At 69.1% G+C, this 54,263-nt stretch carries 42 protein-coding genes and 7 pseudogenes; 22 read left to right on the forward strand and 27 right to left on the reverse strand.

Features of this window, described 5'->3' with window-relative positions; translation table 11 throughout:
- Positions 1 to 33: 33 nt before the first annotated feature.
- From C1J00_RS02675 to C1J00_RS02705, 7 genes and pseudogenes are all read right to left on the reverse strand, one after another.
- Complete coding sequence (locus tag C1J00_RS02675) at positions 34 to 1,206, reverse strand: 3-deoxy-7-phosphoheptulonate synthase (protein ID WP_102907415.1); 1,173 nt, start codon at positions 1,204 to 1,206, stop codon at positions 34 to 36.
- A 28-nt stretch (positions 1,207 to 1,234) separates the two neighbouring features.
- Complete coding sequence (locus C1J00_RS02680) at positions 1,235 to 1,723, reverse strand: PhzA/PhzB family protein (protein WP_102907416.1); 489 nt, start codon at positions 1,721 to 1,723, stop codon at positions 1,235 to 1,237.
- A 281-nt stretch (positions 1,724 to 2,004) separates the two neighbouring features.
- Positions 2,005 to 2,487: pseudogene (locus C1J00_RS02685) on the reverse strand (chorismate synthase); the annotation flags it as partial.
- Positions 2,484 to 3,473, reverse strand: coding sequence for a ParB/RepB/Spo0J family partition protein (locus C1J00_RS02690; RefSeq protein WP_219728309.1), 990 nt, complete (start codon positions 3,471 to 3,473; stop codon positions 2,484 to 2,486). The pseudogene C1J00_RS02685 and the gene C1J00_RS02690, both read right to left, overlap by 4 nt.
- Positions 3,474 to 3,619: 146 nt before the next feature.
- Positions 3,620 to 4,378: a hypothetical protein gene (locus tag C1J00_RS02695; protein ID WP_102907418.1), complete on the reverse strand. Its 759-nt coding sequence runs from the start codon at positions 4,376 to 4,378 to the stop codon at positions 3,620 to 3,622.
- A 461-nt stretch (positions 4,379 to 4,839) separates the two neighbouring features.
- A pseudogene (locus C1J00_RS48045) lies at positions 4,840 to 5,543 on the reverse strand (anthranilate synthase component I family protein).
- Positions 5,544 to 5,603: 60 nt separating this feature from the next.
- Positions 5,604 to 6,236, reverse strand: a complete 633-nt coding sequence (locus C1J00_RS02705) for a 50S ribosomal protein L11 methyltransferase (RefSeq protein ID WP_245936155.1) — start codon at positions 6,234 to 6,236, stop codon at positions 5,604 to 5,606.
- A 309-nt stretch (positions 6,237 to 6,545) separates the two neighbouring features.
- On the opposite strand from C1J00_RS02705, the gene C1J00_RS02710 reads away from it, so the two are divergent.
- Positions 6,546 to 8,540: a helix-turn-helix domain-containing protein gene (locus C1J00_RS02710; RefSeq protein ID WP_245936156.1), complete on the forward strand. Its 1,995-nt coding sequence runs from the start codon at positions 6,546 to 6,548 to the stop codon at positions 8,538 to 8,540.
- Positions 8,541 to 8,723: 183 nt separating this feature from the next.
- Here C1J00_RS02710 and C1J00_RS02715 read toward each other — a convergent pair whose 3' ends face one another.
- Both C1J00_RS02715 and C1J00_RS02725 read right to left on the reverse strand, forming a co-directional pair.
- A complete protein-coding gene (locus C1J00_RS02715; RefSeq protein ID WP_245936157.1) occupies positions 8,724 to 9,956 on the reverse strand; it encodes an IS701 family transposase in 1,233 nt (410 codons plus the stop codon).
- A 446-nt stretch (positions 9,957 to 10,402) separates the two neighbouring features.
- Positions 10,403 to 11,659: a lactonase family protein gene (locus C1J00_RS02725; RefSeq protein WP_102907420.1), complete on the reverse strand. Its 1,257-nt coding sequence runs from the start codon at positions 11,657 to 11,659 to the stop codon at positions 10,403 to 10,405.
- A gap of 449 nt (positions 11,660 to 12,108) precedes the next feature.
- Between C1J00_RS02725 and C1J00_RS02730 the strand changes: the two genes are divergently transcribed.
- The 3 genes from C1J00_RS02730 (at position 12,109) to C1J00_RS02740 (ending at position 13,602) form a co-directional block, all read left to right on the forward strand.
- Complete coding sequence (locus tag C1J00_RS02730) at positions 12,109 to 12,864, forward strand: metallophosphoesterase (RefSeq protein WP_102907421.1); 756 nt, start codon at positions 12,109 to 12,111, stop codon at positions 12,862 to 12,864.
- 103 nt (positions 12,865 to 12,967) lie between these two features.
- Positions 12,968 to 13,183, forward strand: coding sequence for a type II toxin-antitoxin system VapB family antitoxin (locus tag C1J00_RS02735; protein ID WP_102907422.1), 216 nt, complete (start codon positions 12,968 to 12,970; stop codon positions 13,181 to 13,183).
- On the forward strand, positions 13,180 to 13,602 hold the full coding sequence (locus C1J00_RS02740) for a PIN domain nuclease (protein ID WP_102907423.1): 423 nt from the start codon (positions 13,180 to 13,182) through the stop codon (positions 13,600 to 13,602). The genes C1J00_RS02735 and C1J00_RS02740 overlap by 4 nt, the downstream gene beginning before the upstream one ends.
- Positions 13,603 to 14,008: 406 nt before the next feature.
- Here C1J00_RS02740 and C1J00_RS02745 read toward each other — a convergent pair.
- Positions 14,009 to 15,421, reverse strand: a pseudogene (locus tag C1J00_RS02745) (NF041680 family putative transposase).
- A 288-nt stretch (positions 15,422 to 15,709) separates the two neighbouring features.
- On the reverse strand, positions 15,710 to 17,455 hold the full coding sequence (locus C1J00_RS02750) for a peroxidase family protein (RefSeq protein ID WP_102907424.1): 1,746 nt from the start codon (positions 17,453 to 17,455) through the stop codon (positions 15,710 to 15,712).
- Between the two features lie 458 nt (positions 17,456 to 17,913).
- Here C1J00_RS02750 and C1J00_RS02755 point away from each other — a divergent pair, with 458 nt between their 5' ends.
- Genes C1J00_RS02755 through C1J00_RS02770 form a run of 4 tightly spaced genes read left to right on the forward strand, consistent with a single transcriptional unit; the run spans position 17,914 to position 21,461 of the window.
- On the forward strand, positions 17,914 to 18,486 hold the full coding sequence (locus tag C1J00_RS02755; protein ID WP_102907425.1) for a hypothetical protein: 573 nt from the start codon (positions 17,914 to 17,916) through the stop codon (positions 18,484 to 18,486).
- Between the two features lie 11 nt (positions 18,487 to 18,497).
- Positions 18,498 to 19,358 carry an MNIO family bufferin maturase gene (bufB, locus tag C1J00_RS02760; RefSeq protein ID WP_102907446.1) on the forward strand — a complete coding sequence of 287 codons (861 nt, stop codon included), beginning with the start codon at positions 18,498 to 18,500 and terminating at the stop codon, positions 19,356 to 19,358.
- On the forward strand, positions 19,351 to 20,157 hold the full coding sequence (locus tag C1J00_RS02765; protein WP_180989374.1) for an HvfC/BufC N-terminal domain-containing protein: 807 nt from the start codon (positions 19,351 to 19,353) through the stop codon (positions 20,155 to 20,157). The genes bufB and C1J00_RS02765 overlap by 8 nt, the downstream gene beginning before the upstream one ends.
- The gene (locus C1J00_RS02770; protein ID WP_102907427.1) at positions 20,154 to 21,461 is read left to right on the forward strand and encodes a ferritin-like domain-containing protein; all 1,308 of its coding nucleotides are present in this window, start codon (positions 20,154 to 20,156) and stop codon (positions 21,459 to 21,461) included. Before C1J00_RS02765 ends, C1J00_RS02770 begins: the two co-directional genes overlap by 4 nt.
- 90 nt (positions 21,462 to 21,551) lie before the next feature.
- On the opposite strand, the gene C1J00_RS02775 is transcribed toward C1J00_RS02770, so the two are convergent.
- A complete protein-coding gene (locus C1J00_RS02775) occupies positions 21,552 to 21,794 on the reverse strand; it encodes a hypothetical protein (RefSeq protein ID WP_219728310.1) in 243 nt (80 codons plus the stop codon).
- On the opposite strand from C1J00_RS02775, the pseudogene C1J00_RS02780 reads away from it, so the two are divergent.
- A pseudogene (locus tag C1J00_RS02780) lies at positions 21,789 to 21,972 on the forward strand (IS982 family transposase); the annotation flags it as partial. The gene C1J00_RS02775 and the pseudogene C1J00_RS02780 sit on opposite strands and share 6 nt — an antisense overlap.
- A gap of 978 nt (positions 21,973 to 22,950) precedes the next feature.
- Here the strand turns inward: C1J00_RS02780 and C1J00_RS02785 are convergent.
- The 4 genes and pseudogenes from C1J00_RS02785 to C1J00_RS02800 form a co-directional block, all read right to left on the reverse strand.
- The gene (locus C1J00_RS02785) at positions 22,951 to 23,160 is read right to left on the reverse strand and encodes a hypothetical protein (protein ID WP_102907428.1); all 210 of its coding nucleotides are present in this window, start codon (positions 23,158 to 23,160) and stop codon (positions 22,951 to 22,953) included.
- Between the two features lie 629 nt (positions 23,161 to 23,789).
- Positions 23,790 to 24,350: pseudogene (locus tag C1J00_RS02790) on the reverse strand (BBE domain-containing protein); the annotation flags it as partial.
- Positions 24,351 to 24,434: 84 nt separating this feature from the next.
- Positions 24,435 to 24,977: pseudogene (locus C1J00_RS45845) on the reverse strand (MSMEG_6728 family protein).
- Positions 24,978 to 25,019: 42 nt separating this feature from the next.
- On the reverse strand, positions 25,020 to 25,469 hold the full coding sequence (locus C1J00_RS02800; protein WP_102907429.1) for a DUF4383 domain-containing protein: 450 nt from the start codon (positions 25,467 to 25,469) through the stop codon (positions 25,020 to 25,022).
- 457 nt (positions 25,470 to 25,926) lie between these two features.
- Here C1J00_RS02800 and C1J00_RS02805 point away from each other — a divergent pair, with 457 nt between their 5' ends.
- Both C1J00_RS02805 and C1J00_RS02810 read left to right on the forward strand, forming a co-directional pair.
- Positions 25,927 to 26,202 (forward strand): hypothetical protein, encoded by a 276-nt coding sequence (locus tag C1J00_RS02805; RefSeq protein WP_102907430.1) that lies wholly within the window; start codon positions 25,927 to 25,929, stop codon positions 26,200 to 26,202.
- Between the two features lie 131 nt (positions 26,203 to 26,333).
- Entirely contained in the window at positions 26,334 to 26,528 is a 195-nt protein-coding gene (locus tag C1J00_RS02810; RefSeq protein WP_146046121.1) for a hypothetical protein, read from the forward strand.
- A 147-nt stretch (positions 26,529 to 26,675) separates the two neighbouring features.
- Here the strand turns inward: C1J00_RS02810 and C1J00_RS02815 are convergent, their stop codons facing one another.
- Both C1J00_RS02815 and C1J00_RS44985 read right to left on the reverse strand, forming a co-directional pair.
- Entirely contained in the window at positions 26,676 to 26,915 is a 240-nt protein-coding gene (locus tag C1J00_RS02815) for a BBE domain-containing protein (protein WP_245936160.1), read from the reverse strand.
- The gene (locus C1J00_RS44985) at positions 26,905 to 27,054 is read right to left on the reverse strand and encodes a hypothetical protein (RefSeq protein WP_180989375.1); all 150 of its coding nucleotides are present in this window, start codon (positions 27,052 to 27,054) and stop codon (positions 26,905 to 26,907) included. The genes C1J00_RS02815 and C1J00_RS44985 overlap by 11 nt, the downstream gene beginning before the upstream one ends.
- 1,363 nt (positions 27,055 to 28,417) lie before the next feature.
- On the opposite strand from C1J00_RS44985, the gene C1J00_RS02825 reads away from it, so the two are divergent.
- The 6 genes from C1J00_RS02825 (at position 28,418) to istB (ending at position 34,743) form a co-directional block, all read left to right on the forward strand.
- Entirely contained in the window at positions 28,418 to 28,999 is a 582-nt protein-coding gene (locus C1J00_RS02825) for a carbonic anhydrase (RefSeq protein WP_102907433.1), read from the forward strand.
- Between the two features lie 17 nt (positions 29,000 to 29,016).
- Positions 29,017 to 30,495, forward strand: coding sequence for a SulP family inorganic anion transporter (locus C1J00_RS02830; protein WP_102907434.1), 1,479 nt, complete (start codon positions 29,017 to 29,019; stop codon positions 30,493 to 30,495).
- Between the two features lie 76 nt (positions 30,496 to 30,571).
- Entirely contained in the window at positions 30,572 to 31,087 is a 516-nt protein-coding gene (locus C1J00_RS48050) for a DUF6256 family protein (RefSeq protein ID WP_219728311.1), read from the forward strand.
- 182 nt (positions 31,088 to 31,269) lie between these two features.
- Entirely contained in the window at positions 31,270 to 31,407 is a 138-nt protein-coding gene (locus C1J00_RS44990; RefSeq protein ID WP_180989376.1) for a hypothetical protein, read from the forward strand.
- A gap of 1,307 nt (positions 31,408 to 32,714) precedes the next feature.
- On the forward strand, positions 32,715 to 33,950 hold the full coding sequence (istA, locus tag C1J00_RS02840; RefSeq protein WP_102907448.1) for an IS21 family transposase: 1,236 nt from the start codon (positions 32,715 to 32,717) through the stop codon (positions 33,948 to 33,950).
- A gap of 4 nt (positions 33,951 to 33,954) precedes the next feature.
- Positions 33,955 to 34,743, forward strand: a complete 789-nt coding sequence (gene istB / locus C1J00_RS02845; RefSeq protein ID WP_102907435.1) for an IS21-like element helper ATPase IstB — start codon at positions 33,955 to 33,957, stop codon at positions 34,741 to 34,743.
- 344 nt (positions 34,744 to 35,087) lie between these two features.
- Here the strand turns inward: istB and C1J00_RS02850 are convergent.
- The 3 genes and pseudogenes from C1J00_RS02850 to C1J00_RS02860 form a co-directional block, all read right to left on the reverse strand.
- Positions 35,088 to 35,963 (reverse strand): annotated as a pseudogene (locus C1J00_RS02850) (ThuA domain-containing protein); the annotation flags it as partial.
- A gap of 495 nt (positions 35,964 to 36,458) precedes the next feature.
- Positions 36,459 to 37,343, reverse strand: coding sequence for an SgcJ/EcaC family oxidoreductase (locus C1J00_RS02855; RefSeq protein WP_102907436.1), 885 nt, complete (start codon positions 37,341 to 37,343; stop codon positions 36,459 to 36,461).
- 5 nt (positions 37,344 to 37,348) lie between these two features.
- On the reverse strand, positions 37,349 to 37,939 hold the full coding sequence (locus C1J00_RS02860; protein ID WP_245936158.1) for a hypothetical protein: 591 nt from the start codon (positions 37,937 to 37,939) through the stop codon (positions 37,349 to 37,351).
- A gap of 812 nt (positions 37,940 to 38,751) precedes the next feature.
- Here C1J00_RS02860 and C1J00_RS02865 point away from each other — a divergent pair.
- Entirely contained in the window at positions 38,752 to 41,727 is a 2,976-nt protein-coding gene (locus C1J00_RS02865; protein WP_102907438.1) for a GH59 galactosidase, read from the forward strand.
- A gap of 233 nt (positions 41,728 to 41,960) precedes the next feature.
- A complete protein-coding gene (locus C1J00_RS02870; protein WP_245936159.1) occupies positions 41,961 to 43,460 on the forward strand; it encodes an alginate lyase family protein in 1,500 nt (499 codons plus the stop codon).
- A gap of 632 nt (positions 43,461 to 44,092) precedes the next feature.
- Here C1J00_RS02870 and C1J00_RS02875 read toward each other — a convergent pair.
- From C1J00_RS02875 to C1J00_RS02890, 3 genes are all read right to left on the reverse strand, one after another.
- Positions 44,093 to 45,784 carry an acyltransferase gene (locus C1J00_RS02875; RefSeq protein ID WP_102907439.1) on the reverse strand — a complete coding sequence of 564 codons (1,692 nt, stop codon included), beginning with the start codon at positions 45,782 to 45,784 and terminating at the stop codon, positions 44,093 to 44,095.
- A gap of 1,173 nt (positions 45,785 to 46,957) precedes the next feature.
- Positions 46,958 to 47,401, reverse strand: coding sequence for a PIN domain-containing protein (locus C1J00_RS02885; RefSeq protein ID WP_102907440.1), 444 nt, complete (start codon positions 47,399 to 47,401; stop codon positions 46,958 to 46,960).
- Entirely contained in the window at positions 47,398 to 47,664 is a 267-nt protein-coding gene (locus C1J00_RS02890) for a ribbon-helix-helix domain-containing protein (protein WP_102907450.1), read from the reverse strand. The genes C1J00_RS02885 and C1J00_RS02890 overlap by 4 nt, the downstream gene beginning before the upstream one ends.
- 91 nt (positions 47,665 to 47,755) lie before the next feature.
- Here C1J00_RS02890 and C1J00_RS02895 point away from each other — a divergent pair, with 91 nt between their 5' ends.
- Positions 47,756 to 48,145, forward strand: a complete 390-nt coding sequence (locus C1J00_RS02895) for a TauD/TfdA family dioxygenase (RefSeq protein WP_342751650.1) — start codon at positions 47,756 to 47,758, stop codon at positions 48,143 to 48,145.
- A gap of 64 nt (positions 48,146 to 48,209) precedes the next feature.
- Here the strand turns inward: C1J00_RS02895 and C1J00_RS02900 are convergent, their stop codons facing one another.
- Positions 48,210 to 48,842 carry a response regulator gene (locus tag C1J00_RS02900; RefSeq protein WP_439333376.1) on the reverse strand — a complete coding sequence of 211 codons (633 nt, stop codon included), beginning with the start codon at positions 48,840 to 48,842 and terminating at the stop codon, positions 48,210 to 48,212.
- Entirely contained in the window at positions 48,842 to 50,062 is a 1,221-nt protein-coding gene (locus C1J00_RS02905; protein ID WP_219728312.1) for a sensor histidine kinase, read from the reverse strand. Before C1J00_RS02905 ends, C1J00_RS02900 begins: the two co-directional genes overlap by 1 nt.
- Positions 50,063 to 50,207: 145 nt before the next feature.
- On the opposite strand from C1J00_RS02905, the gene C1J00_RS02910 reads away from it, so the two are divergent.
- Both C1J00_RS02910 and C1J00_RS02915 read left to right on the forward strand, forming a co-directional pair.
- On the forward strand, positions 50,208 to 50,975 hold the full coding sequence (locus tag C1J00_RS02910) for an ABC transporter ATP-binding protein (RefSeq protein ID WP_102907443.1): 768 nt from the start codon (positions 50,208 to 50,210) through the stop codon (positions 50,973 to 50,975).
- Positions 50,975 to 53,392, forward strand: a complete 2,418-nt coding sequence (locus C1J00_RS02915; protein ID WP_102907444.1) for an ABC transporter permease — start codon at positions 50,975 to 50,977, stop codon at positions 53,390 to 53,392. The genes C1J00_RS02910 and C1J00_RS02915 overlap by 1 nt, the downstream gene beginning before the upstream one ends.
- Before the next feature lie 249 nt (positions 53,393 to 53,641).
- Here C1J00_RS02915 and C1J00_RS02920 read toward each other — a convergent pair.
- Positions 53,642 to 54,263 (reverse strand): DUF2690 domain-containing protein (locus C1J00_RS02920; protein ID WP_102907451.1); only part of this gene is annotated, 622 nt, incomplete at its 5' end.

Consider the following 54,263-nt stretch of genomic DNA (forward strand, 5'->3'; position numbering starts at 1 on the left):
GGCTTTGGGGAGGGGGTGCGGGCGGCCGCGTGATCAGGCGGCCCAGGCGGAGACGACGTGCAGGGCCTGCCGTGGGTTCAGCCGCGGGTCGCACCGGCTGGTGTACTTGTCGTCCACGTGCAGCAGTCCCGCTTCGTCAGACGCGCACTCGGTGACGTCATCCGGTGTGGTCTCCAGGTGCACTCCCGCGGCCACCCCGCCTGCCGCGGCCACGGCCTGCTGGAAGTCGCGCACCTCGCGCACGACCGTGTCGACCATGCGGGTCTTGCTGCCGCCCGGGGCCTGGACCGTGTTGCCGTGCATCGGGTCGGTGAGCCAGCCCACCGGGTGGCCCGCGGCCCGGACGGCCTCGACGAGCGGCGGCAGCCGGTCGGCCACGGCGTCGGCACCCATCCGGGCGATGAGGGTGAGCCGTCCCGGTTGGCGGTCCGGGTCGAGCCGTTCGCACAGCGCGAGCACCTCGTCGGGGGTCGCACTGGGGCCGATCTTGCAGGCGACCGGGTTGAACACCTGGGTGAGCAGGGCGACATGGGCGCTCTCGGCCTGGCGGGTGCGCTCGCCGATCCACGGCAGATGGGTGGAACCGAGGAAGAGCCGGCCTGCCTCGTCGCGGCGCAGCATGGGCACCTCGTAGTCGAGAAGCAGCGCCTCGTGACTGGTCCAGACGGGGGCGTCCAGGCCGGTGCCGGCGGTGGGGCCCTTCCAGCCGAGGTGCTCCATCATGTCGTTCGCGGCCATGTACCCGACCAGGATCCGCAGCGGATCGGGCCGGCGGCTCTCCGGGTCGGGCTCCGGCCCGTTGACCATGTCCCCCCGGTACGAGGGCATCTCAACACCGCCGCACACCTCGGTGAGCCGGGAGCGCGGCTTGGCGAACTGCCCTGCGATGCGCCCGATCCGTACGACGGGCTTGTGGGTGGCCAGTCTCAGGGCTCCGGCCAGCAGGTCGAGGACCGCCATCTTGCGGGCCATGTTGCCGGCGGTGTTCTCGTTCACGTCCTCCGCGCAGTCCCCGGCCTGCACGACCAGGGCGTCACCGGCCGCGACGCGGGCGAGGAAGGAGCGCAGGGCGCGGATGTCCGCGGCCCGGACGAGCGGAGGGCGGGCCTCCAGGGTCTCGCGGACCCGCCGTACCTGCGACGCGTCGCCCCACTCGGGCTGCTGCCGGGCCTCGCGGGTTTCCATTCCGCGCAGGGCTTCCTCCATTACTGCTCTCCCCTCACGAGAAGCCTGGTCAAGTGGGTATTCCTTCGCGGCGGACAGTGGGCACTGGGATTCCGAGGGCACGCAGCTGCTCGTTCGGGTTCATGAACTCGCGCTGCCGCTTGATCTTTCCGTTCTCGAACTCGAACGAATGAATGAAGTGGTTGCTGTAGTAGCCCTCGGGGTAACCGGGGAACAGGATCTTCCCCTCACCGTCACATTCCACCCAGAAGAAGTTCGGGTCCTGGGTCTCGAAGACGCGGACGTTCTTCCACTCCCAGTCGGGGAAGCACTTCAGCGACCACACCGCGTGCTCGGCGAGCCGGTCCCGGCCGTGCGTCATGATCGGCTTCCCCGTGTCGTTGGTCCACAGACCGCCGCTGCCGTCCTCGACGAACAGCTGGTGACGGCGGAGCCGGTCCTCACCCCTGGTGTTCATGTACTGCTCGACGATCGCCCGGTTGCTACGGCGGAGCTCCTCCTCGTCGGCGAATTCCGGGGGCACTTCGAATTCGGGCATGACGGCGTTTCCCTTCGACATGGATGGCGAGCGGAATCCCGAGAAAACGGATCCAGGAAGTCTTCGACTCGGACTGCGTCGAGCCTAGCGATCCCGCTGCGGTCGAGGAAAGGAAACTCCTACGGGATTCAAAAAGCTGCTGCTTCCGCGCGCACGACGAAAAGCCCACCCACACAGTGGGTGAGCTTTTCACCGTCCATACGATTCCCTGGCGGGGCGGCGGCCTCGCAGAGAACGGCGCGGCAATCAGGCGGGGACGTTCTTCAGGGCCGTCGGTTCTCGGCCGTCTCCTTCAGGTACGAGCGGGCCACCGCGCCAAGCGCCACCCGCGCCGCCCTCTCCCGCGCCGACGCGCGCTCCAGGACCGGACGTGCCTCGTCGAAGCCGTACTTCTGCATGCCCGCCAGATCCGCGTGACCGGGCCGCGGCCGGGTCAGCGGCGTGTTACGGGCCAGGCCGGCGAAGACCTCGGGGTCCACCGGGTCGGCCGCCATGACCTGCTCCCACTTCGGCCACCCGGTGTTGCCCACCATGACCGCCACCGGGGAGCCGAGCGTCAGACCGTGCCGGACACCGCCGAGGAACGTCACCTCGTCCCGCTCGAACTTCATCCGGGCACCACGCCCGTGGCCGAGCCGGCGCCGGGCCAGGTGGTCCGCCACCATCTCCGTGGTGATCGGTACGCCGGCGGAAAGACCCTGCAGCGTCGCCACGAGTGCGGGACCGTGGAACTCCCCCGCGGTCAGCCAGCGCAACCTGCTCATGCCGCGCTCTGCGAGTGGCCGGCGAGCGCGTCGGCCAGGGCGTTCCACTCCGCGGCGCGGCGGGCCGCCAGGGCGCGCACGACTGGGGCCCAGTGCTCCGGGAGTGCCTCCACGATCCGCTGCCACTGTGCGGGCGTGAACTCCGTCGTGAACAGGGCCCGCAGCAGGAGACGGCCGGATTCCGAGGCCTTCAGGGCTGGGTCCCTGGCCAGGTTCCGCAGCGCCGGAGCCCCCGGTGCGCGCCGCGTATCGGGCTTCGACGGCCTTCTGGGGATCCGTGGGACGGCGGCTACGGGCAGGACGACCTCGCGCTGCCGCTTGGGCACGGGGTCCTGCCCGCGGTTCAGCCGCTCCCGCACGTCCCGGACCGTCGCCAGGGACAGCTCGGACCGGCGGGCCAGTTCCCGCAGGGACGTCCCGGGATCGGCGGCCAGCAGGGAGGCGACGAGGAGACGGCCCTCGGCGCTGCTGAGCGGCCGCACACTGCCGTCCCGGCCGACCCGGCGGTCCACGTGCGGAATTTCCGCACTCGAACACCGGCGCAGTCGGCCCACCGTTTTGTCGCTGAGCCCGGTACGCCCCGCGATGGCCCGGTCGGACCAGTGCGGGTGGGACGCGAGGATGCGGACCGCGGCGAGCCGACGCTCGGCGCGGGACAGCGGCAGTCCGTGACGGACGTTCAACTGCACGGACAGAACGTAGGCGTCGGCCTCACTGCCTTCGAAATAGCGGACCCTTATCTCCTGGCGGCCGCGCAGGAGGGCGGCCGCGAGCCGGTGCATACCGTCGATGACCCGCATCGTGGGCCGGTGCACCAGGATGGGATCGAAGTCGTTCGGGCACTCGGCGAGTTCGCGGACGTGACCGTCGTCGTGCCGCTGGGCGCGCGGCGAGTCGGCCGGCTTCAGCACCGCGATCGGAACCGTTTCGGGAGGTGTGACGACGACATCGGACATTCGCGTGGCCGGGCCGGTGGCAACGTTCACGAGCGCTTCCCCCTTGGCTGACGAATCTCGGCACCATGCGCAACCTGGCCGATCATGTGCTGTTCGCGGGGACAGCTCAAAGAGGAACGGGGTACTCCGTCAAGTGTGCCGGAGTACGTCAAGTGGAGTTCTGACCAGCGGTTTCATCAGGAAACCGCAGGGCCGGAACGGGGCCTGGCCAGGTCCTCACGCAGGGTCGGGAACAACTCGGCGAACGGAGCGGGCCCGTGCCGGAACGTGTGCCGCGCGCTGTCGTAGAGGCCGGCCTGACCGCCGGTGAAGAGCCAGTGGCGGCCGTCGGGCGTGTGGTGCGTCGTGTAGCCGGCGTCGATCCCGTTCGCGAAGACCGTCCCCGACAGCCCCGGCCAGTACGCGACGAGGGGCCGGACCGGCTCGGTGATGCGCCCCTCGCGCGTGTCGTACTGCAGCGCCCTGTCGCCCCGGAAGAACCAGAACAGGCCGTCCCGGGGTCCGGGCGGGCAGACCGCGTGCACGCCCCGGGCGAAGTCGGCCGCCTCGCCGGAGAACCGGAAGAGATCGCCCAGCGGGCACGGGCCCTGCAGGACGACCCCCTCGGCACTGTGGTACTGCAGGGCCTGCTCCCCGGCGAAGAACCAGTGGTAGCCGTGCTGCCTGTGGTACGTCGTGTAGCAGGCGTCGGTGCCCCGCGCGGCCTCCGTGCCCAGGAGGAGCGGCCAGTGCGAGGCGAGCGGCGCGGCCGGCTGTACGACCGTGTCGTCCGCCGCGTCGTACAGCAGGGCCGTGTCGCCCCCGTCGCCGCCGAAGAACCAGTACCGGCCCTCCTGTTCGGCGTGGCGGCACAGGCCGGTGATGTCGGCCCCGGGCGCGGGACCAGAGGATGCGTCCGCCAGGAGCCGGGGGATGAGGTCGCCGCTGTGGGTCATGGTCTCTCCTGTGTGGACGGGCAGTGGTCGCCCGCCGGGCGCTGTGCCCTGCCGGCCCAGGATCGCCGTCCGCCCTGCTTCGCCGCGTGGCAGCGGCCGATCTGTGTCAGGTCCGCCATCGACCTGACAGAGTGCGCGGGCCCGCGTTGCCGCGCGGGGGCCGCAGGGGCAGGGTCGGCCCTGTGAGCGGCGGCGTGCCGACTCCGGGCCGTACCGCGGGCGCTCACCCCCGTCGCCCGCGGTACGGCCGGGAGTCGGCACGCCCCGGGGCCGGCTGTCGGCGGCCGGTCCCGGGGTGCCGACACGGCGGACGCCCGGACGAGGGCGGACGCCGGGGCGCCGGATCACCGGCTGCGCGGCGAAGTCGCAACCTCACCGCGCAGCCGGCCCGGCCGCCCCGTGGCGGCGTGCCGGTCGCACGGCCAACCACTCCGGCCGGCGGCCCGGGAACGGGCAACCGGTCAGGGCCAGGAGGGGGCCGTCTTCACCGCGGTCTCCTCGTATCCGGCGGCCGGGCCCGACAGTGCGACGACGGCTCCGCCGACGCCGTGGCGGATCCGCCCCGGGGTGACCGGAGCGGTGCGGATCACCACGCTCAGACCGGCCGCCCCGGTCAGGGAGAAGTAGCCGACTGCGCCCGAGTAGGCACCGCGCGGGTCGGCCTCCAACTCGTCGATGAGGCGCATGGTGCGGATCTTCGGCGCGCCCGTCATGGAGCCCGGCGGGAACGCGGCCCGTACGCAGTCCACCGCCCCGGAACCGCGCGCAGCTTCGCCCGGACCGGACTCACCAACTGGTGCACGGTGGCGTACGTCTCGACCCGGAAGATGTCGCCGGCCTCGATCGAGCCGGTGACGGCGTGCCGTCCGAGGTCGCTGCGGACCAGGTCGACGATCATCAGGTTCTCGGCGCGGTCCTTCTCGTCCGAGCGCAGGTCCGCCACGAACGCGGCGTCGGCGGCGGGGGGCGTCCCACGCGGCCGGGTGCCCCTGATGGGGCGTGACCCGGCCATCCCGTCGTCGCCGATGCGCAGGAAGCGTTCGGGGGACGTACGGAGCAGGGACAGCCGGCCGAAGTCGAGCGGCGCGCCGTACGGTGCGGGGCTGTGGCGGCGCAGGAAGCGGTACGCCTCCCAGGGGTCCACGTCCCCGTGCGCCTCGGCCATGTACGGTTCGGACGGCTCCGCCGCGGACGGCCGGTCAACGGCCGTGGTCCGTGCAGCTGTTCAGGAAGCGGGCGTGATCTCGTAGAGGATGTGCTCGATCGTCTCCGGGCCCTCGGAGAAGGTGTGCCGGCACAGCACGTTCAGCTTCCGGTCGTGGGAGGCGGCCAGTTCGTGGAGGCGGCCGAGGTCGCCACGGTCGCTGAACTGCAGCAGTGCCCTGCCGCCCTCGGTCAGCCTGAGCGGCGCCTCGACCAGATAGCGCCCGTGCGCCTGGTATCCCGGATCGACGTACGCCGCTTCGTGTACCGACTGGTAGCGGTAACGGTCCGGCGCCAGCACGAAGTTCGAGTGCCAGTAGATGGTGTCGAAGCGCTCGTCGGGGTCCAGGGCGGAGAACAGGTCGCTGTGCAGGGCCCGTACGCGATCGGTGACCCGATGCCGTTCGGCGTTGATCCCGGTGTTCTGCACGGCGGCCACGCTGATGTCCGTGGCGACCACCCGCTCGCAGCCGGCCAGCGCCGCGGACACCGCTATGACACCGGTTCCGGACCCGACCTCGAGGAACGACCCATGACGTCGGTAGCGCGGCTCCCCGTCCCCGAGGAGTCCGAGGATCTCCATGGCCACGTGTGTGGTGGCTGAGAACGGCGGCGCGAACACGCCGTCCAGCAGATCCCACTCGCGGCTCGCCATCGCAAACGTCCTCGGCCGGTCCTCACGACTCAGCGCGCGTCGACTGCGCTCCAACGACCGCACATAACTCTTCAGTTCTGTCATCGTCACCCCTTGCGAAAAGCGGGGTGGCGTTCCCCTCACCCCCTGAGTCATCGTTTTCCACACAGCAGACCCGCAGGAAGGTGGTCCCAGAACACCGCAGAGGCCCCTCAGCGGTGGTCCCGCCACATCTGGAGCGACACAGGAGGCCGGATTCCGCTTGCCTGGCGCAAACGTATATACGTATCGTCTTCTGGTTTGGTCTCGTCTTCTGCGGGAGGGGCACTGGTGAATCCGGACTCTGCATCGGCGGATTCACCAGCACTCGGCGTACTGAAGCTCCTCGCCCAGGAGGCGCCCCCCGCCCGGCTTGTGGAGTTACTTCGGCTCGCCCGGCACCAGCGGATGCCGCGGGCACGTCTGGAGGAACTGAAGCAGGCGGTCAGTCTGGCGCTGGACGTCCACACGTCGGTGGAGCAGCGGCGCAGGCGCGAGGCGGGTCTCATGGCCCTGATCGACACCACTCAGCAGATGGCGTTCCGCGACGACCTCAACGACCTGCTGAACACCGCGACGAGCCAGGCCCGCCGGCTGCTCGACTTCGACATGGCGTGGATCAGTCTGAGCCTGCCGGACGGCGGCTCGTACGTTCACACCTCGAAGGGCGAGATCACCCCGAGCAGTGTGGGCCTGGAACTGGCGACCGGCTTCGGCCTGGGTGAACAGGTACTGCGGACGCAGGCGCCGTTATGGACCTCCGACTACCTCACCGACGACCGGTTCCACCACTCCCCGGCGATCGATGAAGTGGTCGACTCCGAAGGGCTGCACGCGGTCCTCGCCGTACCGCTGACGCACGACGGCACCTGCATCGGCGCGCTGTACGGGGCGTCACGAGGACGACGGCACTTCTCTCCCGACGAGGTCAGCCTCCTGCGTTCCCTCGCGGCCATGGCGGCGCCCGCCATCGAGGAGACCCGGCGGCTGGAGCGCATCCAGGCGGCGCTGGCGAAGGCGGAGAACGAGCGGTCCCACCTGGCCGCACGCCTGAACGGGCTGGAACGCCTGACCGGGATCCAGACCCGGTTGTCCGGGATGTTCCTGGCGGGCGGCACCCTGCACGACATCCTGGAGATGGCCGACGGGGAACTGCGGGGTGTGCTCGTGCTGCGGGACGCCGCCGGCCGGACCCTGGCCGGAACCGGTGACATCCCCTCGGCGGACCCGGAGCGGGTGGTCAGGGCGCTCGCGGAGTCGCACGCGATCGGGGCGCCCGTCGCCCTGACGGAGACCGTGTGGGCCATGCACGTCACCACGGGCGTCGAGGCCCCGGGTGTCCTGTTGTTCCAGCGCAGCACCCCGCTCACCGAGGAGGAACTCCGGCTGCTGCACGCCGTGGGCCAGACGACCGCACTGGTGCAGTTACTCGCGCACAGCGCCGGGGCGGCGGCCGGGCCGGCACGCGACGAGTGCCTGGACTCTCTCCTCGCGGCCAGAGCCCAGCCGCCGCGCCGCATGATCGAGCGGGTCCGGCGCCTCGGCTTGGACCCGGACCGTCCGCACGCCGTCCTCGTCGTCCGCCCCGAGGGCGCCCAACAGGGCGAGGCCGCCGTATGGGCTTCCTCGTACACGTACCGGCATCGCGGACTCAAGACCGCACGCGGCGAGTGCCTGGTCCTGCTGCTGCCGGCCGAGGACGCCTCGGACGCGGCGCGAGCGGCGGGCGGCGAGCTCTCCCGCGTCCTGGGCCATCCGGTCACGGTGGGGGCGGCGGGCGTGGCCACCGGTCTGGGCTCGCTCGCCAAGGCGCACCAGGAGGCGCGCCGCTGCCTGGACGCCCTGGTGTCGCTGGGCGCCACCGGTGGAGCGGCGTCCGCGCGGGACCTCGGGTTCCTCGGACTGCTGCTCTCCGACGAACACGATGCCGACACGTTCATCGACTCCGTCCTCGGGCGGATGCTCGAGTACGACAGCAGGCGCTCCACCGACCTCGTCCGGACCCTGGAGGCGTACTTCACCTCGGGCAGCAGTCCGACCCGCGCGGCGGTACACCTCCATGTACACGCCAACACGGTCGCACGCCGCCTGGAGCGGATCACCGAACTCCTGGGCCCGGACTGGCAGAAGCCGGCGAACGCGCTGGAGATCCAACTGGCCCTGCGTCTGCTGCGCACTCGGGACGCGGTCTACCCGGGCACCACCGAGCGCGACGGCAACCCGGTGGACCGGGCACGGGCCCGCTTCCCCGGAACGGAACGGGCCGAGGAGTCCCCCGGCCCGTAGGGGGCCTCTCACACCGAACGCAGCCGGCGCCTCTCAGCCGAACACATCGCTGTGGCCCCTGGACGGAACCGACACGGGACCCCTCGGACGGAACGCCGTGCGATGCCATCAGGCACAGTGCCTCGACGGCCGCAGACGGAACATCAGGCGGCGACCACCAACCGCATCACCACGCCAGAACCGTCAGGCAGATCGCCGCGTGTGCTCGGCCAGGTCGTCGGTCATGTCGCCCGTCAGCGCAACGACCGCGTGGGCCGCGGAAGCCAGCGTGACGTGGCGGTGCCACCCGCGGAACGACCGCCCCTCGAAGTCCTTGAGCCCGACGCGTTCCCCGACCTCGGCCAGGTCCCGCCGCGCTCGCGCGGCCAGCTTGGTCATCCGCAGCAGCGCGCTCGCCGGTACGGAGGCCATGTTCGTGACCCACATCGCCGAGGGGGCACGCCCGGCGGCCTCCCACTCGCCCAGCAGCACGAGCTCCCCGTTGCCGTGGCCGGTACGGCTCAGGCGTGCGGACGTGCTCACCGCGCCCACCCGCACCGTGACGGCCGCCGAGACACGGCGGGCGCGGAACGGCCCGGTCGGGTCGGTCCACTGCACCGGACGGCCCAGCCCCCTGACCGCCGCAAGGATCTGTTCGGCGCCGAGCGGCCCCGCACCATGGCCGGGCAGGGCGGGATCACGCACGGTGAGCCTGGTCGCCCCGCCGACCCGTACGATCACGGGCACGCCCGCGTCGGTGAACCTGCCGACGGTGGTGGCCACGCGCGTCACGTGGGCGTTGAGCACCACCGGCCGCAACGGCACCCGCCAGGACGTCATCGTCTCCAGGACGGCGGCGGACGCGCACTCCTCCTCCGTCTCCTCACCTACTCCTTCGGGGACCTCGGCCCGGCGGCGGCGGTTGTCGTCCTGCACCCAGGTCTGAGGAAGGTGCAGCCGCCAGTGGACGGGGGCGCTGAAGGTCTCGGACGCGTGCCAGACGCCGAAGGCGTGCTGGCCCCGGAAGGCCTGCCCCAGGCAGGGGTCGAACACCTCGTCGACCCCGACGGAGTGGTGGCCGGCCTTGAGGATGGGCATGGACCGCACCACCCACGCACGGGGGGCCACAACCTGCTCGAGGTGGGCGGCCAGTGCCTCCCGCACCGGCATCCAGTCCCAGGTGGAGCTGCTGATGAAATGGTGCAGGCTCTGCTCGGCAGCCGGACCGCCGACATGGGCGGCGATGTTGCGGATGGACTTGCGTCCGCTGGTTCTCAGCAGACCGCGCAGGTACTGCTCGCCCTTCTGTCTTTGATCGCGCCGGGCGAACGAGGTGAACAACACGTCGGACAGCTCCCGGGCCGGCCCCTCCCATGCGTCCCCGGAACCGCCCGAGGCGGCACCACCAGCGGCGAGCCGCAGGCGGGACCCCGACACGTCCCGCCCCAAACCGACGTCCCTGCGTGACCCGAACACGAGAACTCCCCCTTCGTCGCCGTGGCGGCGTCCGTCCAGGGAGACTCTGCCTTCCGCCGGGCCGCAGCACGAGGTGTCCGGACCCCCCACTGCACCCCTCCGCACGGTCGCCCGACCACCACCGCCACCCTGGCGGCTCGGCACGCCTCGGCTCGCACGTCACCAGCGGAAGCCGTCCGGGAGGCCGACGACCGCGCGGGCACGCCGCCACTTCCGGCCGAGGCGAGGTAGACCATGAGGTGCCATCGGACACCGATCACATCGGCAAGGGCGTCGACCTGGGCGACGGTGGCGCTCCGGCGCTCCGGCGCTCCACGGCGGACTCCTTGGCAACTGCCTGGCACTGATCGTGGTGTCCTGGAGGGCGGGGAGCTGGAGCGCTTCGACAAGATGTGTCAGCGTCCATGTCAGACCGCGGCGATGCCCTCCATGCCGGACTCGTCGAAGGCGGGCAGGCCCTCGGCTGTCGTCACCTTGGTGAGGGCGCCGTTGGCCTCGACGCGGAAGCCGTCGACAGTGCCGGAGACGGCGTTCTGAACGTAGACGAATTTCTCGTCCTCGGTGACGGCGAGGTCGATCACGCCCTGCGAGTTGGCCGAGGGCGGGGTGGCGATGCCCACCTCGTTGGTCAGGGAGAGCGTGCCGCGCTTGTCCATGCGGTAGCCGGTGACGGTGGAGTTGCCGGTGTTGCCGCCGTAGAAGTAGTTGCCCGCGCGCTCCAGCCAGCACAGGGTTTCCTGGCCATTGGCCAGGGGCTGCTGCAGGACCTTCAGCTTGCCGTCGCGCCTCACCTTGTACGTGGTGACCGTGGACTTCTCGGCCTCGGCGACCAGCATCCGCTTCCCGGTCCTGTCGAAGCTGATCGCGAACGGGACACCGCCCGCCGACTTGTTGACGACCGGTTCGGCGACGGCCGGGAGGCCGTTCCGTTTCATCGGGAAGACCTCGACGGTGTTGTTGCCCTTGGTGGTGACCACCAGGTTGCGGCCGTCCGGGGTGAACTCGACCTCACCGGGCGAGGTGTCGAAGCGCGGTATGTCCTCGTTGTTCAGGCCCAGGGAGCGGTGGGACCCGCGCAGCGGCTTGAGCCCCTTGCCGGTGATCTTGAAGCCCTGGACGCTGCCCTCTCCGCCCGCGTTCATGACGTACGCGATGCTGCCGTGCACCGCGATGCTTGCCGGGAACTCCCCACCGGAGTCCACAACGTGGCGGCCCTTCAGTGCCTGACCCTCGACACGGAACGAGGTCACCGTGCCGCTGCCCGCGTTGACCGCCAGCAGCATCCCCGAGGCGTCGTCGTAGACGAGTGAGCCCTGGGAGGCGAGTGAGTCGGTGGGGGCATCGACCTGGTCGCCACCCTTGCCGCCGGTCTCGAAGGTGCCCGCGGGTTCGAGCTTGCCGTCGTCGCCCCGCGCAAAAGCGTGGATGGTGTTGCCGTCCAGCTCGTTGCCCTGGACGAAGACGGCATGGTCGCCCCCGGCGGCGCTCCCGGAGTACTGACTGGCCGAGGCCAGGGACACAGCCACCGTGGCGGCCCCGGCGATGGCCAGCGCTCCACCGCCGATCACGATGCGGCGCGTCCTGGACTTCGCCCCGTGACCGCCGCGTGTGCCGACGGACTGGCTCGTGCGGCGGTGGCCCCTCTGGCTGCTGTGCATGCTCATGTCCCGTTCCTCTGTCTCTGTGCGGTGCCGTCCACGAGCTGTGGACGTCACCAGAGTGAACAGAGGGAGCGGTGTGCCGATGCGGAACGGTAGTCGCGTCAGACTCTCGTAAGACGGCAAGCCAGGCTTCGGCGTCCGAGAGGCCGGTACCGACGAAGACCCAGTGCGCGTCGTGGTTCACCATCGCCCTCCGCGGCGCTTCCGCCACGGCATCGACGTCTTGAGTCGCGGAGGGCATCGCGTGAAGTACGACGTTTTACAGATCCTCGGTGTGGCTCTCGTTGTCCTTGGGGGGCGGGGGGCAGGGAGCGATCCGTCAGCTCGTCGACCACAGCAACACAAACCTGCCCGTCCCTGGGGGAGGCATGACCGAGCAAACGATGGGCGGCCCAGGTTGTCCGAAGCAAGCGCATGGAAGTATCTGATCTCGACACTAAGGAGTCCCGACAGTGGTCGTAATCGCTCACCTCAGCGACATCCATATCGACGACGGGCAACGCAGCATCGACCGCACCCGAACCGTCATGGATTACCTCGACGACCTCCCCTACGACCTGGATGCCGTCCTGGTCACCGGTGACATCGCCGACCACGCCCTGCCCGCCGAGTACGAGCAGGCTCGCAAACTGCTGGTGTCCAGGCACCCGATGCTGGTCTGCCCCGGCAACCACGACGACCGTGCCGCGTTCCGTCAACACCTTCTGGGGCAACCGGGGACGGCGGCCCCGGTCAACCAGGTGCACCGCACTGCCGATGCCGTCATCGCGCTGTGCGACTCCTCGGTGCCGGGCAAGCACGAGGGCTACCTCGAGGACGAGACCCTCGCCTGGCTGGAGGACGTGCTGGCCCAAACTCCCGAAACGGTGCCCGTCCTGGTTGGCTTCCACCACCCACCGGTCCTGCTGCACGAGCCCTTCATCGACGGGATCCGCCAGTTCGGGGAGGAGCGGCTGGCCGCACTCGCCGACCGTCACCCCAACCTGGCGGCCTTCCTGTGCGGGCACGCCCACACCCCCGCGGTCACCACCTTCGCCGAGCGCCCGCTGCTGGTGGCCCCGGGAGTCGCCTCCACCCTCCGCCTCCCCTGGGAGCGCCGCGCCCACCCTCAGGATTACGTCGACCTGGATCACCCTCCCGCGTTCGCCTTCCACGTCCTGGACGATGAAGGACGGCTGACCACCCATTACCGATGCGTCACCAACTGATCACCCCGGCCTCGCGGAAGAGGCTCTCGGTACCGTCGCCCACCGACACACGCTGATACAGATATAATCGATGACACTATTGATATCCATGGAGGTGCCATCGATGACCCGAACCGTGATCGACCTCGACGATCAGCTGGTCGCCGACGTGGCCAAGGCCCTCGGCACCAGCACCAAGAAGGAGACGGTGAACACCGCCCTGCGGGAAGTGCTGGAGAACCGGCGGCGCGCCCTGGCGCTCACCCGACTGCGGGCGGCGGCCGAAGAGGGAGCCTTTGACCTGGACCTCTTCGAGGACAAGGGGAACTACCGCCGGTGAACGCCGCGCAATTCCTGATCGACACCAGCGCGCTCGCCCGTCTGCTGCGCGGCGACGCCGAGCAGTACGGATGGGACCAGGCAGCGGCAGCCGGGCTCATCGCCACCTGCCCCATCACCGAGCTGGAGTTGTTCTGCAGCGCACGCTCCGCCGCCGACCGCACCCAGGGCATCGAGGATCTGCGCCTGCTCTTCGGCCGGGTGCCCATCGACGACCGTGCCTACGACCGCGCCTGGCAGGTCCAGGAACTCCTCACGAAGCGCGGACAGCATCGCAGCGCCGGGCCGGTCGACCTCGTGGTGGCCGCCACGGCCGAGTTGCAGGGGCTGACTCTCCTGCACCGCGACCGGGACTTCGAGTGCATCGCCGCCGTCACCGGACAGGCACTCCAGTGGTACGGCCCAGAAGTCGCCAAGTGAGCCAAGGCAGGCGGGCGCTACGTCGGAGGTCTGCGCACTGGCGAAGCGCTCCCCGAGTCGGACATGCGCATCAGCCGAGCCAAGCACAGAGCCCCTTCGCTCAGGCGCCCTGCCCGCCGCCTTTCGAAGCCGTGCCCACAGCGTGCCCGTAAGAGCGGACAACCGCGGTCAACAGCGGTGCGGCCATGCACTGTCGGGCGCCAGCCAAGAGAGCATACGCCCAGGACATACGCCCAGGTCACAAGGTACTCGGCCGTCCGAGCGCCATAGCTTCCCAAGCTGAGAGCGCGAGTTCGATTCTCGTCACCCGCTCCATGATGAAACCCCAGGTCAGTGGCCTGGGGTTTGTTTATTGTCTAGTCCAACTTGAGGGTGGCGTGCCCACTGCGTGCCCTAAGCTTGATCATTAACCTCGCTGCTGTTTCAGGCGGACGTGTTCGGTGAGGGTTTCGATTCGTTTCACGGTCTTCCCAGGCTCGTGACGTGGGGCTGGCCTGCGGTTCTTCGAGCCGGGTGGGCGGCCGGGTCCGAGCTTGGAGGGTCTGGGCACGTCGGCGGGACCGGCGGTCTTCAAGCGGAGGTGGCGGAACCCCCGGCGAACCCGGGCAGGGGTGAGCCGGCGTGGCTCGGAGGGCCGTTCCCAGGGCCGGCGGATGTCCTCGGCGAGGGGGCGGGCGAGGCGGAGTTGGGTGTGGGCGGCGATGATCAGCCAGGTCCACAGGTCGGCCGTGTGCGGATCACGGACCTTGGGGACGGTCCAGCCCAGGGTCTGCTTGAACAGCCGGAAGGTGTGTTCAAGATCGAATCGGCGGAGGAACGCCTGCCAGCGCACGTCGACGTCTGCGCCGGCCATGCCGGTGCGCGAGGACCACAGCCACACCGGCTTGGGGTCGCGGTCGCCGGGCAGGTGCTCGACCTTCAGCCGGATCAACGTGCCATGGATCAAAGGGAGTTCACCGCAGTGGTCGAGCCAGGGGCCACGGGCCTGCAATCGGGGGTGCATCCGGTCCCAGGCGAGGGCTTCGGCCGTGCCGTAGCGGGTGGTGTCGCACGTCGTGGCCTGGTCGGGGGTGTGCCAGGACTCCGGCTTGGAGAAGGTGAGGACGCCGCCGTGCTTGCGGGGTGCCCGCCACGCGGGGTGGAGCGACGCGGTCCGGCATCCCGGAGCATGACCCTGTCCGAGCGCAGCCGGCCGACCAGCTCGACGGGCAGGTCGGCCAGGACGTAGGCGAGGCGGGTGACGTCGTAGCCGGTGTCCATGACGACGAGGATGTCCGCGTCGCCCGGCCGCCACTGCCCGGCGTGCACCAGCCGGGTGACCACCTCGCACAGCTGGGTGGCGGTCACCGCGGTGGCATCGTCGGACGGCCCCAGCCGGATCGCGTCCAGCACGGCCGTCCAGGACGTGCGTCCCGTCTCCAGGGCGGCGACGAAGGAGTAGGGCCAGCCGGGGATGAACTGATCCGCGCTGCGGCCCCGCCCGTAGACGTGGCAGAACAGCAACTCCGGGCTGGTGGGGGCGTCGGGACGCAGCCAGTTGCTCACGTCGACGGTGAGGACGATCCGCCCGTACGGCGGCGCGCGGCAGCGGGGTGGCGGCCAGCAGCCTGCGCAGGCGGCGCGGCTCCAGCCAGCCGTGATTGACCGCGTCGTACATTGCCCCGTGCCCGCGCCGGTGCTCGGCCGTGAGCGTCAACTCGACCAGCGACGTCACCGGGCCGTCCGAGCACAGCACCGCGTCGGTGAGCTCGAAGAGCGCATCCGCCCGGGTGTAGAGGCAGTCGTAGAACTCGACACGAAAGTGGGACAGGACGTCCAACGCGGCGTCAGTGGACTGTTCAGCGGCGAGACTCTTCACCAGCGGCCGTTCCTTCGCGTGACGTTGCTCGACACCTCGAAGCGTGAAGAACGGCCGCCCTGTTGTCCCGAGAACGAACCAAGATCAGCGGGTCAGGTGAACGGCCGAGGTTAAACACCAAGTAACTGGTGGCGACCGCTCTGGCGTGCTTGAGCTTGTTGATGGACCGTTCAACGGTGTTGCGGGTTGTGGGCTGCCCTGACCGCGCCGTTCAGGCGGTGAAGCGGGGCCGACTTCCCAATCCGCCGATCATGCGAGACCGGCTACCCGGAAGAGATCGGACATGTAGAAGGTGCCGGGTTGCAGCCCCAGGTTCGGCTTCCACTGATCCTTCTCATTCTTCCCCTGGTTGTAGGCGAGGTAGGATCCCGGGTCTGCCGCGACCAGACCGTAGAGGACCTCTCCGACGATGACGCTGGCCAGGGTGCCGAGCTTGAGACTTCCGATGTCAGGGCATTCCTCTTGGATGGCACCTTCCCGGAGCGCGTAGAACCACAGCGGAGCCTTGTCGGCCGGGTACCAATCCTCCGGGATACCGATCTGGTAGTTGTCGTATACCTTGGCAGGCTCTTGCGGGTACTTGGTGCGCACTCTACGGGCCAGATCCTGACCGGATGGCAGGCCCTTGCGGCTGTTGGGGGAAAGGTTGGGGGCGTCCTGTGCGGTGCGTTCGAAAGAATTTGCCCGGAGCATGTTGCGGATGGCGATGGACCGCAAGGGGACGTATTTCTGGCTCGGGTCTTTGGGTAGCGGCTCGCTCATTTCCGGGTTGTCGATCCAGAGCAACGGATTGTCGATCGGCCCCGGCATCTGCAGGAAGGCGTGGACGATTTTGGCATCGAATCTCTTCGCCCACTGAGGGAATCTCTTTCCCTGAGTGTCGGAGGTCGAGCGCGGGATCGCGAAAAAACGCGTCCAGTCGATGACCTCGTCGCGAGACAGCGCGGCGAAGGGCTTTCGGAAGTTGAAGATGTGTCCACTTTTGCTGTCATTGAGCGCGTAGGTCTCCAGCACCAGGGAGTGCAGTCGGTAGCAGGCGACGCTGAACTCCACCGGCAGGAGCAGGGGCTGCCCTGGGACGGGCTCGTAGAACTGCGGTCCCTGGCTCATGATCTGCGCGTGGACCGTTTCCCTGATGATCCTCGGCAGCCAGTCGTTCAGAATCATCCACTGGTAGTGCCACACGACCCTTTTTTTCGCCTGGCTGAAGAGGAGGAGGTCATCGACCGATCCTCTCATGAGATCCACCACCGCGTTGTGGAACTTCATGAAGGCCAGGTGCAGCTGGATGGTGATGATGGTGTTGTCGTTGCGCGGATCCGCGATGATCGGGCAGCCTTGGGGGTTGCGCGGGACGTCGAATTCGCGGTCCGGATCGATCCAGAACTTTCCGGTTTGGTTGATGTCGTAGTACTGGAACGCCTGGGTCTGCGGACCAAGCCCGTAAACGTGCTCCAGGTCGATGCGGGCACTGCGGTAGTTCGCTGTGGTCCCGGGCGTGTTCGTGTCGAACGTCGCATCGGCCTGGAACGTAATGTTGTGGTCAAGGAACTGCCCCAGGTAGGTGTAACCCGCCGGAATTCCTTCTTTCGCGGGGTTCCGGGGGGAGGTCAGGGGTGGAATTGCGCTCGCGTGGTTGAACAAGCTGACCGGGGGGCCGAGCTGGCTGCACATGGTGTTCAAGCCCGTCGGCGGATTGTTGTCCATCGGACCGCAGGGCGCACCGAGCTTCTTGATGGCCGCGTCGTCCGGGCAGAACCCGGCCAGGTCCGGGAAGAGCCACTGGTAGTAACTCGTATCGGTCACAGGCGGCTGCTGGGCCACCCCGGCCGCACCGGCACCGTCCGTCGCCAGCCGGAGCGGGCATCCGTGATCCGTGTAGGTGGTCTGCGCGAAGGGGCCGTCCACCAGGCCGAGCGGGGGGGTGGTCGTCGCCGTTCCCGAGCAACTGGTCGAGTATTCGCTGCTGGAGATCGGCGGTGCGAAGTGCCACATCTTGGGATTCGGTGCTGTCCATCGTGAGGTTCTCCCGGATCGGAGAGCGTCTCCGCGTAGAGGTTGAGGTGATCTTGCGGGCGCCGGCGCTTGAGGGCGTCATGCCCTGAGGAGTCAGTACAGGTGGCAGGTTGGCCCTTGCGCCGCCTGTTCATTGGAGCACCGGTCCGGTGGCGTGTCCCGTACTCGCCTGGGGCCTACCGCCAGATGGCTCCACAGATCCCTCCGGACCGTTCGCCCGGAAGTCTCCTCCAGCCCCTTGGCGACTCGGACAGGGCGCGGGGCGGCCACCCGATCGGGTGGCGTTCGGCTGCAGACGCGCGCCGGGCATGCCCCCGCCATGCCACAAAGTCAACACCCTCCGTGTTTGAAAGATTGCGCAACGTGATCAATGCTGCTGTTCTGCCTCGCACCACCCGGTGGCGGGGCCACTGTGCGCGACTCACGAGGAGAACGTCATGGAACCCGAACAGCAAGGCAACGGACACCGCCACCTCGCCAACATCGAGGACATCGCCCCGCTTCTGCTCGGCGGCGATGCCGGTCGGCAGAAACACCTGGAGGCCGTGGAGGCGGGCCCGCTCCGTATCCCGCCGGCCGAACTACAGGAAGCGGTCGAGCTGCACGTGTGCATGGGACTGAACGCCTGCAAGGGCCACGGCGTCCGCAAGACGGGGGAGATGGCGGGCATGGGGGAGTGTGCCACCGTCTTCCACGTCTGCCATGGCGCCAACGAGTGTCGCCGGCAGGGAGGCTGCGGCTACTCCGGGTCCGACGCCGAGCAGGCCAAACCCGGTGACCAGAACTGCCGCTGGAACGGCAGCTGTGCCAGCCCGATCAACGAGAGCCGGGTGCACGCGGCCGGCCCCTACCGCGGGACCAGCGTCTGGAAGCGGGCCCGCAAGATCTTCGAGCAGCGCATGTTCGAGGCCGGCATCCCCTTCGGCCCCGCTCCCGGCGAGGGCTACCCGGACGCCCTCGTCCCCAGCTATGAGACGCCGGCCGGCCCCATGAGTCCGTCCGACTCGTGACCGCACGCCGCATGCCGGACACGTCGCCGGTTCCCGGATCGTCCGGTCTGGGCCTCGGGCTGGGGCTTCGGTTCCCCCATCTGGCTCAGGTGCTGGACACCTGGCCGGAAGTGGGCTGGTTCGAGATCATCTCCGAGAACTTCATGGACTCCGGCGGCTACCCGCGTCACGCCCTGGACCGGATCGCCGAGCGCTACCCGATCGTCATGCACGGCGTCTCGCTGTCCATCGGCAGCACCGACCCGCTCGACCTCGGGTACCTGGACCGGCTGCGCCGCCTGGCCGACGCCACGAGAACCCGCTGGGTCTCCGACCACGTCTGCTGGACCGGCGTGGCCGGAGTCAACACGCACGACCTGCTGCCGGTGCCCTTCAGCGAGGAAGCGCTCGCCCACCTGGTGCGCCGGGTGCGTACGGTCCAGGACGTGCTGGAACGGCCACTGGTGCTGGAGAACCCGAGCACGTACGCGATGTTCGCCGGCGCGACCATGCCCGAGTGGGAGTTCATCGCCCGCCTGGCCGCGGACTCCGGTTGCGGCCTGCTGCTCGACGTCAACAACGTCTACGTCTCCGCCGTCAACCACGGCTTCGACCCCGAGGAGTACCTGCGGGCACTACCGGCCGACCGGATCGTGCAGATCCACCTCGCCGGCCACACCCACCTCGGCACCCACATCATCGACACACACGACCAGCCCGTGGCAGAACCGGTCTGGCAGCTCTACGAGTTGGCGACCTCCCTCACTGGCCCGGTGCCCACCCTGCTCGAATGGGACGACCGCATCCCGCCGCTGCCCGACCTGCTCGCCGAACTGGACAAGGCCCGTCCGTACATCGAGAACGCGGCTGCGCTCCCGGTGGGCCGTGGCTAGCGCGCCCGGCCTGGACGAGGCACAGCGCTGGCTCCAGCAGGCGATCCTCGGCCCGAGGGAGGGACAACGCGCGCAGTTGCTGGCGCCGGCGGCCCGGCTGGCTCCCGCACAGTGCCTGGACGTCTACCGGGGCGGCTACCGGCTGCGGCTGCTGGAGGCGATGCGCGGGCTCCACTCGGGCCTGCGGGCGCTGCTCGGCGAGGAGGTCTTCGACGACTTCGCCGTGGACTACCTGGACGCCCGCCCCTCCCGTTCCTATACCCTCTTCGAACTCGACCGGCACTTCGCCGATTTCCTCGCCGACCACCGCCCCGACCGGGAGCGGCCAGCCGATCGGCGCGAGGCGTGGATCGACGTGGTCATCGATCTCGCGCGCTACGAACGGGCGTTCGCCGAGGTGTACGACGGCCCCGGTACCGAGGCTGTGCGCGACAGCCACGCGGTTCCACCCGGCGAGGTGCGCCCGGCGCCCTGCCTGCGGCTGTTGACCCTGAGCGCGCCCGTGCACACCTACGCGGCAGCCGTCCGCCGGGGCCTCGAACCCGCGCCCCCGGCGCCGAGGCCGGTACGGCTCGCGCTGTCACGCCGGAACTACATCGTCACTGCCACCGAACTGGACCAGGCAGCACACCAGTTCCTGACCCTCCTTCGGGAAGGCCGGCCGGTCCGTACGGCGGCCGCCGCAGCGGGCCTGGACGAGGAGGGAACCGCACGCCTCCTCCACCGGTGGACGGCCGACGGCTGGCTGCTGACCGACACCACTCACCCAACCCCCGAATCCAGGAGACGAACACCATGACCGTCACCGCTCCACGCGAGGCCGCTACCCCCCTCATCCTCACGAACCCGGAGACGAAGGTCGACACCAGGAGGCCCATCGAGACGCTGGACGACCTGGTCAAGCACCTGAAGCAGGCCGCCTACCTGGAGATGTCCACCATCCCCATGTACCTCTACCCGTCCTTCTCCATCGCCTCGCGCGGCTACTCCCAGTGGGACCCTGGGATGGGAGCCTTCCGGCTGATCCGCAGCATCGTCGTGGAGGAGATGCTGCACCTGTGCCTCGTCCGCAACCTTCTTGTGGCCCTGGGCAAGGGCGACGAGATCAGCTTCTACAGGAAGGACTTCGCACCGACGTACCCGTCGTACATGCTGCACCGCTTGCCACCGCTCGTCCTCGACCTGGGCCCGTGTACCAAGGAACTGGTCCGGGACGTCTTCATGGAGTTCGAGCGGCCCTCGCCGGCCATTGGTGCGGGAGTGGTGCCCGACGGGTGGTACGCCACCATCGGCGAGTTCTACGCGGCCGTCGGCAAGGGGCTCAAGACCCTCAATGACACGACGCCCGACCTCTGGAAGCAGAACAAGCCGCACCTCCAGTACATCACGGCCTACTGGAACAAGGACGGCGGCGGCGAGCCGGTCGCGATCAAGGACCTGGAGACCGCCCAGGAGGCTCTGAAGACCATCGTCGAGCAGGGCGAGGGAGCCTCGCCCGACATGCTCACCGTCCCCATCGACCCGCTGAAGCCCGTTCCCGGCCTGGACGAGATGCCGCACTACATCAAGTTCAAGCGCATCGCGGACGGCGTCGAACCCATCGGCCCGGTCTGGCCACTGCCCACCAACCCGACAGCAGAGATCTACCGCGACGATGAGAGGGTCCGCAGCATCAACACCCTCTTCAACGCGGTGTACTCCTACGTGCTGTACATGATCGACATGGTCTACACGACCTCGCGCGAGGACCTGACCCCGGGGCAGGACAACCCGCGCTACCACTACGAGCGCACCTTCATCTCGGCGATGCAGGGCATCCTGGTGACGGTGGCGCAGACCATGGTCGCCACCCGGGTCGACATCGACCAGTCGAGCGGCACGCGCCTGGGCCCGACCGTGCATGCTGACGCGGCCGCCACCATGGGTCCTGGTCCGGCCGTCATCACGAATGCTGGTCCGACCTTCGAGTTCCACGAACTGCCCGAGACCGGGAAGAAGAAGCACCTCATGGACCTGTGCGACGCCGCCATGGTTCACTTCCCCCAGCTCGGCGGTGACAACAGCGTCCGCTGGCTGATCGGCAAGCTGCCCGACGAACTGTGAGACACGTGGATGAGCCCGCTCGCATCGATCGCGAGCGGGCCATTCGCGGCCTCCACTGAGAAGCGCGGGGCTAGACGCAATACCGGTGATTTAGGTTGCCTTCCGGCGGGTCGGCTTGGCCTTGATCGGCCCGCCCAGGGTCACGTGTGGAGTGTCCGGCCGGGGCGGGTTGTGGTGCTTGGCGCGTTTGAGCTTCCAGTTGGACATCTTGCGTTTGATGACGCGCGGGCTGGAGCGCAACCGCCGGGGTGACAAGAGTCGTTCGCGGATCTCACGCAGGGCAGTGACCAGTGCCCGGGCCAGCCGGGAGGAGGGAAAACGCCGCCCGTGCATGTCGATGACCGTTTGAAGACCTGCGGCGGCGTGGGCGTCCGCCGCGGCTGACCGATGCCGAGCTGGTGACCCTGGGGCGGTGGCCCAGGCCGTGCTGGGCTGCCACTGCGAGGCCCGCCGGCTGTGCTTCGCCCACGCCCACCTGCACGAAATGTTCCCGTATCTGCCGCAGCGCCCGGCCTGCGCTTGACAGCCACCGTCCGACCCAAAGCATCGTCCACGGCGCGCCAGACATCGCCCATGCCGCCCCGGCCGAGGCGCTCCTGCAGCCGATACCGCTCCGAGACCAGCACCATGTCCCCGTCCCCGCACCCGCTTGCTCCGGCCGCTGTCCGTCTGCGTGGCAGCCCCACGAAACACACGCCGACCCGTCACCGCATTCAGCGCACACAGAGCGCACTGCGTCACAGCAGCTGGTTGACCGGGCGTTTCTCTCGGGGCATCTCGACAGCTCCACGAGCTGCGTCGGCTTCGAGCCGCGATGGTGCCTCCTCAGCGATGACACCCAGGCGGGGTTGTCCGCCCTGGAGCAAGGAGAGACGATGAGCCACGCCGAGGCAGGTCACGGGACACCCGAGGAAGTTCATGTCCGGCACGTCGGCACCCGGCGAACCTGCCAGGAGCGCAGCAGGCGCTGGGTCACGTCCACCGAGGTGGTGTAGCGATGGCCACTTGGTGGACTCGATCGCGCTTCGCCATCCTGCCCGCCGAGAAGGCACGGGTGCCGCGGCACAGCTGGTCCCCCAGGGTCGGCCTCATGTTCGTGCAGGGGTAGACCCGTCACGGGGGGGTACCGAGCCTGCCCCTGCACGTCGGAGCCCGCAGCCCCCTCCACAGAGGGCGGACCCCTTGACCCTGGTGATCGGGTCGTTTCCTACAGCGCACTACGGATCTGATCCGTCACACCTGACCGTGCACGCGGGGCATACCGCCCCGGAGAGTTACGACTTATCGGGCTTGACCGTCTTGATGGGCTTGGCCCTGCTGAGGGCCGCGCCAAACAAGCACGCGAAGCTCCTGGCAGACACAAGGGATCCTCAGTCAAGAACCCACTACTGCCAGGAGCTTCGCCTAGGCGTGCGGCCTGAATCCGCCAACGCGCCCCACGACACCGCCAGATGGGAAGGGGCTCACCGACCGGCGTTCAGACCGTCGATCAGAGGGAGGCGCTGACGCTGGCGTGGTGGTACTGGCCGGCGGCACCCAGGGTCTCGTTCTTGACGCCGTCGATCTGGGCCAGGACATCAGCGCTGCTGACCGCCGTGGGGCCGACGACGAGGCCGACGTGCGGGTTCAGGCCGCCGGAGACGTTGTCGAGCTCGGCGTCGGAGATCTCAACGGTCTCAACCTGGGGAGCGGAGTTCATGAGGAAACTTCCCTTCGTATGGATGATCCACAAGGGGGCGGCCCCGCTGAAGACAGACGCGGGTCTCGGCCGAGGGGCCTGCGACCTCCGTTCCGGAGACCGTCGCGCAGGCCCTGCGGTGCCGAGGATGAAAGCACGGAGCACGCCGGGTATCCAATTGACCGGCTTACACATCACAGCAGTTGAACGAACAGGCGACACGTCCGTGCAGGCCCGCACACGACTCGGGGACAGCCTCTCCACGAACCACACGACACCGGGAACCGTCTGCTGTCGCGGCCGAGCCGTCGAACGGGACACTCCACACGAACCGAGCGTCATGTGGCAGGCTCATGAGCGGGTCCCCTGTGCTTCGCCACGTCTCTGCGGCTGCCATGTGCAGGTTTTATGAAGCCAGAAGGTCACTGCGCCTCAGTCATCGCCGCAGGCGGCATCGCTGATGGCCGGTGGCCACGACACTGGCCCTGGGACGACGTCCTTCCGGCAGTCGGGTCCGTACGAGGATCGTCGCCGACGCGGCAGTTCCTGCGCTATGCCAGCCGTCGACGCATGCACGCGCGGCACTCCGCACTGAGTTTCGGTCGTCGCGGCGGTGCGGCACGCGGCCGTACGGTCGGTGATCCGTGCCGTCAGCCCGGGACGGGCGGGATGTTCTGGTTCGCGTGGAACAGGTTGTCCGGGTCGTAGGCACTCTTGACCGAGGCCAGCCAATCGTAGTGCCCCCGGTAGGTGGCACGGACGCGTTCCGCGCTCTCCTGGGCGCCGATGAAGTTGACGTAGGAGCCGCCCATGGAGTGCGGGTGCAGAGCGGTCCAGTAGTCGACGCACAACTGGCGGATCAGCTCGGCGTTGGCGGGGTCGGGGTCGATGCCGCCGATCACTCCCGACCAGACGGCGTCACGGTAGGCCCAGGCGGTGTCCTCGGCTCCGACCCGGTGAGCCGCCCCGTCCACCGGGTACAGGTGCATGGTCGACAGGTCCGTCGGGATGTTCCCCCCGAACCTGTGGTGTACGTCGATGGCGCCGTCAGAGACGGTGTCGAAGAAGTCGCCGCGCCAGTACCACTGCACACCCTTGGGGATCAGCGTGTCGAACATGGCCTGCAGCCCGGGGTAGGGCATGGGGGTGGTGAAGTGGAAGGCGGGCGGCGCCGGCTCGTTCACCACGGCGAGTACCTGTTCCAGGCGGTCGGCGGCGAGGTCGCCCGGGCAGCGCGCGGACGCCACCTGCCGAACCGGACGGTGAAATGCGCGTCAACGCATAGGTCGCCGAACTCACCGACGATCGCCGCAAAGACACCAGCACCTTGGCCGCCCAGCTACGCTCCGCCGACCCCCGCGGCATGAACTTAACCTACTGAGCCATCGACACCGGGTCAGCGGGTCGCCCGGACGGTCCGACGCCGGCCAAAGGTATGGCAGGCTTTCGACATATCGAGGAAGAGCAGTGCGTAGGTGTCCGGGTCCTTGCGCACCAGCGCCGACCGGTGGCTGCGGTGAACGGCAGTCACCGAGCCCAGGAGGCTCTTCTCCAGCTACCGCCGACGCGCCGACGAACTGATGCACCGGGACGGGCTGCAAGGAGATCAGCGACCAGTGCGGCCGCACAGCGGTCCTAATGGCCGTGTTCACGCCATACCCTGCTGACTTCCAGCCATATCGGACCAGCGCTTCCTCGTATCCGGACCACATCCGCACTGCTGGATGGTGGCGCCACCCGTAACCGGGCACGACGAGCCCACGAAGGACCTGCAGTGCCTCGACCCAGTGATTCCCAACTCGGCGAGACCCATGACCAGGGCCGAGGAAAATCTGCACGCCGTCACCTCTGTCAGGCGAGGGCTTCTATTTCTGAAGTCCTTACCGATCTCCGCGGCCGGGGCTGCGTCGGCTGAGAAGAAGCGCAAGGCCGATCATGAGGATGCCCAGTGCGAAGTGAAGCCAGTCGTCGGCAGTGTTGAGAGGCACGAAGTTGGCGTCGGTGTCGTGACCGACGGCCAACCCATAGATCCACAGCACCAGGTAGATGGCCCCGCCGACCAGCAGATAGGAATACGCAGCCGAAGCGGTGCGGGCCATCACCAGGCCGACCACGCCGTAGGCCAGGTGGACGAGGTTGTGCAGGACGGAAATCTGGAAGATCCCCAACAGCTTGGCACCTGACTCGTGCGATGCAAATTCCATCGAGCCGTAACTCGTGGTGATTCCGGGAATGAAGCCCAGTATGCCCACCAGGAGGAATATGGCACCCACCAGCATCGCGGCCTGCTGCACAGGGCCTCGGGCGGTTGCGCGTGTAAGTTTGGTCATGGCATTTCGGTCCTTACGTCGTACCGGTGAGTCAGCAGAAGGAAGCAACCTTGCCGACGAGTACCACGCCTGACGCAAAACACCACCTGGTCGACCGTGAACTCGGTGCACGCCGGTCCGGTCGACACCAGACCACGCTCGGGTCTTCACGGCCGACTGAAGTCCACCTGATGGAGCCCACGGAATATTGACGCCACAACCAGAAAATGGCACCGATTCCCCGGAGCGCGGATGCTGCATCAAAAAGCGGGCACTCGCAGGTGCGGCAGCGCCTGCTGAGGTTCTGGCTACCGCTGACGCGGCTCAGGGAGCGATGGCGCTGTTGCAAATAGGCGGGAGGACGACGACGGCGTGCGTATGCAGAAATGCCGACCGGCTCGGACTCACCCCGGTGTGCGGCCCGCAACGCGAGGACCGCAAACCACCCCCACTACCGGCCTATGACTCGGAGAACACCATGATCGTCAAGAGAATGCACGAGATGGGCGTCCGAAGCGAGCACGCCTACATGGCCGCATTCACCTCGATCGGCCTCACAGTCGCCGCCTGGGTGACAAGCCTCAAAGCCGAACCCGGCACCGGACTCGCCCGCGCCGACCGGTGGGGCCTCTTCGTGGGCGAGTGGGCTCCCACGTTCTTCGGCCTCGGTCTCGCCCTGTCCCATTACGAGCAGCAAGACGGCACCCTCACCGCCAGCGTGCATGAGTTCCGGGAGCGTAGGGAAGCCAGCTGAGAAGGGCTGCGTAGCCGAAGTCTCCCTAGTGGTGCCTGCCCAGGCGGGCACCACCGCACATCCAGCCCCATGGAAAGTGACGAACGTTTGCAGCAGCGGCCCGCATGGGCCAGTGCACCTTCCAAATCATCGTGGACCACAACAACTTTCAGCCGTTCAAAGATCTCGACAACGCCGCAGTGGAACGCTTGGCCGAAGGCCGGAACCATCTGTACGAGGACGAAAGCCAATCAGAGCGGGCTGGCCCGATTCGCGCTCACGTCGCCGGCAATACCCTCGACGAGATCGGGCCCGGCTGCGCCGTGAACTGCGCGACAGCGGAGTGAACTGACCGTCGCTGTCTCCCGCAGAACCAGCCACCGCCTGTCATGACCCCGCTTTTCCGGGCCGTGCCTCCCATCTTGGTTCCAGGCTCAACCACTCGTTCCGAGCATGCGGGTCCACGATCCGGCATCGATCGTCGCCGGCCCCGCTCAGCCAGGGTGAATGTTCTTGTTGTGGCGGAAGGTGTTGTCGGGGTCGTACTTGGCCTTGATCTCGGCCAGTCGTCGATAGATGCGCTCGCCGTATGCCTCTCGGACACGGCTGGTGCCGTCGTCGGAATCAAGGAAGTTGACGTAGACGCTGCCTGCGTGGTGCGGCTGAAGGGCGTGGAGGAACCGCCGGGCCCACGCGGTCTCGGCTGCGGCGTGCTCGCCCGACTCATCGGGCAGCCATGCGGATCAGGCCGAGATTGTCGCCGACGTCCCGCCAGCCGAGCGCGGCGAGCCGGAGCACCATCCGGCGTCGGTCATCGCTGCCGGTCGGGGTCTCTGTCAGCGACCTGCCGGACATGCGGTTGACCGCCGACATCAGCGACGACCACAGCTTGTGCGGCTGACAGCTGACCTGACCACCCGATGAGCCCCGACCAGGTGACAGACGTCGCCGAAAGGGTGTTCTACGACGGCAGATACCTCGACGCGAACGGCGCCCGTACCAGAGTGAGTCGCGCCACCCGGGCCGAACGTCGTCAGTCGTACCTGGCCCGCCTTGCGCCGCTCGTCAGTGAGTCGGGCCAGCGTGCAGCCGAGCCCAACCTTCGAGGATGTGGCGGCACTCCTCCACACGGGCCCAGGCACCGGAACCGGCAGCGGTGAGTCGGGGCGTGCCCGGGCCGGGGGCGTCGCGGGCGGGCAACAGCCCCGAGCCCGCCCTCCAGACAAGCCGCCATGGAACACGACGATCCGGTCCATCCCGACCGGCTCGCTTCCCTCAACGCCACTCCCCGCGGCCCGCCGCAGCACAACCAACTCGAACAGGACTCCTTCGCGGTCGACCACGAGAGCGCATGGGCAGTACGAGAAGATCACTCCACCCCAAGCTGGAAGACGGCGGGCGTACCGGCGGGCTCGAACGGGCGGCTGGTGAGGAACATCACCGACGCTCCCACAGGTCTCCGTGGCGGAAGTTGCGGCCCTTCGACGCCGCACCCCCTCCCTTGACCGCTCAAGTCACATCTGCCCTGACCGGCGCGAGAGGGCAGTGCGCGTGATGCAGGACGGCCTGGCTGACCAACTTCACGACATCAAGGGCCAGTTCACGCCACCTGGACACGCTCTTCAGGTTCTCTTCAAGTCGAAACCTTGAGTTAACCCTGCAAAGGGATTTTGCAGGGTTATTGTGTTTCTTGGCTGATCATTGACCAAGCGTTGGCATGCGCTAGAACCGTGAATTACCTGGAGGGAGGCTCATGTTCCGAGGTGTGACACCCCGGACCGTGGTGTCGCTCCTGGCCGCAGTCCTGCTCGGCCTTCAGGTTTTCGTGTCCACCGCATCCTTCGCATCCGCGCACACGGCCCGTCACGCCGCGGCCAAGAGCCAGCCCGGAATCAAGCCCTCCGGGAAGGCGCTGCGGTACGAGATCGCCACCTGCCGGGACGCCGGCCGCCACGGGGACCCGACCGGTCCCCTGGGCACCGGCGACCGGCACCGCACTGCCGCCGACTGCGCGCCCGAAACACCGGACCGTCCACGCCTGAGGCAGGGGGCCTCGAAGATGGGCGAGCCGGGCACACCCCGTACCGCGCACCACAGCACGTCGACATCCTCGACATCCCACTGTCCGGCGGCACTTCAGGTGTTCCGCTGCTGACCAGCAGAGCAGCCCCCCACACACACCTGTCCTTGCCCGTCCGACGCGCCGCTACGGCGCGCCAGGAGGAGTCACCACATCATGCAGCCCCTCATCGACAACGCCCGCACGTTCGGACAGCGCCCTGAGGAGTTCGCCAAACTGGCCGAAGGCCAGTCGCCCGAGGTCCTGTTCATCACCTGCGCCGACTCCCGGGTCGTACCGGCCCTGATCACCGGCGCCCGCCCCGGCCAGCTCTTCGAGCTGCGCACCGCGGGCAACATCGTCCCGCCATACGCCTCCGAGCGCCCCACCAGCGAGGCGGCCACCATCGAGTACGCCGTGGAGGTCCTCGGCGTGCAGCACATCGTGGTCTGCGGCCACTCGCACTGCGGCGCCGTGGGCGCCGTGGTGCGCGGCGACGACCTCGACGCCGTCCCCGCCGTGCGGGACTGGCTCGCGCACGCCGCGGACGAGCCCAAGTGCTCCGACAAGGCCGACCCGACAGTCGCCGAGGCGGTGCAGCACCACGTCCTGACACAGCTGCTGCGGCTGCGCTCCTACCCCTGCATCGACAAGCGCCTGCAGGCGGGCCAGCTCAGCCTGCACGGCTGGTACTACGAGGTGCACACCGGGGCCGTGCGCGAACACCGCGCGGCGACCGACACGTTCGAGGCGCTGTGAGGGACACCATGACTGTGATGTCGAGGTTCCCTTACCTCCGGCAGGACTTCGCCGCGTCCATCGTCGTCTTCCTGGTCGCCGTGCCGCTGTGCGTCGGTGTGGCGGTCGCCTCCGGTGTGCCTGCGGAACTGGGCCTGGTCACCGGCATCGTGGGCGGGCAGGTCACCGGGCTGATGCGCGGCAGCAGTCTTCAGGTGTCCGGCCCGGCGGCGGGCCTGACCGTGCTGGTCTTCGAGGCCGTCAGCGAATTCGGAGTGGCCGCGCTCGGCTTGATCGTGCTGATGGCCGGGCTGCTCCAGCTGGCCATGGGCTACTTCGGGATCGGCCGCTGGTTCCGGGCGATATCCGTCGCCGTCGTCGAGGGCATGCTCTGCGGCATCGGTTTGGTGATCATCGCCGGCCAGATCTACGCGGCGGCGGGCCTGAAGGCGCCGGAGACCGGGATCGGCAAGATCGTGGGCCTGCCCGGGGCGTTCACCGACGCGTTCGGCAGCACCAAGGCCCTGACCTCACTCGCGATCGGCGCGGGCACCGTCGCCGTCATCGTGCTGTGGAAGAAGCTGCCGAAGGCCGTGCAGTCCGTGCCCGGCGCCCTCGCGGCGGTACTGCTGGCCACTCTCTCCTCGCTCGCCTTCAGCCTGCCCGTCGCCACGGTCAAGGTGGAGGGTCTGCTCGGCGTCATTCAGCCGCCCGGAGCCGACGCCTTCGGGGAGCTCGCCAGCCCGGCCCTCTGGGGCACCATCATCGCCTTCGCGCTGATCGCCTCGGCCGAGTCGCTGTTCAGCGCTGCGGCGGTGGACCGGCTGCACGACGGTCCGCGCACTCAGTACGACAAGGAGATGATCGCCCAGGGCGCGGGCAACACGGTGTGCGGTCTGCTCGGCGCGCTGCCGATGACCGCCGTGATCGTGCGCAGCTCCGCGAACGTCCAGGCGGGCGCGAAGACGAAGGCGTCACGGGTGCTGCACGGTGTGTGGCTTCTGCTGTTCGCCGCCGCGCTGCCCTCTGCGCTGGCGCTGATCCCGCTGCCCGCCCTGGCCGGCATCCTGGTGCACGCGGGCTGGAAACTCATCCCGTTCCGCCAGGTCGCGGAGCTGTGGCGGGGGCACAGGGGTGAGGCACTGATCCTCATCGTCACCGCCGTGTCGATCGTCGCGGTCAACATGTTCGAGGGGGTACTCATCGGCCTGGCTCTTGCGGTAGTCAAGACCGCCTGGGAGGCGTCGCACCTGAAGACCGAGGTCATAGACAAGGGCACCGGGCCGATCCAGGTGTACCTGTCGGGCAACGCGACGTTCCTGCGGCTGCCGAAGATACTCGACAGCCTGGAGGCCCTTCCGCAGGACCGGCCGATCGAGGTGGACCTGTCCGGGCTGCACCACCTCGACCACGCCTGCCGCACGGCCCTGGAGAACTGGGCCGAGCGACACAGCGCACCCGACACCGACCCAGTGAAGGTCACGACCGCCGAACCGATGGAGGCCACGACGCCATGAGGATCTCGCCGTAGGGATCTGCCGCCCGGCGGAGGCGCAGTCAAGCCTCCGCCGGGCATATCTGCACCTTTTGGTCATGGGCTACCTGGCCCTCGGCTTGCTCTTCCTGTTGACAGAACCCGAGCAGTTGAGCGGAACCGACCGTCGCCGCATGAGACGCGGCTGGCCCGGCCCTGTCCGCCAGGTGGTCCTGATCGCGATCGCGTACCTCGGCGGCCGGTTCCCGGCTCGGCCAGCCCTACCGCGAACCACGTCCGCGCGAAGCTCAAGGACGACGTCCGCTTCGTGCCGGAAGGCAGCCTTGCGACGTTTGCATCGAGTCGGCCATCGTCTACGCCACGGGCAAGATTCCGAGCCTCCTTCGGCCCGCCGGGGTGACGTGCGAAACCTCGTGTGCGGCGCCAGGCTGCCCGCTCGCGGTCAACTCGACGAGCCGCGTGTGTGTGCCGCCAACCTGACCATCCGGAGCGTGCGCAAACCTGCTCGAGCAACGCAGTCTGAGTCAGCGGAGGAGCAGCAGGGCCGCCGTGCCTTGGGAGAAATCTGGGAGAAGATCTTCTCCCAAAGCCCCCGCGGCAACACCCGAGACTGACCACCATCAACGCTCTGACCTGCGTACATTCCAGCCGCAGCAGGTAGGCGACATGATCGGACCTCATTCGAGGCGAAGAGGTCGTGGGTTCTATCCGCCACCCCGGCAGTGAGTGGCGCTCCGACCACACACGCCTACCAACGCAGAGTCCGGCATGTCTCGTCTTCTTCCGATTCCGAGGCATGCCGCCGTCCGAGGGCTACTGTCCAGACCCGGCGGCGCTGTGTAGCGCCCGCCTGGCCGACTACGCACAGGTCATCACCGCCGGCCTGCCCGAACTTCGCGCAGCGCACAGCTACCAGGGCGGCAACGGCAGCTGATCTGCCCGACGCTGAAGCGGGTCGGCGATACTCGTCCCTCTGCCCGAATTGATCTACAGCCCCCACTCCGCCTCTGATCGCACCCAAGGCATCGAGGACCTGCGCCTGCTCTTCAGCTGGCAACCAGTTGACGATGTCCGCGGCGGGTGACAGGGGAGGACCTCGCCCGGCGGGCATCGGCCTGCCGCCCGAGGACGGTGGCCCGGGGGCTTGTAGGCCACTCCCGCTGCCCCGGACGTGGAGACGGACCGGGGCAGCGGGAGTGAGGGGATACGCGGCCAGAACTCATGGATTTGGGCCGTCGCTGAGGGCTATTGCCAAGAGCATCTCGTCAGCCACAGCTCCGCTGCCCGCGAGCAGATGACAGCGCTCCGTTCGTCCGCCTACACCCGGACGCCCACCCTGTCGGGGCCGACCCCCGGCGCTTGGCACACCAGTCAGACCTCCTACGGCACACCACGCCCCGTCACCGCCGCCTGCCGGATCTGCCGCCTCGTTCTCCAACACGCCTCCGCGGTGACCGTGGCGCGACCACTCGTACGCAGACGCAACGCCGCTTCAGCAGCGCAACTCCGTACCAGAGGAGCCACGCGGAGTGGCTCCGCCGGCAGCGTTTGCCTACCCTCGGGGGTTCCGTGCCCTCCGCGTGCCCATGAAGACGGGGAACAGCGGTCAACAGCGGTGCAATACGACCCGCACGACCACCCCAGGGACCAGGTATCTGCACTGGTCAGAGACATGAGCCCGCCCAAGCGCCGTCGCTTCCCAAGCTGAGAGCGCGAGTTCGATTCTCGTCACCCGCTCCACGAAGAAGGCCCAGGTCAGAGACCTGGGCCGTTTTGCTGTGCGCTGCGATCACTGGCCGCGCGCCAGATCCGTGCCAGAACGCTCCTCGGCAGCCTTCTGGGTAGCCTCCTCCCGAGCCTTCCGGACAGTGGCTTCAAGGCCGGCGGCAACCTCCTCCCGGTGGCGTGGAGAGCGTGTGCCCGGTGTGCCGGAGGTCGTGAAACCGGAAGTGCTCGGGCAGGCCGACGGTCTCACGCGCCTTTCGCCACGTCCGCCCGGAGGTGCTGCGCCGGAAGGGAGCGCCCTTCTTCCCGTCCCGCTGACCCGGCCCGCCGTCGTGTCTCCTGAAAGGGACCGGGGTGTCGATCCGCTCCCGGCCCGAGGAGGTCTTCAGGCCGCCAGCAACTTTGTACGCCGCCGTGTCGCCGTTCCGTGAACCGTGACCCCCAATCGGTCGATGAAAAGTGACCCCTTCCGTGATCAAGTGATCAGTCTGGCTCCATGGGAGTCAGGTGGAAGAGGTGATCGGTGTGGAGGACTGGGCTGAGATCCGGCGGCTCCACCGTGCGGAGGGCATGTCGATCAAGGGGATCGCGCGGCATCTGGGGATCGCCCGGAACACCGTGCGGCGGGCTGTGGCCAGCGATGATCCGCCGAAGTATCGGCGGGCGCCGAGGGGCTCGATCGTGGACGCGGTGGAACCGGCGATCCGCGAGCTGCTGGCCCAGTACCCGCGGATGCCCGCGACTGTGATCGCTGAGCGGATCGGGTGGGAACGCTCGTTGTCGGTGCTGAAGCGGCGGGTGCGCGAACTGCGTCCGGTCTATCTGCCGGCGGACCCGGTCTCGCGGACGGCGTATCAGCCGGGCGAGCTGGCGCAGTGCGATCTATGGTTCCCGCCGGTGGACATCCCGCTGGGTTTCGGGCAGACCGGGCGGCCGCCGGTGCTGGTGATGGTGGCCGGGTACTCGCGGATGATCACCGCGCGGATGCTGCCGTCGAGGCAGGCCGCCGACCTGGTGAGCGGGCACTGGGACCTGCTGTCCGGCTGGGACGCGGTGCCGAGGGCACTGGTCTGGGACAACGAAGCGGCCATCGGCCGCCGCCGCGAGGGGCGGGGCGTTCTCGGGCATGAGTTCGCCGCGCTGGCCGGGCTGCTGGCCTGCAAGGTGATCCTGTGCAGGCCCCGCGACCCGGAGGCCAAGGGTCTGGTCGAGCGGGCCAACGGCTACCTGGAGACGTCGTTCCTGCCCGGCAGGGTGTTCGCCTCTCCGGGCGACTTCAACACGCAGGTGGGCTCGTGGCTTGAGGTCGCCAACCGGCGGGTGCACCGCACCCTTGAGGCCCGCCCGGCAGAACGGTGGGAGGCCGACCGGGCCGCGATGCTGCCGCTGCCGCCGACCGCACCGCCGCGCTGGTGGCAGACCTCGGCGCGGATCGGCCGGGACCACTACATCCGTCTGGACACCTGCGACTATTCCGTGCACCCGGCCGCGATCGGAAGGATCGTGCGGATCGAGGCGGACACCGAGACGGTGCGGGCTCATCTGGACGGCCGCCTGGTCGCGGAGCATGCGCGCTGCTGGGCCCGCCACCAGACGCTCACCGACCCGGAGCATGCCGATGCCGCCACGGCGATGCGCAGCCAGTACCGCCAGACCGGGGCCCAAGCCGCGGCGGTGGAGGTCGCACAGCCGGATCTGCCGGCCTACGACCGCGTCTTCCAGCTGATCGAGGGCGGCGGAGGAGAGGAGTGACACCATGGCCACCCGCACCACCCCATCCCGGGACGTGGCTGCCGAACTGGCCTTCCTCAGCCGTGCGTTGAAGGCACCGGCTCTGCTGGATGCTGCTGACCGGCTCGCCGAACGCGCTACCGCCGAGTCCTGGACGCATCAGGAGTATCTGGCCGCCTGCCTGCAGCGCGAGGTTGCTGCCCGCGAGGCGCATGGCGGCGAGGGCCGCATCCGCGCGGCCCGTTTCCCCGCCCGCAAGACCTTGGAGGAGTTCGACTTTGCTCACCTGCGTGGCCTGAAACGGGAGGCGGTGGCGCATCTGGGCACCCTGGACTTCATCACCGGCAAGGAGAACGTGGTCTTCCTCGGCCCGCCCGGCACTGGCAAGACCCACCTGGCCATCGCCCTGGGCATCCGCGCCTGCCAGGCCGGGCACCGCGTCGCGTTCGCCACCGCCTCGCAGTGGGTCGACCGCCTGGCCGCCGCCCACACCGCAGGCAAGCTCCAGGACGAACTGCAGCGTCTCGCGCGCGTCCCCGTTCTGGTGATCGATGAGGTCGGCTACATCCCGTTCGAACCGGAAGCGGCGAACCTGTTCTTCCAGCTGATCTCCGGTCGCTACGAACGCGCGTCCGTGATCGTGACCAGCAACAAGCCGTTCGGACGCTGGGGAGAGGTCTTCGGAGACGACACCGTGGCTGCCGCCATGATCGACCGTCTCGTCCATCACGCCGATGTGCTCTCCTTGAAGGGAGACTCCTACCGGCTCAAGGACCGTGACATCGGCCGCACACCGAGCGCGGCAACCGGGTGAACAACTACACACGGGGTCAAAATTCACCGACCCCAAAGGGGTCCAGGTTCAGAGGCCGCCGACACGCCGGCGGCGGGACGGCTTGGGGGCGGAGCCGTCGCGGGCAGGGAGAGGCCACCTGGTCGGGGCTCACGGCGGTTTTCGCCGCCGGGGGGCGCCGACAGCGTCGCACCGGAGCGGAACCCGGTCGGCCTGTGGCGGAGGTGCGGATCAGTCGCAGGGATCGCGGGGCCCCCGGCGGGAACGGGGGAAGAGTTCCACCGGGGGTTGTCGATGCCGGCCTCGGGCCGGCCGTCCGCCTACTCAGGCCTCTTGACCGGGCCGAGCGCGGTCATGAGGAGGTACGTCGCGTAGCCGTCGCCGCTCAGTTCGAAGGCGCCCGGTCCCGCTTGCCGCCATGCCGACAGCGACGCGGCCGCGCCGTCGAAGAGCGGCCGCTAGCCGTTCTCCGGCCGGCAGTCCGCCTCGACGGCGCCGGTGGCCCACTCGATTCCGCCCAACAGGTGCTGACGGACGGCGGGTTCGGCGAAGGACTCCTTGCTGTGGCCGACGCCGGTGTAGAAGGAGCGGCCTCCCTGGTAGTTCTGGCACCAGGCGATCGGATGGTCGCCCTTCATGGTGCCGCCCCAGTACGAGGACTCGTCCAGGGAGGCCAGGACGCGGACCCGTTCCCGGGGGTTCGAGCGGAAGTTGTACCACTCGTCCGTGCGGTTCCAGGTGGTGGGCAGGTCAGCGGTCGCCGGGTGGGCGCGGTCCTCGACGTGCACCGTGGCACGCATCGGCCACCACGGATGCGACTCGAAGTAGGCACCGACGAGCCCGCCGTAGAACGCCCAGTCGTACTCGGTGTCGGCGGCCGCGTGGACGCCGACGTAGCCCCCGCCACTGCGGATGTAGCCCTCGAAGGCCGTCTCCTGGGCGGCGTTCAGGACGTCACCGGTCGTCGACAGGAACACGACCGCGTCGTAGCGCCCGAGGTTGTCGGCCGTGAAGGCTCCGGCGTCCTCCGTCGCGTCAACCGTGAAGCCGCCCGTCTCGCCGAGCTGTTTCACCGCCGCGATGCCGGCGGAGACCGAGCCGTGGCGGAAGCCGGCCGTCTTGGAGAACACCAGCACCCTTGTGCCGTCCTGCTTCGCCTGTGACACGGCCGGTCCCGAGACGCAGCCCAGGAGCACGGCCGCTCCGACGACTGATGTTGTCAGTCGGTTGATCGATCGCATGCTGTGTATGTCCCTCTCATCCGGTGGTGAATGTGAAGTCGAGTGGCGACCTCTGCGTACTCGCTCCGAGCTACGCGACGGTGATCACGCCCATACGGGCCAGACGGTGAGGTTCTCCAGCTGCGTGGGCCCCCCGGCGGGAAACCTGGCCGGTTCGATGCCCGGGAACACGACGCCCTCGCCCCAGCCCGGCTCCGCCGCTGCCGGCCGGGGCGGTGGCGGGCCGCCTGGCATGGTTACCGTCGTCACGCGTCCGGCAGCCAGGGTGCGAGTGCGGTGTCGACCGCGCGGACGGCCGTTTCGCTGTCGAGTCGCGCGCCGAGAATGAAATGCCAGAACGGCAGGGAGCCGAGGGAACCGGGTGACACTGGATTGGATCGCTGAGCGTTCACCTGGGTCGGGGCGATCACCGGCGGCACACGTAGCGCGTCCGCCTCGGTCCGCTGCTACAGCTGTCGCGTTGTCGCGCGGCCCTGCGGAGTGTCTGGCCGCAGTTCAGGACCCTGTGGAGTCGGACGGCGGGCGCGGGCCTCCGAAGCCGTGTTCAGAGAGGTCGAACCAGTTGCCCTCCGGATCCATGGCCCGGTACTCGGCGAAGGGGCGGTTGGTGAAGCGTTCGGCCGGTTTCGGAGTGCCGGCCGCCACCAGGGCCTCGGTGGTGGCGGCCGTGTCCTCGATGTGGAACCCGAAGTGGTTGAAGCCGACCGGGGTCTCACCGTCGAGCTGATGCTTGATCAGGGCAAGGGAGAGATAGCCGTCGGAGAGGAAGCAACTGCCGTCCGGATCGCGGTGGAACAGCTCCATCGCGAAGACCGAGGAGTAGAACTCGGCCAGCTTCTCCGGGTCGCGGGCCACGATGGCCAGATGGCGGAGCCTCGGCCGGGCGGCGGTGGGTTCGACCGCGGTGGATTCCTTCGGGACGGGGTCCTGCTGCGCCGGGCGGGGCGCGGGGATCATGTTGTGGAACGCGCTGATCGACCAGTGGCCCTCCGCTGTCCGTTCCACGACGGCCAACGCGTGCGTGGTGGTCAGCGGCTGCCCGTCCGGAGCGGTAACGGTCGACTCCGCCTCCACCGTGGCCAGGTCGGGGCGGAGGAATCGGACGGCCACGACTCGTGCGTCGAGGACGGTTCCGGCGTACGGCCCGCGGAAGAGGGCGTCGTGCCCGGCAGCGATGCCGGTCCGGCCGAGTGGCTTGTCGCCTCGTACGGTCGTGAAGTCGCAGTCCTCCGCGAAGCTCGCGGCGAAGAGCGCGGCGTCACCTGCCGCCCAGCCGCGGGCCATCTCCGCCCACAGGGCGCGGATCGCCCGGGCGTCGTCATGGGTGCCGTCCTCGGTGCCGTCCTGGGCGGGGGCGTTCGTTCCTTCGGGCTGCTGCATCGTTCTCACGCCTTCGTCAGTGAACTCGTACGGATACGCAGGTCGACCTCGGGGCACTCGGCGCCCTCGACACCTTCGGCGGGATGCCGGGGATGCGAGGCCCAGGCGCCCAGGGCGTGGTAGAACTCGCCGTCCCGGCGCTCCAGGTAACAGATGATGTTGAGGGGCCACCCCGTCCGGCCGAAGAGGTGGCGGTCCATGGGAGTCGGGCGCTCGCTGAGCGTGTGGCCCCGTTCCGACGGCGGGCCCAGGCGGTGCCAGTCCGGGTGCATGTGGATGGAACCGAGCAGATCCATCCCCAGGGACTCGGCCTCACGGGACGCCCGGAGGAGATCGCGGGAATCCATCCACCAGCCGCGGTGCTCGTTCTCGTAGGCCGGCCCGAACTTCGGCACGATCGTCTCGCGGAACTCCCGTAGAGCCGCTGGATCACTGGTGCGGGCATTACGGCCGAAAAAGAAACGCCGCACGTGGTACGTCGTCGCCTCCGCACTGCCGAGCAGGAGCGCGAAGCAGGGTAACGGTGCCTCAGGGGTGATGAGTTGATACTCACCGACAGCCACGGCGAGGAAGTCCGCGAGTGCCTGGTCGTCCATCAGGACGGTGAGAGGAGCGGGGGTGGCACCCCCGGTTGCGGAACAATCGGCCGAGCTCCATCGGGCGTCCGGCGAACCGGACCCGGATACGTTCGTCACAGCGGACATGGGGTGTGGTCTCCGTCAAGATGGGGGGGGTGGGAGGCCGTTGGAGCGGAGTGTCCGGAGACGCTACTTGAGAGTTCACGCTCACAGGTCGACTGCCGTGAACCGTGGGGATTTCCCTACGGCTTGATAGGAACTTGCGGCCGGACGGTTCTCGACCCCGAGGGGGAAGCGTCAAACGCGCGACGGGGTGCCGTGTGCAGTAGGCGATTCACTCGACCTTGCTCGCGTCGCCTTGGCACTGCCGGTCAGCCTGGCGTCGAGATCCTGTCCGGCAAGTCAGGAGGCGCTGTCGTGTCTGATCGGCGATTCCGACACCGGCAGGGCCGTGCACTCACAAGCACGCCCGAACTTGGACATCCGCGAACGCGGAGAGGCTGAATCCGCGGCCGGTCCAACCCCCGTCCGTAGTGACGAAGTGCGAGGAGCACCGAGCCCCTGCCCGGCTGGACCTCGTACCGCTTGCGCGATTCAGGCGTTTCCGTCCCACTCCCCCCGAGCGCGGCACTGTCCCGTGACGGCCGCCTCGGCGTCCAAGCGTTTTCCAGCCGGTGAGGGCGCCGAGGGGACCTCAATTGGCGTGACGTGCACAGGGATTGACGTAGAAATCGCTTACCACCTACGGTCCTTCCGGAATCGCGGACACCTTTCGCAATCTCGAACGCCTGGCGTCGGTACGCCCTACGGGAACAAGGAGTCGAAGCGGAATGGGCACACAGCGAAGACTCGGCTGGATGTCGCTTGCCGCGGCAACCACCATGGCACTCGCGGCCGGAGTGATCACCGCCCCCGCCGCCCACACCGCGGACGATCCCGTGGAGGTCGTGGTCGACGGGGACGACGTTCGCGCCGACAACGTGAACGGTCTGACCTACAAGGGCCTCGGCGTGCTCAGCTGCAACAGCACGAGCAACCTGCTGATGGACTACAAGGCGGAGCACCCCGGCCGGTACTGGGAGCTCATCCGGGTGCTGTTCGGCGGGAAGAACCCCCTGATCAACCATGTCAAGGTCGAGATGGGTTCGGACACGAACACGTCGACCGGTTCCGACCCGGCGACCATGCGCACAGCGGACGAACTCGCCGACGCGTCGCGCTCGCCGGGCTTCCAACTGGCAGCGGACGCCAAGACGGTCAACCCGAAGCTCAAGGTGTCGATTCTCCGCTGGGTCATGCCCCGATGGGTTCAGAACGAATGGAACAAGGGCACCGGCTCCGACGAGATGTACAAGTGGTACAAGGAGACGATTCTCGACGCGTACGAGAAATACGGGTACATGGTCGACTACGTGAACCCGGACACGAACGAGACACATGATCCGGACGAGGCCTTCATCAAGTGGTACAAGAAGACGATTCTGGCCGACACGGACTTCGCTGACCCCCGCTACGGCATCCCTGCGAAAAAGCGGGAGCAGGCCGAGAAGGCCTACCGCGGCATAAAGATCATCGCCGCCGACGAGAACACCACCCACAATTTCGGGCCGTCGATGCTCAGCGACGCGGAACTCTTCGGCATGGTCGACGCGGTCGGCTACCACTACAACACCGATGACCGGCGCGACGGGCCCGTCGGCAGCGACACCCATCTGCCGTACACCAGGCTGGCGACCGGGGAGAACAAGTACGGCGAGGACAAGGAAGTCTGGTACAGCGAGGGGGTCGGCTCCTTCGGCTACACCGACTACCGCGTCAACAACACCGAGGGCCCGAACGGAACGAGCACCGGTATCGGCGGCGTCCAGAGCGCCCTCGATCTCGCGAACCGCTCCGTCAAGGGCTACGCCAACTCGAAGCGGACGCACTACATCTTCCAGCCGGCGATCGGCTCCTTCTACGAAGGCGCGCAGTACAGCCACAAGGAACTCGTCAGCGCGCGTGACCCGTGGTCGGGCCACCTCCACTACGACGCGGCCGTCTACGTGATGCAGCACTTCACCCAGTTCGCGAAGACCGGCTGGGAGAACGACACGAACACGGCGGGCATCTGGCGCACCGTGCCGGAGGCCAGTTACAGCGGGGTGAGCGGCACCGAGAACGTCGACGGCTCGAACGGGGCCCCGAGTTACATGACGCTCGCGGACCCCCGTAAGAAGGACTTCTCCACGATCGTCGTCAACGACAGCGACCAGCCCAAGACCTACCGGATCAAGGCCGAGAACATGCGACTCGGTTCCGACCCGACCATGGAGATCTGGGAAACCCGCGCAGCGGACGCGGGCCGGCCCTACGACGCGAACCTCAAGCGCCTCGTCGACGAGATCCGGCCCGGCGGCGCCGGGTACTACACCTACACGGTCAAGCCGAGGTCGATCGTGACCTTGACGACGCTCGACAAGAGCCACGACAAGGCGACGAAGCAACGCCTGCCCGAGTCCCGGGACCGCACGGTGCTGGACACCGACGCGACCGGCAAGAAGCACAACACCCGCGACAACGTCCTGTACGCCGACGACTTCGGGTACGAGGAGGAGGGCAGGGTCCAAGTCGGCGCCGGCAACGGCGCGCACAAGACGTCCCAGCCCTACCTGAGGTCGCGCGGCAACCAGCCTCGCTACATGGTCGACCAGACCGGCGCCTGGGAGGTCGGTGAGGACGCGAGCGGCGACAACGTCCTGTACCAGTACATGGACCAGTCCATGAAGGACACCGGCGCCTGGAACCGCCACACCCCGAACACAACGGTCGGCGACTTCCGCTGGGAGAACTACCGGGCCACGGTCGACGTCTCGTTCCCTGACCCGGCCGGCGGACTCGCCTCCCTGGGTGTCCGTCAGCAGAAGGGCATGGCGATCAGCGACGCCGCCTACAACGTGCGCATCGCACCGACCGGCGCCTGGACGTTCTACGAATACGGCACGGCCGTCAAGTCGGGAACGGTCGCGGCGTCCGACGGCTACCGCCTCGCCATCGAGGCGAAGGGCGCGACGATCACGACCTACATCGACGGCAAGGCCGTCTCCACGTACCAGGACCCGACTCCGCAGACCGAAGGACGCGTCAAGCTCGGAAGCGACTTCCACAAGACGGCGTTCGACAACCTGAAGGTCGAGAAGATCGACGGGTACACGCCCTACGCCCGCGCACAGCTCGACAACATGGACAGCTCGGTCGCCTACACCGGCACGTGGAGCCGGAAAGCCTCCTTCGGCGACGCGATGGACTGGTACCGGTCGACGTCGACCGGCACGACCGCCGGCTCGTCGTTCACCGTCCCGTTCACCGGCACGGGCATCGACGTCATCGGTGGCAACGACGGCACCGCCGTCCTCGACGTCTACGTCGACGGAAAGCTGATCGCACGGGACGCGAAGACGGCCGCGACCGACAAGCGCCTCGCGACGTACGCGCTCCGCGGTCTGCCCGAGGGCGCGCACACGGCGAGGTTCGTCCTCAAGTCCGGAAAGATCGTTCTCGACGCGTTCAACGCCATCTCCGGGGACGTGGACGGCACGGTGGGCACGACACCGATCCGGAGCGCCCTGGAGAAGATCGGACGTCCGGAGCAGGCTGACTACACGGCCGACTCCTGGGCCCTGTTCGCCTCCGCGTCGTCGGCGGCGAAGGCTGCCGCGTCGGGGCGGCAGAAGGGCCTTGACGCCATCGGCGTCGAGCAGATCACGGACCGGCTCGAAGAGGCTCACGACCGACTGGTGCGCAAGGACGGCACCGCCGCCCAGTAGGCGCCCCGGGCCTGCGGGCCCGTGCGTTCACCGTAAACGATCAAGGGGCCGTATCGGATTCCTCCGATACGGCCCCTTCCATGGGGGCGGGTCGCCGTCCGCAAGGCCCGGTGAACCGCGCCCGCACCCACGACACCGCTCGCCCACCGGGCCGCCGGGCAGTTTTTGTTATGCATCAGTGCGGGGCGCGTCTCCTTGGTACAGGACCGGAGAAGAACCAGGAGACAGTTTCGATGGAGCAGGCCACCACAGACCGTTCGCTCAACCGTCGCGGGATGCTGAAGCTCGCCGGCGCGGCCGGTGCCGGCGCCGGTGCGATCGGGGCGGCCACGGGGATCGCGTCAGCCGTGCCGACGGCCCCGAAGGGCGGGTTCGCCCACCCGGCGCTGCTGCACACGCAGGCCGACTTCGACCGGATGGCCGAGAAGGTCAAGGCGGGTGCGCAGCCCTGGACGGACGGCTGGAAGCGGCTGCTGAGCAGCCGGGACTCGGCGACCGACTACCGGCCACGGCCCGTCGCGACCGTCATCCGCGGTGGCGAGGACGCGAACGTCCACCTGCTCTTCCGGGACACCGCCGCGGCCTACCAGAACGCCCTGCGCTGGAAGATCACCGGGGACGCCCGGCACGCGGACAAGGCGCGGGACATCCTCAACGCCTGGTCGGCCACCCTCAAGGAGCTCGGCGGGAACGCCGACCGGTACCTGATGGCGGGCATCCAGGGGTATCAGCTGGCCAACGCCGGCGAGATCATGCGCGACTACGACGGATTCGACCTCGGCCGGTTCCAGTCCATGCTGGTCGACATCTTCTACCCGATGAACGACCGCTTCCTGGTCAACCACAACGACGCCGTCCCCAGCAACTACCGGGCCAACTGGGAACTGTGCACCCTGGCGTCCATCATCGCCATCGGCGGGCTCACCGAGGACCAGGCCAAGATCGACCGGGCGGTGGAGTACTTCAAGAACGGCGACGGCAACGGCTGTGTCAGACGTGCCGTCCCCGTCCTGCACGAGCAGACGGACGGCGTCGTCCTCGGGCAGTGGGAGGAGAGCGGCCGGGACCAGGAGCACACCATGGCCGGTGTCGGCTGGATGGGCGCGCTCTGCGAGATGGCCTGGAACCTGGGCGAGGATCTGTACGGGTACGACGACAACCGGTTCATGAAGGGCTGTGAGTACGTCGCCCGCTACAACCTCGGCAAGGACGTTCCCTATACCTCGTACTCACGCCGCATGGGCCGGCGCATGGCGGGCCAGGTCGGAGCCCTGCACACCGAACCGGAGATCAGCGAGCAGGGCCGGGGCAGCGCCCGTCCCATCTGGGCCCTGATCCACAACCACTACGCGGTGCGCCGGGGGCTGGACGTACCGAACATCACGGCCTACAAGGACAAGCTCACGCCCGAGGACGGCGGCGGGACGCGCGGCGGGGCCGGCTGGAGTTACGACCACCTCGGCTACGGCACGCTGACCTACACCCGGGACCCGGAGGACGTCGGCGCGTCCGCGCCGGGCGCCGCACGCGAAACCAAGACGGCGGGCCGCGCCTCGGGCAGCGCGGCAGGCGGCGGGACGCGCCCGCAGGGCGGCACCCCCCACGATCTGGCCGCCACCGGGGCGGACGGCGTCCTGGCCTGGTCCGCCGCCGGGGCCTCGGCCCTCCTCGGAGGTCTGCTCCTGCTCCGCCGTCGCGGGCGCGGAGCGAACACGCCCGGATCCGACGCGTGATCCGCGGCGCCTGAGCCGGGGCTGGGCGGACGGCCTCGGCGGCCTCGCCCGCGCCCACGGAGCCGACGTCGAATGACAGCGGGAGGCCGGCGCACGCACGCAAGCATCCGCAATCACGCGTCTCCGTCGATGCGCGAAGCACATGGATGCGGACACCTCCGAAGGTCCGTCGGCCACTCCCGGACCGCTTACTCCGACGTCGTGCCCACAGCGTGCCCGCAAAGGCCTCGTCAGCCGCTCCATGATGAAACCCCAGGTCAGCGACCTGGGGCTACCTTGTTGTCCAGACCTTTTGCCGCCCGTCGCGCCCCGGACACGACTCGAGACAGGGCAGGCGGAGGGCAAGGGGTCCCCCTCGGCCCATTTGGTCGCCACCTACCCCCCTCAACTGCGCGGCGTGGAACGCCCCTTGGTGCAACGGGGCGACGGCAAGACACGAGCTGAAGCCATCAGTTCGCCGTTGCCCGACAACAGGGGTGGCCATACGGAGCGCCGCAGCGCCACCGGCCCCTGCGACCTGCTGCCCTGGCGGCTCGGCCTGCTGAGGAGCCGCCGCGTGAAGAACCGGGCGCCCACGCCGGTGGTACGGGACCGGCACGGGGCGCCGAGCGGCGGGGCGTGGGTCAGCGGGTTTATCCGCTCTCGCCGGCCGGGGCCGGTTCCGGGCGGTGGATGCCGCGTGGGCGGTAGCCCAGGAGGTCGGCGAGGCCGAGCAGGTCGGCGAGCAGCCAGATGATGGCGAGCCACATCTCGGTGCCCTGCAGCCCGGGTGCGCGGCCCGGGCCGGTGCCATCGGGCCTGGGACCGAACGCGAAACCCTGTCCCGGATGCCAGCGCCGGAGGGCGGCGGCGAGCTGGTCCGCCGCCCAGGCACGGGCCTCCTCGGCGCGATGGGAGGTCTGCCGGGCGCACAGCCACAGGGGGTGGGCGACGTCCAGGACGTTGCAGGCGTTCTCCCGGCCGGGAGAGAAGTGTCGTGCGTCGCGCGCATGGTCGAGAACGGTGTCAATGACCCGCTCGGCGTAGGGCACCGGCAGGTCGAACTGGGCGAAGGAGCCGCGGGTGAGCCGGTAGTAGCCGTTGACCATCTGCAGGCGCCCGCCCTCGCGGGTGGGAGAGCCCCACATGCCGGTCCACGGGTCGACATGGGTGTGCAGCCAGCCGAACAGCGCCTCCAGCGCCCCCGGTTCGGCCGGTTCCCCGCCCAGGCGCCGGTTCCAGTGCGCCGAGGTGGCCCAGGCGTCCACCCACGACCCGGCGCGCCAGGCGCGGTCCCGCCAGGGCAGTGCGGCCAGGCGCCGGACCAGCTGGTCCGCTGTGGTGTCCCGCACCGGGCGCAGCGGGTGGGCGAAGGAGCTGCCGAGCAGATCCAGCGCGTAGCCCACGCACAGCACGTGATAGGCGCAGGCGCCATCGTCCGGCAGCCCGGCCGGGCCGGCCGGGCCGGGCTGCGTGGGTGCCTCGCCGTACTCGGGTATCAGGCCGGTGGCGGGATCCTGCAGTGCACGCAGCCGCGCCGCGTGTTCGGCGGCCGGCAACTGCGGGGGAGCGGTGCCGAGGAGCAGGTCGGCGATCTCCACCGCGTCGCAGTGCGCCCGCACGGTCGGCTCGGAGCCGGGCTGGTCGGCGTAGCGGCCGGCGTCCGGAAGCCAGCAGCGGGCCAGCAGGCCGGCGGCCTGTGCGCGGGCGGTCTCGGCGAACTCCGGCAGTCGGTCGGGGAGCGGCGCGGCGGAACGCGGGGCCTTGCCGCGCGCGTCCCGGCGGTCGCGGATGCGGCGCGCGGGGTTGCCGGCCGCCACCGTCCACGCGGGCAGGTCCTTGGTGACCACCGCGCCGGCGCCGACGACGCAGTGGTCTCCGATGGTGACGCCGTCCACAACGACCACGTGGGAGCCGATCCACACGTCGTCGCCCACGGTGATGCCGCGGCTGGTGACGGGCTGCCGATGGACCGGCAGATCGGGCGCGGCGCCGTGGTTGAAGCCGAGCAGCGAGCTGTGCGCGCCGATGCGTACGCCGTCGCCCAGCGTGACGGTGCCGCGCACCACGGCGAACGGGTTGACCGAGCAGTCGGCGCCCGTGCGCACGTCGTCCGTGACGTAGGCGTGGGCCGCGATGTACGACCGGTCGCCCAGGTGCAGCCGCTTCGGATACACGGCCGCGGTCGCCGCGACGAAGCACCCCTCGCCGAACCGCACCTGCCCGGCGCCGAGCAGCCGCTTCTGCCGCTCCTGCTGTGCCGCGCGCTGCCCTTTGGAAGCCTGTTTGCCGAACAGCCAGGGACAGTGGTCGAAGAGGCCGTCGTCGCTCACGGACTGCTGCAAGGGATGCTCCCCGGTGGCTGCGCGGGACGGTCCCCGCTTGCTGTCCGGAGCATTGTCCGACGCCCCGCCCGGCCTTGGCCAGTACGGTGCAAGATCGCCACCTGGATCACCGACTTCCACAACACCAGGCGGCTACACAGCCGTGTGCGGGTTCAAGAGCCCGATCGACTACGAACGTGACTACCGAGCCACCCTCGCCGAGGGACTGGCGGCACAGATCGTCTCCACGCTGCGAGGCGATTGACAAGGAGCTGATCACCCGGCTCCTGGCGGACACCTGCGAGATCCGCGGCGTCAAGGATGCTGTCCAAGTGCATCACATTCGTGTCCTCGCCGAGCTCGCGCCTGCTGGATGGCCACCGTCCGACTGAGCACGCGTCATGCTCGAGCGGCGCCGCAAGGCCGTTGTGACCTGCGACGCCTGCCATGACCGTATCCACGAGGCACGGACGGCCAGGTGATTCACGCCGTGATCACGGGAGAGCCGGATGACCGGGAAACCGTCACGTCCGGTTCGGCAGGAGGCCGCGCGGAACAGGACCTGCACCGGCAGGCACCTCGCCGCGCGGCCGACTCAACCGGCAAGCGGGCTTCACCCAAGCTCTGCGCACGCGCGAAGTCATCCCAACTGGATGTCCGACGACCGAGCCCAACCGAACACGGTGTCCGTTCATGTGAGCGCTCTGCCCACCGGTCTTCGCGCCCCGTGCCCATAGCGTGCCCGTAAGAGCGGACAACCACGGTCGACAGCGGTGCCACCAAGCACTCACGCCTGGCGGTGACAGATCGAATCTGCGCAGGTCAGGAGCCACGTGGGTGACCAGGCGCCATCGCTTCCCAAGCCGAGAGCGCGAGTTCGATTCTCGTCACCCGCTCCATGATGAAATCCCAGGTCAGTGGCCTGGGGTTTGTTTCACTCGGGAGCCGTTGCTGGGTTTTACGAGTGCTCCCGCACTCCGAGATCGGGCACGCGGAGGGCACGCGCGCCTCGCGAGGGCGGCCCCATCACGTCGCAACGTGGTGCTGACCTGCACCTTCACTTGGATGAGCCGGAAGCGAGCTCTCAGCCTGCTGTTCCTGGGCGATGGCGGACACCCGTCCTGCACGTGCTTCGTTGTGGGCGGTGCACAAGCCCCTTGTGATAGCGGGCACTTGACCGCCGAGGGTCCTGCGTCAGAGCGGGAGGTCGTCGGGGAGTACCCGGAACGCCTTGCAGCGGCCCAACGGGCGTACGGCCCGGAAGTCTCGTCGGTCGAGGGTGAGAATCGCGTCCGTGTCGTAGTCGGCGGCAAGCGCCACGTTCACAGCGTCGGCGAGGTCGAGGTCCAGCGCGCGGTAGCGGACACGGACGGACTGGGCGGCACCCAGGTGGTCCTCCGTGATCTCCGGCATGACGACACGACCCCGGCTCATCCAGCGCCTCAGGTCGTCGACCGCGCTGAGGGCGGCCTCCCTGCCGAGCTCACGCGTCGCCACATGATCCAGTTCGGCCAGCAGGAGCGGGGACATGACCAGCAGGCCCGCCGCCATGATCGCCTCGTTCGCCGCCCCGTGTTCCGGATGAGCCGAGTCCAGGGCTGCCAGAAGGCCGGACGTATCGGCGATGACAATGATCACGCGACGGATCCGGAACCCGAGCTGATCTCCCGCCGGACGGCCTCCGCGACCGTGTCGCGGACCTCCGGCTTGGACAGTGTGCGCCCCGGCCCCTCGAAGGTGCGTGAGAACAGCGGCTCGTCCCAGACCCGGTTCGCCATGGCTGCAAGGTGGATGCCCTGACGGATGATCTCAGCCTCGCTTATGCCCCGGCGCTTGGCGGCCTCTTTGATGATCGCCAGGTCCTCGGGGTCGGCGTAGACGTTGGTGCGCTTCATGGACATGTACCAAGCGTAGTCCATGTACCGGTTTGGTGTATCCGCGCGCTTCCCCTTGTTCCACAGGCCCCGCCAATGGAACCGGCGACCGCCGCGTATGACGGCCTCCGAGGCCGAGTGGGAATGGGGCCCGGACGGCATCCGCGTGGTGCAGCACCGCCGGGCCACCACCACGCACCCGGTGACGGGCGCCGAGATCTGGTTCAACCAGGCCGACCAGTGGCACCCGGCCGGCCTCGGCGACGAGACCTCCAGGGAGCTGTACGAGATCCTCGCGCCCGAGGAGTTCCCGCAGTACGTCACGTTCGCCGACGGCACGCCCATACCGGACGCGTACATCACCCAGATCCGCGACCGGGGCCTGGAGCTGGCCGTGGACGTGGACTGGCGGTTCGGCGACGTGCTGGTGATCGACAACGTGCTCACCGGGCACGGCCGCCGACCCTTCGAGGGCACCCGCCGCATCCTGGTCGCCATGTCCGACTGACCCGTCCGACGCGGCGACCGCGGCCCCGTCCTCCCCGGCCACCGGAGTGGACGGGGCCGCGGCGTCAGGCCCGCAGGAAGGCGAGGACCGCGAGGACCCGGCGGTGCCCCTCGGTGTCCACCGGCAGGTCCAGCTTGTTGAAGATGTTGCCGATGTGCTTGTTCACGGCCGCCTCGCTGATGAACAGGTTCTTGGCGAGACTGGCGTTGGTGCGGCCCTCCGCGATCAGCGCGAGCACCTCGCGCTCGCGGGCGCTCAGCCGCTCCAGCGGGTCCTGGCGCAGCCGCACCAGCTGGGTGATGACCTCCGGGTCCACCACGGTGCCGCCGGCGGCCACCCGCTCGATCGCCGACACGAAGTCCGCGACTGCGCTGACCCGTTCCTTGAGCAGGTAACCAACCCCGGCGCCGCCGCCCGAGTCGAGGAGCCGCAGTGCGTAGGAGCGCTCGACGTACTGGCTGAGGACGAGCACGGGCAGTCCGGGGAACTCCTCGCGCAGCGTCACCGCCGAGCGCAGCCCGTCGTCGCTGAGCGAGGGCGGCATCCGCACGTCGGTGACGATCAGGTCCGGCCGGTCGGCGCGCACAGCCGCCACCAGCGCGTCGGCGTCCCCGACGGCCGCCACCACCTCGTGGCCGACCCGTTGCAACAGGCCGACAAGGCCTTCGCGTAACAGAACGGCGTCCTCGGCCACGATCAGGCGAAGCGACACGGAACCTCCACATGCAGCAGGGTCGGACCACCGACCGGACTCGACACCCGCATCCGGCCGTCGAGCGCCGTGACCCGGTCCGCGAGCCCGGTCACGCCGGTGCCCGCTTCGGGATCGACCCCGCCGTGCCCGTCGTCCACGATGTCGAGAACCAGCAGATCGGAATGGTAGCGCCCGCGTACCCGGGCGCTGGTGGCTCCGCTGTGCTTGGCGATGTTCGTCATGGCCTCGTTGATCAGGTAGTACATCGTCGTCTCGAGCTTCCTGGGCAGCCGCTCGGGCAGGTGCAGGTCCACCGTCACCGGGATGGGGAACCGGCCGGCGTAGTCCTCGATCGCCGCCACCAGCCCGTGGTCGGCGAGGACCGGCGGGTTGAGGCCCCGGATCAGCGCCCGCAGCTCCTGGTGCGCGGTGGCCAGCTGGGACTCGGCCTGGGTCAGCAGCTCGTCCTGCGGGGAGCCCTCGGGAACCTCCAGGCGCAGCAGCCCGAGCGTCATCCCCAGCGAGACGAGCCGCTGCTGCGCCCCGTCGTGCAGGTCGCGTTCGATGCGCACCCGCTCGGCGTCGAACGAGTCGAGCAGTCGCGCCTGCGAGGCACGCACCTCGCGCAGCTCCTCCCCGAGCTCCTTGTCGCGCGGCGCGAGGAAGGTGCGGGCCATGGCGGCCCGCGCCCCCGCCCACGAGGTCACCGTGTACGGCGAGGCGAGCAGCACGATCGCCCCGAACACCGTCCACGGCCAGGTGTCGCGGCCGGTCGAGGCGATGGTGGTGGCGGGGATCCCGAAGGAGAACGCGAGGACCATCAGGTCCATCCACCACAGCGCCGCCGCCGACAGCAGCGTGAACAGCAACTCCCGCCAGGTCACCTGCTCCTTGAGCCGGGTGGCCGTCCAGGCACGCAGGCCGGGACCGTCCGGGGCGCGGTGCGGATCGGGCAGGTGGTCGAGGTCCACAAGACGCAGTCGGCGCCGCTCCACCCGGGCCACCAGCGTGGCCGCCAGCACCATGCCGACCAGGGGGGCGACACCGATCAGTACGACCAGCAGGGCGACCCCCCCGGCCAGGCCGAGGGCGAAGACCAGCACGGCCACGGCGCCGACCACGACGCCACCGCTCAGATAGGCCAGCGACCGCCAGGGCCAGCTCGAGGTCAGGAAGCTCAGCGGACGCTGGGCCATGGCCTGCCAGGCTGTTGTGGGTTGCATCCGATCAACGTAACCACGGGCAGGGGCATTTGGGGACGCGTCCTCCCCCGCGGCGGCCTCCCGCCGGCAAAGGTAGAGCTGCCTCTACCTCAGGAGTAAAGAGAGGATCAGTGCCCCGCCCACCCCCGGGCAGTGAAATCGACGCATGACGACAACGAGGCAAACCCCGGTGCAGGACGCGGTCGAACTCCACGGTGTGCGCAAGGTCCACGGCTCCGGCGGACACCAGGTGACCGCGCTGGACAGCGTCTCGATCAGCTTCCAGCGCGGCACCTTCACCGCCATCATGGGCCCCTCCGGCTCGGGGAAGTCGACGCTGCTGCAGTGCGCGGCGGGGCTGGAGCAGCCGTCCGACGGGCGGATCGTCCTCGCCGGCGTGGACATCGGTCAGCTGAACGAGAAGGAGCGCACCAAGCTCCGCCGTGACCACATCGGTTTCGTCTTCCAGGCCTTCAACCTGGTGGAGTCCCTCACGGCGGCCCAGAACGTGGAACTGCCGTCCCGGTTCGCCGGCCGCAAGGTCAGCCGCGAGCAGATCGCGAACGCGCTCGCCGCGGTCGGTCTGGCCGAGCGCGCCGGGCACCGCCCCAGTCAGCTCTCCGGCGGCCAGCAGCAGCGCGTCGCCCTCGCCCGGGCCCTCGTCACCCGCCCCGACGTCCTCTTCGCGGACGAGCCCACCGGCGCCCTGGACACCGTCACCTCCAGCGAGGTGCTGAACATGATGCGGATGCTGGTCGACCAGGAGGGCCAGACCACTCTGATGGTCACGCACGACCCGGTCGCGGCGGCCATGGCCGACGTCGTGGTCTTCCTCAAGGACGGCCGCATCACCGACCGCATCCCGCTCGACCGTTACTCCGGCAGCAACAATGCCGCCGCGATCGCCGGCCACATGACCCGAATGGAGGCGTGATGCTGATCCTCGCGAACGTACGCGAACGCTGGTCCGGCTTCCTCGGAGCCTTCGTCGCCGTCCTGGTCGGCGTCGCCCTGATCACGACCACACTGGTCATCTACGACTCCGCCCGCGCCAAGGTCCAGCCCCGCTACACCGGCACCGCCGCCCTGGCCCTGCCCCAGCAGGCCGTCGACGCCGACGGCAGCCCCGAGGACCGGATGCCGTGGAGCAAGGCCGAGGCCGCGCCGCTGGTGGCCGGACTCGACAAGATCCCGGGCGTGGCCGACGCCGTGGTGGACCGCTCCTTCTACGCCCAGGCGATCAGGGACGGCAAGCCCGTCACCGACGAGGGCGCCCTGCAGTCCGGGCACGGCTGGGACAGCGCGCGGATGGCGCCCTACAAGCTGGTCTCCGGCCGCGCCCCGAGCGGCACCGACGAGGTCGTGGTGGACCGCGCCCTGGGCGCGGCCGTGGGCAGCGCCCTGACCGTCAACATCACGCAGGGCCGCGAGCAGTTCACCGTCGTCGGCACCGTGGACGGCCCCGGCTACTACTTCAGCGAGGCGTTCGCCGCGCGGCAGCAGCCCGGTGTCGGGGCCATCGCGCTCGTCACCGACAAGGGAGCCGACACCGGCGCGATCGTCACCGCCGCGAAGAAGGTGCTCGGCGACAAGAGCGACGTGGTCTCCGGCGACGGCCGGTCCGAACTGCAGCCGCAGTACATCGAGCACAAGCGGTTCCTGGGCGTCCAGCTCATCAGCGCCATGGCCATCCTCGGCCTGTTCACCACGGTGTTCGTGGTCGCCTCCATGCTGGTCCTGGCGACCGGGATGCGCCGCCGCGAGATCGGCCTGTTGCGCACCATCGGCGCCGCCCCCCAGCAGGTCAAGCGTGTGATCATCGGTGAGGCCGCCGTGGTCGGCCTGCTCGGCTCGATCGCCGGCTGCGTGGCCGGTGTGCTGGCCGCCCCGCTGCTGCGGAACATCCTTCAGGGCCTGGACGTGGCCCCGCCGGGCATGGAGGTCACGGTCGCCGCTTGGCCGCTGCTCACGGGCTCCGCGATCGGTGTCGGGGTCAGCGTGATCGGCGCCTGGACCGCCGGCCGCAAGGCCGCGCAGGTCGCCCCTATCGAGGCCCTCCTGGACAGCCGCTCCGCCAACAAGGGCATGGGCCGCGGCCGTTGGATCGCCGGCCTCGCCGTCCTCGGCGCCGGTGTGCTCCTCGCCATCGGCACCGCCACCTCCAGCGCCGACAACCGCATCAACATGGCGATCTTCGCCACCATGACGCTGATCGTCGCGGCCGCCCTGCTGGCCCCCGTGTTCATCGGGCCCGTCGGCCGGTTCCTGACCGCCCCGTTCCAGCGCGGCGGCTCCGCGGCCCCGGTCCTGATCCGGGCGGAACTCGTCGCCAACCCGCGCCGTGCCGCCTCCCTGGTGGCCCCCGTGATCGCCGCCGTCGGCTTCGCGGTGCTTCTCAGCGGCATGGTGGAGACCATGCGGGTGGCCTACCCGGCGGGCGAGGCCCTGAAGGTCTCGGGCCAGACGATCGTCACCCCGGACGGCACGCCCGGGAACACCGACGAGGTCGTCGCCGCCAACCCGGTGGGCAAGGCCGCCCTGCCGACCCGGGCGTTCGTGCTGAAGGACGCGGCGGCCGGCAAGGGCACCGAGCATGCCGGGAACACGGCCGGCGCCACCGTCCTGGACGTCCTGGGCAGCCGGGACCCGCGCTGGAGCAAGCCGGGCGAGGCCGTCCTCGGCGAGCGCACCGCCAAGAAGCTGGGCCTGGCGAAGGGCCAGGAGGTTCCCGTCCGGTTCGCCGACGGCACCGCCGTCACCCTGCGCGTCGGCGCGGTCCTGCCCGACGACCCGGCCCGCGGCGACTTCGTGGTCCCCCGTGACCTGGTCCGCGCCCACGACCCGGCCGCACTCACCGACGACATCTTCGTCCCCGGCGACGCCAAGGCCTCCGCCGCCGTCCCCGGCACCGCGCTGCACGACGCCGCAGAGTACGCGCTGGCCGACTACAACACGGACGCCAAGCTCACCGAGAGCCTCGCCATGATGCTGATCGTCATCGCCGTCGGCTACAGCGTGATCGCCGTCGCCAACAGCATGGCCATGGCCGCCCACGGCCGGCGCCGCGACTTCGGGGTCATGAAGTCCGCCGGCGGCACCGTCCGCCAGCTGCTCCTGGTCTCGGTCGGCGAGACGTCCCTGGTCATCGTCGTCGGCGCCGCCCTCGGCATCCTGGTGACCCTGCCCCCGCTGGCGGGCATGGCCTCCGGTCTCTCCCAGGCCACCTCGTCCGACGTGGGCCTGCACCTGAGCACCGGCACCCTCACCACCGCCGTCCTCGGCACCCTCGTGGCGGCCGTCCTCGCCGGACTCGCGGTCACCTCGAAGACGCTGCGCAGGCAGGCGGCGTAACAGACACGCCTCACCACGGAAGCGGCTCCGGAGAGCGCGAGTTCGATTCTCGTCACCCGCTCCATGAAGAAGGCCCAGGTCAAAGGCCTGGGCCCTTTTGCTGTCCGTCGTGATCAGTGGTCGCGTGCCGGATTCGTGCCAGAACGCTGATCGTCTGGATCACCGGTGTCTTCATCTGGCACGGCCGCAGCTTCCTGGCGTGCCTTGAGAAATCCCGACTTCGGCATCGACACGTCCGAGGGCCGAACGCTACTCGCGAGAGTCCGACGCCACCGGAGATGGGGGTGGCCGGGTCGTGGTGGCGGCCCCGCCCACGCGGGCCTCGAAGCACTCCCGTTCGCCGTCGGCAGACGCGGGCCGGAAGCAGGCCCGGACGGTGCTGCCGGGACGGACTTCGGCCATCCCGGTATAGACGAAGGTCGCCGCATCGTCCTCGGTCCTGATGCGCACGCCATGGGTCGGTCCGCCCGCCGTGACGTCCAGCCGGTCGCCGATCTCGGTTCCCCAGGTCCGGGCCCAGCTCGCACCGCACTTCTTGCTGTGGCGCAGCTCGACGTGGGCACCGGTGGCCGTGCGGTACGAGGCGAGGGTGTCGGGGCCGATGCCGCAGATCAGGCGCATCGGGTCCCGGCCCTCGCAGGCGGCTCCGTGGCATTGGGGAGCGAGGGAGAACGGGACGGAGGCCGGCAGCGGTTGGTCCTCCTGAGCCTTCGAGTCCGGCAGCAGGAGGAACAGCAGCGCCGCGACACCACCGACGATCACTGTGTACGCCGACGCCAGCGCCACCAGGAGCCTGCTCCCGCCAAGTCTCCGCCGCCAGATTCCGGCGGGTGGTGGCGACTCCTGAGGGTGCTGTCCCTTATACACATCT

The sequence above is a fragment of the Streptomyces cahuitamycinicus genome (assembly GCF_002891435.1).
GTDB lineage: Bacteria > Actinomycetota > Actinomycetes > Streptomycetales > Streptomycetaceae > Streptomyces > Streptomyces cahuitamycinicus.

Bases quoted from the DNA above. Each gene is read 5' to 3' on its own strand.
- C1J00_RS02675 (WP_102907415.1), bottom strand. From the start codon at position 1,206: ATGGAGGAAGCCCTGCGCGGAATGGAAACCCGCGAGGCCCGGCAGCAG.
- C1J00_RS02680 (WP_102907416.1), bottom strand. From the start codon at position 1,723: ATGCCCGAATTCGAAGTGCCCCCGGAATTCGCCGACGAGGAGGAGCTC.
- C1J00_RS02695 (WP_102907418.1), bottom strand. From the start codon at position 4,378: ATGACCCACAGCGGCGACCTCATCCCCCGGCTCCTGGCGGACGCATCC.
- C1J00_RS02705 (WP_245936155.1), bottom strand. From the start codon at position 6,236: ATGGCGAGCCGCGAGTGGGATCTGCTGGACGGCGTGTTCGCGCCGCCG.
- C1J00_RS02725 (WP_102907420.1), bottom strand. From the start codon at position 11,659: ATGAGCATGCACAGCAGCCAGAGGGGCCACCGCCGCACGAGCCAGTCC.
- C1J00_RS02735 (WP_102907422.1), top strand. From the start codon at position 12,968: ATGACCCGAACCGTGATCGACCTCGACGATCAGCTGGTCGCCGACGTG.
- C1J00_RS02750 (WP_102907424.1), bottom strand. From the start codon at position 17,455: ATGTGGCACTTCGCACCGCCGATCTCCAGCAGCGAATACTCGACCAGT.
- C1J00_RS02755 (WP_102907425.1), top strand. From the start codon at position 17,914: ATGGAACCCGAACAGCAAGGCAACGGACACCGCCACCTCGCCAACATC.
- bufB (WP_102907446.1), top strand. From the start codon at position 18,498: ATGCCGGACACGTCGCCGGTTCCCGGATCGTCCGGTCTGGGCCTCGGG.
- C1J00_RS02770 (WP_102907427.1), top strand. From the start codon at position 20,154: ATGACCGTCACCGCTCCACGCGAGGCCGCTACCCCCCTCATCCTCACG.
- C1J00_RS02775 (WP_219728310.1), bottom strand. From the start codon at position 21,794: ATGCACGGGCGGCGTTTTCCCTCCTCCCGGCTGGCCCGGGCACTGGTC.
- C1J00_RS02785 (WP_102907428.1), bottom strand. From the start codon at position 23,160: ATGAACTCCGCTCCCCAGGTTGAGACCGTTGAGATCTCCGACGCCGAG.
- C1J00_RS02800 (WP_102907429.1), bottom strand. From the start codon at position 25,469: ATGACCAAACTTACACGCGCAACCGCCCGAGGCCCTGTGCAGCAGGCC.
- C1J00_RS02805 (WP_102907430.1), top strand. From the start codon at position 25,927: ATGATCGTCAAGAGAATGCACGAGATGGGCGTCCGAAGCGAGCACGCC.
- C1J00_RS44985 (WP_180989375.1), bottom strand. From the start codon at position 27,054: ATGTCGGCGGTCAACCGCATGTCCGGCAGGTCGCTGACAGAGACCCCG.
- C1J00_RS02825 (WP_102907433.1), top strand. From the start codon at position 28,418: ATGCAGCCCCTCATCGACAACGCCCGCACGTTCGGACAGCGCCCTGAG.
- C1J00_RS02830 (WP_102907434.1), top strand. From the start codon at position 29,017: ATGTCGAGGTTCCCTTACCTCCGGCAGGACTTCGCCGCGTCCATCGTC.
- C1J00_RS48050 (WP_219728311.1), top strand. From the start codon at position 30,572: ATGGGCTACCTGGCCCTCGGCTTGCTCTTCCTGTTGACAGAACCCGAG.
- C1J00_RS44990 (WP_180989376.1), top strand. From the start codon at position 31,270: ATGCCGCCGTCCGAGGGCTACTGTCCAGACCCGGCGGCGCTGTGTAGC.
- istB (WP_102907435.1), top strand. From the start codon at position 33,955: ATGGCCACCCGCACCACCCCATCCCGGGACGTGGCTGCCGAACTGGCC.
- C1J00_RS02855 (WP_102907436.1), bottom strand. From the start codon at position 37,343: ATGCAGCAGCCCGAAGGAACGAACGCCCCCGCCCAGGACGGCACCGAG.
- C1J00_RS02860 (WP_245936158.1), bottom strand. From the start codon at position 37,939: ATGGACGACCAGGCACTCGCGGACTTCCTCGCCGTGGCTGTCGGTGAG.
- C1J00_RS02865 (WP_102907438.1), top strand. From the start codon at position 38,752: ATGGGCACACAGCGAAGACTCGGCTGGATGTCGCTTGCCGCGGCAACC.
- C1J00_RS02870 (WP_245936159.1), top strand. From the start codon at position 41,961: ATGGAGCAGGCCACCACAGACCGTTCGCTCAACCGTCGCGGGATGCTG.
- C1J00_RS02890 (WP_102907450.1), bottom strand. From the start codon at position 47,664: ATGTCCATGAAGCGCACCAACGTCTACGCCGACCCCGAGGACCTGGCG.
- C1J00_RS02895 (WP_342751650.1), top strand. From the start codon at position 47,756: ATGACGGCCTCCGAGGCCGAGTGGGAATGGGGCCCGGACGGCATCCGC.
- C1J00_RS02905 (WP_219728312.1), bottom strand. From the start codon at position 50,062: ATGCAACCCACAACAGCCTGGCAGGCCATGGCCCAGCGTCCGCTGAGC.
- C1J00_RS02910 (WP_102907443.1), top strand. From the start codon at position 50,208: ATGACGACAACGAGGCAAACCCCGGTGCAGGACGCGGTCGAACTCCAC.
- C1J00_RS02915 (WP_102907444.1), top strand. From the start codon at position 50,975: ATGCTGATCCTCGCGAACGTACGCGAACGCTGGTCCGGCTTCCTCGGA.